The 57293-nt window shown below is 63.6% G+C and carries 55 protein-coding genes (2 of these 55 cut by a window edge); 24 read left to right on the top strand and 31 right to left on the bottom strand.

Annotated features, from left to right (window positions below; all coding sequences use genetic code 11):
* Together FIV42_RS28690 and FIV42_RS28695 are read left to right on the top strand one after the other, a co-directional pair.
* A protein-coding gene (locus tag FIV42_RS28690; protein ID WP_141201023.1) for a tetratricopeptide repeat protein crosses the window boundary here: on the top strand, positions 1-1348 show its final stretch. The gene continues 1598 nt to the left of window position 1, outside the view; only the last 1348 of its 2946 coding nucleotides appear in the window; its start codon lies off the left edge, out of view; its stop codon occupies positions 1346-1348.
* A 74-nt stretch (positions 1349-1422) separates the two neighbouring features.
* Entirely contained in the window at positions 1423-1770 is a 348-nt protein-coding gene (locus tag FIV42_RS28695) for a hypothetical protein (RefSeq protein ID WP_141201024.1), read from the top strand.
* On the opposite strand, the gene FIV42_RS28700 is transcribed toward FIV42_RS28695, so the two are convergent.
* The 7 genes from FIV42_RS28700 to FIV42_RS28730 all read right to left on the bottom strand — a co-directional run bounded on the left by FIV42_RS28700 (position 1756) and on the right by FIV42_RS28730 (position 9242).
* Positions 1756-2367: an anthranilate synthase component II gene (locus FIV42_RS28700; RefSeq protein ID WP_141201025.1), complete on the bottom strand. Its 612-nt coding sequence runs from the start codon at positions 2365-2367 to the stop codon at positions 1756-1758. The genes FIV42_RS28695 and FIV42_RS28700 overlap by 15 nt on opposite strands.
* Positions 2364-3095, bottom strand: coding sequence for an aminotransferase class IV (locus FIV42_RS28705; protein WP_141201026.1), 732 nt, complete (start codon positions 3093-3095; stop codon positions 2364-2366). The genes FIV42_RS28700 and FIV42_RS28705 overlap by 4 nt, the downstream gene beginning before the upstream one ends.
* Positions 3085-4482 (bottom strand): anthranilate synthase component I family protein, encoded by a 1398-nt coding sequence (locus FIV42_RS28710; protein WP_141201027.1) that lies wholly within the window; start codon positions 4480-4482, stop codon positions 3085-3087. Before FIV42_RS28710 ends, FIV42_RS28705 begins: the two co-directional genes overlap by 11 nt.
* Positions 4483-4487: 5 nt before the next feature.
* Entirely contained in the window at positions 4488-5684 is a 1197-nt protein-coding gene (locus FIV42_RS28715) for an OmpA family protein (protein WP_141201028.1), read from the bottom strand.
* 53 nt (positions 5685-5737) lie between these two features.
* Positions 5738-6163, bottom strand: a complete 426-nt coding sequence (locus tag FIV42_RS28720; protein WP_141201029.1) for a hypothetical protein — start codon at positions 6161-6163, stop codon at positions 5738-5740.
* A gap of 118 nt (positions 6164-6281) precedes the next feature.
* Positions 6282-8597, bottom strand: coding sequence for a PrkA family serine protein kinase (locus FIV42_RS28725; RefSeq protein ID WP_141201030.1), 2316 nt, complete (start codon positions 8595-8597; stop codon positions 6282-6284).
* A gap of 93 nt (positions 8598-8690) precedes the next feature.
* Positions 8691-9242: a hypothetical protein gene (locus tag FIV42_RS28730; RefSeq protein ID WP_141201031.1), complete on the bottom strand. Its 552-nt coding sequence runs from the start codon at positions 9240-9242 to the stop codon at positions 8691-8693.
* A gap of 265 nt (positions 9243-9507) precedes the next feature.
* Here FIV42_RS28730 and FIV42_RS28735 point away from each other — a divergent pair, with 265 nt between their 5' ends.
* From FIV42_RS28735 to FIV42_RS28765, 7 genes are all read left to right on the top strand, one after another.
* Positions 9508-10422: an FHA domain-containing protein gene (locus tag FIV42_RS28735; protein ID WP_141201032.1), complete on the top strand. Its 915-nt coding sequence runs from the start codon at positions 9508-9510 to the stop codon at positions 10420-10422.
* 33 nt (positions 10423-10455) lie between these two features.
* A complete protein-coding gene (locus FIV42_RS28740) occupies positions 10456-13380 on the top strand; it encodes a hypothetical protein (RefSeq protein ID WP_141201033.1) in 2925 nt (974 codons plus the stop codon).
* 124 nt (positions 13381-13504) lie between these two features.
* Positions 13505-15433 carry a serine/threonine-protein kinase gene (locus FIV42_RS28745; protein ID WP_141201034.1) on the top strand — a complete coding sequence of 643 codons (1929 nt, stop codon included), beginning with the start codon at positions 13505-13507 and terminating at the stop codon, positions 15431-15433.
* An 8-nt stretch (positions 15434-15441) separates the two neighbouring features.
* Positions 15442-16419, top strand: coding sequence for a hypothetical protein (locus FIV42_RS28750; RefSeq protein WP_141201035.1), 978 nt, complete (start codon positions 15442-15444; stop codon positions 16417-16419).
* Between the two features lie 50 nt (positions 16420-16469).
* Positions 16470-18266 carry a sigma 54-interacting transcriptional regulator gene (locus FIV42_RS28755; RefSeq protein WP_141201036.1) on the top strand — a complete coding sequence of 599 codons (1797 nt, stop codon included), beginning with the start codon at positions 16470-16472 and terminating at the stop codon, positions 18264-18266.
* A 125-nt stretch (positions 18267-18391) separates the two neighbouring features.
* On the top strand, positions 18392-18955 hold the full coding sequence (locus FIV42_RS28760; RefSeq protein ID WP_141201037.1) for a hypothetical protein: 564 nt from the start codon (positions 18392-18394) through the stop codon (positions 18953-18955).
* Positions 18956-18957: 2 nt separating this feature from the next.
* Entirely contained in the window at positions 18958-20691 is a 1734-nt protein-coding gene (locus FIV42_RS28765; RefSeq protein ID WP_141201038.1) for a hypothetical protein, read from the top strand.
* 23 nt (positions 20692-20714) lie between these two features.
* Here FIV42_RS28765 and FIV42_RS28770 read toward each other — a convergent pair whose 3' ends face one another.
* The gene (locus FIV42_RS28770; RefSeq protein ID WP_141201039.1) at positions 20715-21077 is read right to left on the bottom strand and encodes a hypothetical protein; all 363 of its coding nucleotides are present in this window, start codon (positions 21075-21077) and stop codon (positions 20715-20717) included.
* 114 nt (positions 21078-21191) lie between these two features.
* Complete coding sequence (locus FIV42_RS28775) at positions 21192-21386, bottom strand: TIGR04563 family protein (RefSeq protein ID WP_141201040.1); 195 nt, start codon at positions 21384-21386, stop codon at positions 21192-21194.
* A 150-nt stretch (positions 21387-21536) separates the two neighbouring features.
* Here FIV42_RS28775 and FIV42_RS28780 point away from each other — a divergent pair, with 150 nt between their 5' ends.
* A complete protein-coding gene (locus FIV42_RS28780; RefSeq protein ID WP_141201041.1) occupies positions 21537-22382 on the top strand; it encodes a TIGR02757 family protein in 846 nt (281 codons plus the stop codon).
* On the opposite strand, the gene FIV42_RS28785 is transcribed toward FIV42_RS28780, so the two are convergent.
* The 18 genes from FIV42_RS28785 to FIV42_RS28865 all read right to left on the bottom strand — a co-directional run bounded on the left by FIV42_RS28785 (position 22383) and on the right by FIV42_RS28865 (position 39018).
* Complete coding sequence (locus tag FIV42_RS28785; protein WP_141201042.1) at positions 22383-22634, bottom strand: hypothetical protein; 252 nt, start codon at positions 22632-22634, stop codon at positions 22383-22385.
* The gene (locus FIV42_RS28790; RefSeq protein ID WP_141201043.1) at positions 22621-23235 is read right to left on the bottom strand and encodes a CPBP family intramembrane glutamic endopeptidase; all 615 of its coding nucleotides are present in this window, start codon (positions 23233-23235) and stop codon (positions 22621-22623) included. Before FIV42_RS28790 ends, FIV42_RS28785 begins: the two co-directional genes overlap by 14 nt.
* A 21-nt stretch (positions 23236-23256) precedes the next feature.
* Positions 23257-23736 (bottom strand): hypothetical protein, encoded by a 480-nt coding sequence (locus tag FIV42_RS28795; protein ID WP_141201044.1) that lies wholly within the window; start codon positions 23734-23736, stop codon positions 23257-23259.
* A 119-nt stretch (positions 23737-23855) separates the two neighbouring features.
* Positions 23856-24371, bottom strand: a complete 516-nt coding sequence (gene tsaE / locus FIV42_RS28800) for a tRNA (adenosine(37)-N6)-threonylcarbamoyltransferase complex ATPase subunit type 1 TsaE (protein ID WP_141201045.1) — start codon at positions 24369-24371, stop codon at positions 23856-23858.
* 12 nt (positions 24372-24383) lie between these two features.
* Positions 24384-24671 carry a hypothetical protein gene (locus FIV42_RS28805; RefSeq protein ID WP_141201046.1) on the bottom strand — a complete coding sequence of 96 codons (288 nt, stop codon included), beginning with the start codon at positions 24669-24671 and terminating at the stop codon, positions 24384-24386.
* A 24-nt stretch (positions 24672-24695) separates the two neighbouring features.
* Complete coding sequence (locus tag FIV42_RS28810) at positions 24696-26591, bottom strand: protein kinase domain-containing protein (protein WP_168211011.1); 1896 nt, start codon at positions 26589-26591, stop codon at positions 24696-24698.
* Between the two features lie 173 nt (positions 26592-26764).
* Positions 26765-27364, bottom strand: a complete 600-nt coding sequence (locus FIV42_RS28815; protein ID WP_141201048.1) for a nuclear transport factor 2 family protein — start codon at positions 27362-27364, stop codon at positions 26765-26767.
* A gap of 111 nt (positions 27365-27475) precedes the next feature.
* Positions 27476-29122 carry a DUF4388 domain-containing protein gene (locus FIV42_RS28820; RefSeq protein WP_141201049.1) on the bottom strand — a complete coding sequence of 549 codons (1647 nt, stop codon included), beginning with the start codon at positions 29120-29122 and terminating at the stop codon, positions 27476-27478.
* 83 nt (positions 29123-29205) lie between these two features.
* Entirely contained in the window at positions 29206-30960 is a 1755-nt protein-coding gene (locus FIV42_RS28825) for a HEAT repeat domain-containing protein (protein ID WP_141201050.1), read from the bottom strand.
* A gap of 157 nt (positions 30961-31117) precedes the next feature.
* Positions 31118-31597, bottom strand: a complete 480-nt coding sequence (gene hpt / locus FIV42_RS28830) for a hypoxanthine phosphoribosyltransferase (protein ID WP_246099115.1) — start codon at positions 31595-31597, stop codon at positions 31118-31120.
* A gap of 169 nt (positions 31598-31766) precedes the next feature.
* Positions 31767-32579, bottom strand: coding sequence for a uracil phosphoribosyltransferase (locus FIV42_RS28835; protein ID WP_222615338.1), 813 nt, complete (start codon positions 32577-32579; stop codon positions 31767-31769).
* Between the two features lie 2 nt (positions 32580-32581).
* Complete coding sequence (locus tag FIV42_RS28840; protein ID WP_141201053.1) at positions 32582-33169, bottom strand: thymidine kinase; 588 nt, start codon at positions 33167-33169, stop codon at positions 32582-32584.
* A 130-nt stretch (positions 33170-33299) separates the two neighbouring features.
* Entirely contained in the window at positions 33300-33926 is a 627-nt protein-coding gene (locus FIV42_RS28845) for a hypothetical protein (RefSeq protein ID WP_141201054.1), read from the bottom strand.
* Positions 33927-33929: 3 nt separating this feature from the next.
* On the bottom strand, positions 33930-34088 hold the full coding sequence (locus FIV42_RS30450) for a hypothetical protein (RefSeq protein ID WP_168211012.1): 159 nt from the start codon (positions 34086-34088) through the stop codon (positions 33930-33932).
* 104 nt (positions 34089-34192) lie between these two features.
* Positions 34193-35032 carry a diaminopimelate epimerase gene (dapF, locus tag FIV42_RS28850; RefSeq protein WP_222615339.1) on the bottom strand — a complete coding sequence of 280 codons (840 nt, stop codon included), beginning with the start codon at positions 35030-35032 and terminating at the stop codon, positions 34193-34195.
* Positions 35033-35150: 118 nt separating this feature from the next.
* Positions 35151-35546, bottom strand: a complete 396-nt coding sequence (locus FIV42_RS28855) for a PilZ domain-containing protein (protein ID WP_168211013.1) — start codon at positions 35544-35546, stop codon at positions 35151-35153.
* A gap of 230 nt (positions 35547-35776) precedes the next feature.
* Positions 35777-37648, bottom strand: coding sequence for an AMP-dependent synthetase/ligase (locus FIV42_RS28860; protein WP_168211014.1), 1872 nt, complete (start codon positions 37646-37648; stop codon positions 35777-35779).
* Between the two features lie 86 nt (positions 37649-37734).
* Positions 37735-39018: a hypothetical protein gene (locus FIV42_RS28865; RefSeq protein ID WP_141201057.1), complete on the bottom strand. Its 1284-nt coding sequence runs from the start codon at positions 39016-39018 to the stop codon at positions 37735-37737.
* A gap of 386 nt (positions 39019-39404) precedes the next feature.
* Between FIV42_RS28865 and FIV42_RS28870 the strand changes: the two genes are divergently transcribed.
* The 6 genes from FIV42_RS28870 to FIV42_RS28895 all read left to right on the top strand — a co-directional run bounded on the left by FIV42_RS28870 (position 39405) and on the right by FIV42_RS28895 (position 47135).
* Positions 39405-43163, top strand: coding sequence for a CARDB domain-containing protein (locus FIV42_RS28870; protein WP_168211015.1), 3759 nt, complete (start codon positions 39405-39407; stop codon positions 43161-43163).
* A gap of 40 nt (positions 43164-43203) precedes the next feature.
* Complete coding sequence (locus FIV42_RS28875) at positions 43204-44139, top strand: metallophosphoesterase family protein (protein WP_141201059.1); 936 nt, start codon at positions 43204-43206, stop codon at positions 44137-44139.
* A gap of 17 nt (positions 44140-44156) precedes the next feature.
* Complete coding sequence (locus FIV42_RS30455; RefSeq protein WP_168211016.1) at positions 44157-45071, top strand: hypothetical protein; 915 nt, start codon at positions 44157-44159, stop codon at positions 45069-45071.
* Positions 45071-45886 carry a hypothetical protein gene (locus tag FIV42_RS28885; RefSeq protein ID WP_141201060.1) on the top strand — a complete coding sequence of 272 codons (816 nt, stop codon included), beginning with the start codon at positions 45071-45073 and terminating at the stop codon, positions 45884-45886. Before FIV42_RS30455 ends, FIV42_RS28885 begins: the two co-directional genes overlap by 1 nt.
* Positions 45883-46413: a DUF1285 domain-containing protein gene (locus FIV42_RS28890; RefSeq protein WP_141201061.1), complete on the top strand. Its 531-nt coding sequence runs from the start codon at positions 45883-45885 to the stop codon at positions 46411-46413. Before FIV42_RS28885 ends, FIV42_RS28890 begins: the two co-directional genes overlap by 4 nt.
* Before the next feature lie 80 nt (positions 46414-46493).
* Entirely contained in the window at positions 46494-47135 is a 642-nt protein-coding gene (locus FIV42_RS28895; RefSeq protein ID WP_141201062.1) for a hypothetical protein, read from the top strand.
* Here FIV42_RS28895 and FIV42_RS28900 read toward each other — a convergent pair.
* From FIV42_RS28900 to FIV42_RS28910, 3 genes are all read right to left on the bottom strand, one after another.
* Entirely contained in the window at positions 47126-47815 is a 690-nt protein-coding gene (locus tag FIV42_RS28900; RefSeq protein WP_141201063.1) for a hypothetical protein, read from the bottom strand. The two genes, FIV42_RS28895 and FIV42_RS28900, sit on opposite strands and share 10 nt — an antisense overlap.
* A 125-nt stretch (positions 47816-47940) precedes the next feature.
* On the bottom strand, positions 47941-49212 hold the full coding sequence (gene icd, locus FIV42_RS28905) for an NADP-dependent isocitrate dehydrogenase (protein WP_390619688.1): 1272 nt from the start codon (positions 49210-49212) through the stop codon (positions 47941-47943).
* Between the two features lie 206 nt (positions 49213-49418).
* Positions 49419-49742 carry a hypothetical protein gene (locus FIV42_RS28910; protein ID WP_141201065.1) on the bottom strand — a complete coding sequence of 108 codons (324 nt, stop codon included), beginning with the start codon at positions 49740-49742 and terminating at the stop codon, positions 49419-49421.
* Between the two features lie 100 nt (positions 49743-49842).
* Between FIV42_RS28910 and FIV42_RS28915 the strand changes: the two genes are divergently transcribed.
* From FIV42_RS28915 to FIV42_RS28950, 8 genes are all read left to right on the top strand, one after another.
* Positions 49843-50919: a 1-aminocyclopropane-1-carboxylate deaminase/D-cysteine desulfhydrase gene (locus tag FIV42_RS28915; protein WP_141201066.1), complete on the top strand. Its 1077-nt coding sequence runs from the start codon at positions 49843-49845 to the stop codon at positions 50917-50919.
* 5 nt (positions 50920-50924) lie between these two features.
* A complete protein-coding gene (locus tag FIV42_RS28920) occupies positions 50925-51386 on the top strand; it encodes an arsenate reductase/protein-tyrosine-phosphatase family protein (protein WP_246099116.1) in 462 nt (153 codons plus the stop codon).
* Positions 51387-51462: 76 nt separating this feature from the next.
* A complete protein-coding gene (locus FIV42_RS28925; RefSeq protein ID WP_141201068.1) occupies positions 51463-52263 on the top strand; it encodes a YebC/PmpR family DNA-binding transcriptional regulator in 801 nt (266 codons plus the stop codon).
* 33 nt (positions 52264-52296) lie between these two features.
* Positions 52297-52782, top strand: coding sequence for a crossover junction endodeoxyribonuclease RuvC (gene ruvC, locus FIV42_RS28930; RefSeq protein ID WP_141201069.1), 486 nt, complete (start codon positions 52297-52299; stop codon positions 52780-52782).
* Positions 52783-52859: 77 nt separating this feature from the next.
* Complete coding sequence (gene ruvA / locus FIV42_RS28935) at positions 52860-53459, top strand: Holliday junction branch migration protein RuvA (protein ID WP_141201070.1); 600 nt, start codon at positions 52860-52862, stop codon at positions 53457-53459.
* A 50-nt stretch (positions 53460-53509) separates the two neighbouring features.
* Complete coding sequence (gene ruvB, locus FIV42_RS28940; protein ID WP_141201071.1) at positions 53510-54631, top strand: Holliday junction branch migration DNA helicase RuvB; 1122 nt, start codon at positions 53510-53512, stop codon at positions 54629-54631.
* 11 nt (positions 54632-54642) lie between these two features.
* Positions 54643-55242, top strand: coding sequence for a GTP cyclohydrolase I (gene folE / locus FIV42_RS28945; RefSeq protein WP_141201072.1), 600 nt, complete (start codon positions 54643-54645; stop codon positions 55240-55242).
* Positions 55239-56192 carry an NAD(P)/FAD-dependent oxidoreductase gene (locus FIV42_RS28950; RefSeq protein WP_141201073.1) on the top strand — a complete coding sequence of 318 codons (954 nt, stop codon included), beginning with the start codon at positions 55239-55241 and terminating at the stop codon, positions 56190-56192. The genes folE and FIV42_RS28950 overlap by 4 nt, the downstream gene beginning before the upstream one ends.
* Positions 56193-56227: 35 nt before the next feature.
* Here the strand turns inward: FIV42_RS28950 and FIV42_RS28955 are convergent, their stop codons facing one another.
* Positions 56228-57293, bottom strand: the 3' end of a protein-coding gene (locus FIV42_RS28955) for a hypothetical protein (protein ID WP_141201074.1). Its footprint extends 1691 nt past the window's final position; only the last 1066 of its 2757 coding nucleotides appear in the window; its start codon lies beyond the right edge, outside the window — the gene reads right to left on this strand; the stop codon is at positions 56228-56230.

Raw genomic sequence — 57293 nt, forward strand, 5'->3', positions numbered from 1 at the left:
CGGCGAGGTGCGCCTGGCCGAGATGGTCGCGCGCCACTTCGACGAGGCGCGCTGCCTGGAGCACGCCGCCGGCCACTACCTGCACGCCGCCCACCGCGCCGCGCGCCACTACGCCAACCGCAAGGCCGTCAAGCTGTACACGAAGGGGCTGGCGTATCTGTCCGACGCCGATATCGACCTGAAGCTCGAGGCGTTCCACGACCTGGGAAGCGTCTACGACCTGCTCGGCGAGTACGACCAGTCACTGGCCTATTTCCGCGAGATGCTCCGCTACTCGTGGCTCGTCGACGACATCGCCAAGGGCGGCGCGGCCTACAACAAGATCGGCCGCGCCTACCGCAGCATGGGCGAGTACGACGAGGCGCTCGAGGCGTTCGAGAAGGCGCTGGTGCTCTTCCGCGACGCCGACGACACCCGCGGCGTGGCGAGCACCCTCGACGATATCGGCCAGATCAAATGGGTCCGCGGCCACTACGACGCCGCCCTCAAATACTATTCGGCCGGCCTGCAGCTTCGCCGCGAGCTGGGCGACGAGCGCTCGGTCGCGCTCAGCCTCAACCATATCGGCACCGTGCGCTTAGCCCGCGGCGAGCTCAAAGAGGCGATGGTCTACTACCGCGAGGCCCTCGAGCTGCGAAAAGAGATCGGCGACCGCCAGGGCGTGGCCGACAGCTTCAATAATCTCGCCGCGCTCTGCCTGGAGCGAGGCGAAAACGCCAAGGCCATCGCGCTGTTCCGCGAGGCGCTGCAGCGCGGCCGCTCCATTGGCTACCGCTCCCTGGAGATGGTGGTGTTGAACAACCTGGGCGAGACCTACCTGAAGGACGAGGAGCTCGAAGCCGCCCAGGCCTGCCTCGACGAGGCGATGGAGGTCGCCGAGGAGTCGGGCGACAAGCGCGTCCTCTTCGACGTGCTGCGCAACCTGGCCGCCCTCGCCGTCGAAAACGGCGAGCGCAAGCTCGCCCTCGAGCGCATCGACGAAGCCCTCGCTTTGGCCGATCAGCTCGACTCGACGGCCCTGCACGGCATCGGCAAGCACTCCCTGGCCGAGATCCACGCCCGCTACGTCGACCACCCGACACACGGCGACGAGGCGAAGGACAAGGCGCCCGCGTGCTTCGACGAGGCGATCGACGTCCTCGAAGACGTCGGCAACGAGTCGCAACTCGCCCGCTGCCTGTCGAGCTACGGCGAGTACCTGGCGGGACGCGGCGACGCGAGCGACGCGAGACAAAAACTCGAGCGCGCCCGCGACATCTTCACGCGTTTGGAGATGCCCAAGCAACGCGAAGCCGTCGACCTGAAGTTGGACGGCCTGAAAGGGGCTGGAGAGCCCGAACCTGCATAAATTGGAGCGAGCGCATTCCTGCACTCGCCGCCTCTTCGGTGCGACTGCTTCTAGCTCTCGTGAACGAGGGCAAGATGCCCACGCACCGAATCGAGGGCAAGATGCCCACGCACCGAATCGAGGGCAAGATGCCCACGCACCGAATCGAGGGCAAGATGCCCACGCACCGAATCGAGGGCAAGATGCCCACGCACCGAATCGAGGGCAAGATGCCCACGCACCGAATCGAGGGCAAGATGCCCACGCACCGAATCGAGGGCAAGATGCCCACGCACCGAATCGAGGGCAAGATGCCCACGCACCGAATCGAGGGCAAGATGCCCACGCACCGAATCGAGGGCGAGATGCCCCCGCGCCGAGACGAGGGCGAGATGCCCCCCGCGCCGAGACAAGCGCACCGAAAGACATCAGCAGCGACGTAAGAAGTTCTCGAGCAGCCCGTAGCCACGCGGCGTCAACACGCTCTCCGGATGAAACTGCACCCCGAACGTCGCATGCTCGCGGTGCTGCACGCCCATGACAAACCCGTCGGCGCGGGCGCTCACCTCGAGCTCGCGCGGAAGCGGCTCGCGGGCGACGAGCGAATGATACCGCCCCGCCTCGAACGGACTATCCAGCCCCTCGAAGACGCCCTGCCCGTCGTGTTCCACCATGCTCGGCTTGCCGTGCATCGGGGCGTCGTTGGGGCCGACGTCGCCGCCGAAGGCCGTGACGATGGCCTGGTGGCCCAGACAAATGCCCAGAATCGGGAGCTCGCCGGAGAATCGGCGGATGGCTGCGACCGAGATGCCGGCGGCGTCGGGGTGGCCGGGGCCCGGTGAGATGACCAGCGCGCGCGGCTCCCAGCTTGTGAGTTCGTCGACTGTGAGCTCGTCGCTGCGGTGGACGACGACCTCGGCGCCCAGCTCGGCGAAGCGGTGCGCGAGGTTGAAGACGAACGAGTCGCGGTTGTCGAGCAGCACGATCTCGCCGGTCGTCTTGTGGGTCCAGCGTGTCTGGAGGCTCGGCAGGTACGTCATGGCAACCACTCCCGGGCAACCTTCGACCACGTGTCGTCGAGCGTCCTGCCCTCGAGCGAGGCGGCGGCGAGCAGACCGACGCCGGCGGAGAGCAGCACGACTTCGTCGGCCCCTCGAAGCTCGTCGACGGTGACCTCGCGCACGTCGATGGGCCGGCGGTGGGCGTCGGCGAGGTCGAGGAGGCCTTCGCGGGTCACCCCGGGCAAGATGCCGCGGATGGGCGGCGTCGCGGCCTCTCCAGACTTCACGACCACCACGTTCGCGCAGCTCGCCTCGCCGACGAGGCCGCTTCGGGAGGTCATGACGGCGTCGTCGAAGCCCGCAGCCTGTGCGCGGCGGCGCACCTCGACCGAGCGCAGGTAGCTCGTCGTCTTGTGCTCGGCGAGGAGGTCGTCGGGCAGGTAGAAGCCCTCGGCGAGGCCGAGGTGGGGTCTCGTGGGGATTGCGAAAGACCGAAAACGCGTCGCCATCGTGCCGGAGCCGCCAAACGGCGCGCCGTCGGGGGCACGGCTCACGGTGACGCGCCACAGGCCCGGGTCGCGGCCCGCAAGGGTCTCGAGTTCGGCGACGGCGGCGTCGATGGACGTGTCGGGAAAGCCGAGCGCCTCGCCGGAGCGCCGCAGGCGAGCGACGTGGCGCTCGAGCCAGCGAATCTGGCCGTCCTCGCGCACGCGCACCGTTTCGAAGAGCCCGTCGCCGTACAGAAAGCTTCGGTCGTCACTCTGCATCGTCGCCCTCCCCTTCGACCACCGTTTGCAGCGGCCGCGCCTTCACGCACGCCTCCTCGTACTCGCCCATTGGGTCGGAATCGGCGACCACCGCGCCGCCTGCGCCGTACCAGACGGTCTCGTCGCACAGAACCGCGGTGCGAATGAGCACGCTGCTGTCGAGGGTGCCGTCTGCCGACGCGAAAAAGAGCGTGCCGGTGTACGGGCCGCGGGCGGTCTCTTCGAGCTCGGCGATGAGCTCGATGGAGCGAAGCTTGGGCGCGCCGGTGATGCTGCCGGGAGGGAACGAGGCAAGGAGCGCGTCCATCGAGCTCAGGCCTTCTTCGAGGTCGCCTTCGACCGTCGAGATTAGGTGGTGGACGCCCTCGAAGCTGTAGAGCCCGCAGACCTCGGTCGCCTCGACGCTGCCGAGCTTGCAGACCCGCGTGAGGTCGTTTCGCATCAGGTCGACGATCATGACGTTTTCGGCGCGGTCTTTGGCGCTCGTGACGAGGTCCTCGGCGAGGCTCGCGTCCTCTTCGGGCGTGTCGCCGCGGCGGCGGGTGCCTTTGATGGGGCGCGTGATGACGTGGCCGTCGCGCACCGCCAAGAACTGCTCGGGGCTGACCGAGGCGAGTTGGAAATCGCCCGCGTCGAGGTAGGCGCCATAGGCGCCGCTGCTCGTCTGGCGCAGCGCGTCGAAGAGCGCGAAGCCATCGCCTCGCCAGTCGGCGCAGAAGCGTTCGGTGTAGTTCACTTCGAAGAGTTCGCCCGCGTAGATCGCGTCGATGGCGCGTTGGACGCGCGCGGCGTATTCGTCGGCGGTGATGGTCAATCGGAAGCGCGCGCCTTCGGCCGTCGACGGGGTCGCGGTCTGCGGGCGACGAACGGCCTCGCGCAACTTGTCTGCCGCGGGCGAGTCGGCGTCGCCTGTGAGCCACCATCGGCCTTCGGCGTGGGAGTAGACAAGCGCGCAGGGGTAGTCGCCGACCCAGAGGTCAGGCGTGGGCGCGGGTTTGCGCGGGGCGTGGATGTCATCGAGTTGCCAGGCGAATTCGAAGCCGAGGAGGCCGGCGAGGCCGCCGTGGAACGGGAGGCTTTTCGGTGCGAGGGCATCTTGCCCTCGTTTCGGTGCGAGTGCTTCTAGCACTCGTGAACGAGGGCAAGATGCCCCCGCACCTAAAGTGAGCCACTCGACCGGGTCGTCGACCTCGCGCTCGCCGGGAAGCTCGACGAAGCGCCCTTCCCTCTCGGTGAGCACCTTCGTCGGCTCGCAGGCGAGGATCGACCAGCGCGCGCCCGTGGCGCGGCCGGAGTCGAAAAGCACAAGCCCCGCGACGCCGGCGAGGTGGAGACCTCGCGCGACGTCGACGGGGCTTGCGTCAAAGCCGTACAGCTCTTCGGCCACGTCAATCAGTCGTTCGGGATGCGGAAGATGATCTCGACGCGGTCGTTTTTGGACGGGTCGTCCTGGTAGCGTCGGTTGTCCTGGCCGTACCCGTTGGTGCTGATGCGGCCGGCCTTGACGCCCTGGCCTTCGAAGTAGATCTTGACCGCCTTGGCGCGCAGCGACGAGGTCGCCAGGTTCTCGGTGGCGTCGCCCTTACGGGTGTAGCCCTCGATGACGATATTGGCTTCCTTGTACTTCTTGGCGATGTCGGCGGCGGCTTTGACCAGCGCCTGGCTCGAAGGCTTGACCGAGGCCGAGCCTTCGTCGAACAGCATCGCCAGCACCACGCGAACGCCGGTGGGCTCGGCGACGGTGAAGGGGCCGCCGAAGTTGTTCTGCGCTTCTTTACGAAGCGCTTCGCGGCGAGCCGGGGCCTTCATGTTGGACAGATGCTCTTCGTATTTCGGGCGCGCCTCGTCGGCGGCCTTGCGGAAGAACTGGGCAGCCTGGTCGGCGGCGTCCATGATGGTGTCGGCGCTGCCGGCCTGGCTCTGCTGCATCGAGATGGCCGACTTGAGCTGGTTGTTGGCGCGGTTGAACGTGCCCTTGGCGAACTCGTTGGCCTGGACGGCCAGCGCCTCGTCGCGCGCCTTCTTGGCGGCGTCGAGCTTGTTCTTGACGGCCATCTCTTTGGCGCCGCTCGTGTCGCTGTTGCGCTGGAGCGCGGCGTTTTGAAGCGCCTGCTGTCGGCGCTCCTCTTGAGCCTTTTCGTTGCGGGCGCGGGCGACCTGACGCTCGACCTCGCCGACTTCCTTCTGGAGCTTGTTACGCTCCTGGCTCAACGCCTGAATCTTGGGGTTGACCTCGCCGACCTTGGCGTTGGCAGCGTCGAGGCGCTCCTTGGCCTCGAGCTGCTTTTTGATCGCCGCCGCGGTGCGGTAGCGAAGCTTGCCCAGGATGGCGTACTCCTTGGCGCGCTCGAGCTCGCCTTCCTCATAAGCCTCGAGCGAGACGCGCCGATACTGGCGCGACTCGCGGTAGAATTTGGCCGCGCCCGGCGCCTCTTTGACCGTGCGGGCGTCGGGATCTTTGAGGATGGCCTCGAGTTCGACCAGCTCTTTGGGTTTGGGAGGCGTCGAGCAGCCGCTGGCGAACATGGTCGTCAGACCAAAGACCAGAAACGCTGCGAGAACCAACCTCAGGGGGGTTTGCTTCACCATCGATCAACTCCGATAGACATCTACGAACCAGCGGAAGCCGGAAAAAACACAAATCAGCGAAGCTTGCTCAGCTCTTGCTGCAGCTCTTTTTTCTTGTCCTTGAGCTTTTGGACGTCGGCTTCGAGCTCGGGGATCTGCTTTTCTTTGGCCTTATAGAACGCCTCTTCCTGGTCGTCGGCGGCCTTCTGGATGTTGCCGGCTTGGACCAGTGCGGTGATCAGATCGAGGCTGAACTTGACGCGGCGCAGGTATTTGGCGGCCGCCTCTTCGTTGCCCTTGGCCAAGAGCACGTTGGCATTCTCGAGCCACTGGCGGGTGCGCTCGATATCCTTGGCAGCGGCATCGGCGCCGGGGGCGCCAGCCTGTTTGTCGAGCATCTTTTCGAACTGAGCGGCCTGCTCTTTGTAGCGCTCATTGGCGCTGGCGAACGCAGGGGATGCGACGCCGACTGAAAGAAAGCAGAACAGCAACAGGGACATCAACCATCGGGAAGACCCGCTGAAACGCATACGGAAATCTCCGTCTTAGAACACGCTGAGCGCCGCCGTCGGCCTCGACGAGGCCTGCGGCGGCGTCACACCAGCATCATTGTCACTCTCACTCGTTATACCGATTCGACAACAAGAACGCCACCGCCTCTCTGGCGCACTGGTCGCAATAGCCGTAGCGGTTCTTGAGGTTGTCCAGAGTCGTCTCGACCGACTCGATCTCGTCGGCGTCCATCTTCTTCTTCTCGTCCTCGAAGTAGCGCAGCAGGCTCTCCTGGATGCGACGGATCTGCTGTTGGCGCTCCTCGAAGAACTTGCGCTGCAGCGCGTCGAAGAAATTGGGGAACGTCTTGCGATAGTCGATCTGCTCGCCGGGGTGGTCGATCGAGTAGGCGGCGATGGTCGAGATGAGGCTGTGGCGGAAGTCCTCGATATCCTCTTCGATGTCGAGCATCTCCTCGACGTTGTTCATCAACTCTACGTCGGGCTCCTCGCTGCGGCCGGTGATGCGGTTGTAGACCTTCTCACCTTTGAGCCACTGGCTGACGTGCTCGATATAGCGAGCAAAGAGGTCTTCGTACTGCTTCTCTTCGACGAGTCCCATGGCGCTGCGGATCTCGCTGTCGATCAGGTCGAGGTAGCGATCGGTGACCACGTCGATGAAGTCGTCGTGGCGATGATAGTCGCCGTCGGACTTCATCTGCAGGAACGGGAAGACCGACGGGTCTTTGACCAGCTGGCGAAGCTCTTTGAACACCGCCAGGGGGGATAGGCACGGGAAGTCGTCGTTCTGGCTGGCGTTGAGCAGAATCATCTTCATCTCACGCGGGCTCGCACCGTAGCGGCCCTCGTAATTGCTCGACCCCTCGCCCTCGCTCATCATGTCGGGGATGACTTTTTTGAGCTCGCGGGCGTTCTCGGCGCCGATGCCCTCGGGCACCTTGCCGCGCGAGTACAGGTCGGCCTTCTCGAGCGGGGTCAGCCCGCTGATGATCTCGCGCACGGTGTTCGGATAATTGTCCGGATCGGGGCGCTTGAGGCGGGTCAGGGTCGCCCACAGCGCGGCCACGAAAGTGGTGTGCGGGGCGAGGTGCTTGATGAAGTCGACCGACGAGATCTGCTCGTCGTACACGAGCTCCTCGATATTGTAGTCGAGCAGGTACGGCAGCCGGACGAGCTCGATGCGACCCTTGAACGACGAGTAGTCGGGGGTCTGCTTGAACGCGTCGAGGTAATCCTCGTTGGCCGTCGCGGTGAGCACCTGGTCGAGGTGCAGGATGCGATTCTCCAACGACACGGTGCCCTTCTCGCTGGTGGCGAGCAGGTACTTGTTGAGCTCGGGCTGGCGCTTGAGCAGGTCGTCGTACTCGACGATGCCGCGGTTGGCGTCGACCAGGTCGCCGAATGGCTCGAACATCGTCTGGTTTTGCAGGCTCGACGGCAGCGCCGAGAGGCTGCGGTCGACGGTGAGCTGGCGCAGGTTGGCGTCGACGCGCATCTGCGGCTCGACGACGACTGCGCCGACGCGGTAGCGCCGACTGATGAAGAAACGCTCGACCTGGATATGCTTGAAGACCTTCTCGATGTCGCCTTTGTAGGCGGTCATCAGCGCGTCGAAGATCTGGCGGCTAGTGTGGCTCAGATCGCCGTCGTAGATGTATTTACTGAGCACGAACGGCGGCTCGGTCTCGTCATCGTCCTGCGCTTCGCTGTAGCGGGTGCGCAGGCGCTCACCGTCTTCTTGCTCGTAGCCCGGCAAAATCGCATCCGGGATGAACTCTTTGAGCAGAGTGCGGCGCTGCTCGGTGGGGAGCAGCATCAGCGGGTGGTCCTTCATGTCCGCCGGGATCTTGGCGTCGATCTGGTCTTCGTCCAAGTAGGCGAACGAATCGAGGTCGGTCTCCTCGACGGCGCGGGCGCTGAAGCCCTCGAAGCCGATCGACGAGCCCGAGGCGAGCCGCTTGTTCGGGAAGACCCAGTTGAACCGAAAGAGCGCGCCCTCTTCGGTGCACGAGTACGATTCCATCGCGCGCATGAGCATGTTGACGAAGGTGCTCTTGGCGCTGCCGTTGGGCCCGTGCAGCAACACGAGCTTGTTGACCTCGCCCTGGCGCACGAAGTTGTCGAGCAGTCGGAAGACACGCTGCTGGGCGCGCTCTTGGCCGACGAGGCGGTCTTTGCCCCCGTCGAACGGCGCGTCGAACATCCGGTAGTGAGTCACGTCACCCCAGACCGCCGGCTTCTGCTCGGTGCCGTAGTGCAGGTAGCAATCGCGCAGGTACTGGACCGCGTTTCTGGCGTGGCGTCGCGGATGCTCGGCGAACAGATCCAGAAACTCCGCAAAGCTCATGATGCGCTGGTCGCGCCCGTAATCTTCTCGAACTTTGGATGCCAGCGACGAGAGAATCTTCTGACCGTCATTCATGACGTTTTAGTTTCCTTCGAGTACAAGCCGCGCCAGGCCCGATGATGCAAGCCGCGTAGCGCTCGGCTCTCCAAGTATTCATTGCGAACTATATTACTGTTCTTGCGCCTTCTGCTCTTGCTGCTCTCCAGCTTCTTCTTGCTCTCCAGCCTTTTCTTGCTCGCCTGCCTCGGCTGCGGGCGCCGCGCCGGCCGCCTCGATCTCGAAGCTCAGCGGCGCCTCCATGATCGGAACACACAGGGTGTCTCGGCAGACGCTGAAGTTGCCCGTCGCCTCGAGTTTGTGCACCCCGGCGGCCTTGGCCTCCAGCAGAAGCGGGAACGTGGCCTCCATCTCCGAAAACTCGATCTGATCGGAGGTGACCGTCTTCTGCGCCAGTTGGACGTCGGGCGAGTCGGCAAATTCGATCTTCCAGCTGAACTCGTCGTTGATCTTGAACTCCCCATCGGGAGTCACGGCGAGTTCGACCTTGGCCTTCTTGCCCACCGGCACCGGCTCCTGGGCCGAGCGCTCGTTCCACTTGTCCTCGTGGTAATTCCTGGCCACTTCGGCGTTGGCCTGCACCGCGGTCGCCCTTTCGGGCTGAGGCGACTCCTCACACCCCACCACCAGGGCGGTGACCAAGATGCATCCAGTAACGATCAAAACAAGTTTTCGCTCTCTTCGGTTCATGCTCGAGCAGTCTGTAGCAGGGGGAATGCGCTCTGCGCGTGTTGCCCGCGGAGTTTACTCGAAGCAAACACCGCGCGACGCCGACCATAGCACAGCCCAAATAAGGGCGTAACCTCACTCTCAATCACGGGAGTTATAACCACGCTGAGGGCCTCCGTCGATTGTCGCAGGATGGCCCACTGTGCTATTGTTTGACAAACCACGGGTTCTTCCAAGTATTCCACCGCAGCCGCTGTTCATGGCCCCAAGCACCGACTCGAAAATCGAAGACATGACCGACGCCGTCGACGTACTCGACGAGCCGACTGATTTTCCGTTTCGCACCGAGCGCACCGCCCAAGATGCGGTCGTCTCGAGCCTCGATGCGCGCGCCGAACTCGTCGAGACCGCCGACCGGCTCGTGCGGGTGATGGCGAGCGGTTCGGCGCGCCCGGCGGCCCATGCCGCCGCGCCTCAGTCGAGCCCGTCCATGCAGGCGGGGACACAGACAGGCCCCCGGCCGACGCTGGTAGTGCGCAGCCCCGGCGGGACGATGGAGACCCGGCACACCATCGACGCGCCGCGCTTTTTGGTGGGGCGCGAGAACTGTGACCTCGAACTCGACGATCGATTCGTCGCGCGTTGGCATATCCAGCTCTTTCAGCGCGACGGTGCGCTGATCTTGCAGGACTTGAACAGCCGCAACGGCGTCTATCTGCGTATCGCCGACGACCTCGCCCTCGAAGACGGCGACCAGATCGTCGTGGGCGACCAACGCTTCGAGTTTCGCACGAGCTGGGACTCCCCTGCCCAGCAGAATCCGACTCACCAGAATCAGACTCAACAAAACAAGGCAGACACCGACGCCCTGGGCGCCTCCTGGGCCGGAAACCCCGTGCGGCTCATTCGGTATATGGAGGGCGACCACATCGGCGGGGTCTATCCGCTGGGACAACGCATGACCATCGGCGGAGCCAACGCCGACTTGTGTTTTCCGGAAGATTCGATCCTGTCTTCTCCTCACGCGGTCATCCACCGCGACGGAGATCGTTACCTCCTTCGCGATCTCGAGAGCGAGTCGGGCACCTTTATTCGTATCGCGGACGCCGTCGAACTGATCGACGGAGACTGCTTTTTGGTGGGCCGCACGCGTATCCGCCTGACGTTCGCCTGAGACGCCCCCAGACACGAGGCGGTCGACATACCGATGGTCACCCTACGCCAATTAGTGCTCTTTGGCCTCGCCGCCGCCGTTTTCTCCGGCTGCGCGTGGTCCCAGCCCCCTGCCGAACATCAGGCGCTGGCAGCTTCCTACGAGATCTCGACGGACGCCAAGAAGCCGAGCCTCGGCAAGCTCTTGCTCACCGAGCAGGGCTTGTGGGGCTTCGTGCATGCTCGCGCGGCTAAAGAAGCGCCGACATTCTCGCGCGGCGAACTCGTCGCCTTTTTGCCCCACGAAGGAAATGCCCCGGCCCACCTGTTCGGCGTGGTCGCCGAGCGCTCCTGGGGCGTGATGCTGCAGCGCCTCGACGGGCGCACCATCGCCTTCGACACGGTGCGTGGCGACCTCGTTCCGGTGCGCTCCGAGGCGCAGCTCGAGCGCTGGGGGATCTGTCATGGTGCCGGGGGGAATCTGGCTGACGACGCCTGCCTGGGCGCGGCGGGTCGCACAGTCGCCTGGCGGGTGTACGGCGCCAACGCCAAGCACCGCCTCTCCGTCGCCGAGGATGATAATGCGCTCGTCTTGCCGATTCGCACCGACGGCGTCGTACACGCCGGACGGGCCGTCGTTCGCGCCGATTCTCTCGAACGCGGCTGGGTCGCAGTCCCCGTGCGGGCCAACCGCGCGACCGTGCCCCACGCGCGGGTGCTGCTCGATACGCAGTGTCCGGACATCGATCTAACGCGAAGCATCCAGCCCATCGAGATCCTTCGGGGCACCGTGGATGCGTCCGAGCACCCGGTCGAGATCGAAGAGGCGGCGATTGCCGCCGGCGCCGATGCGCTCGTGCGGTGCGCCAGTGAAGAGGTCACCGTGCAGGTGCCGATGCTCTTCCGCCCTCGCCTGCAGGTCACCAACACCTCGGCGAGCGGGGTGCCTTACGGAGCGATGCGGCCGTGGAGCTTCGCCAAGGAGAACCGCGCGGCCGTCGAGTCGGCGGTCTTGTTGGCGGCGTCCCTGAGCACGGGCGCAGGGGTTGCTGCGGACTTCTATCTGGAGCGCACGCTCTTGGCGGCGCCCGAGACGAAAACCGCCGGGCGGCTGGCGCTCGAATTGATGCAGGTCGCCGCCGCAGCGGGACGCCCCGAGGCGGCGCTTCGCGGCGGGCGTGCGGCCACCAGTGAGGCTTGGCACCGCCAGAATCGCCCGGCCTTCGTGCTCGGCAAGGCGTGGGTGCTCGCAGCTCTCGGCCAAACGAGGTCCTACGCCGAGGCGATGACGCGAGTGTCCAAGCTCGCCAAAGAGCCCGCGAACCGACAGGCCCGTTTGTGGCTCGCCTGGTCGCAGTTACGAGACGACGCGGGCACCTCGGCCAAGCAATCGATCACCCGCGCGATGTCGGTGCTCGAGAAGTCGAACGCGCCAAAGTGGCTGGAAGCCGGTGAGCTTCTCGTCGGCTGGATCACCAGCGGCCAAAACACGTTGACCGCGCCCAAGACTCGATTGAGCGAGGCCTTCCAACCTTTCGACGCAGGTTGTGAGGACGTGTCGACGTGCAAGCTCGACGTCTATGGGCGCAACTTCGCGGCGCTCGTCGAGGCGAGCAGCGCCGACGACGGCGCCCAGCTCGTCGAACAACTGCAGAGCACCGCCGTTGCAGCGATTCGGCCCGGGTTTCGCCTCTCGACGCTCGATGCAGGCAAGCTCGGCGCCGCCGACTCGGTGGCCATGCGCGCCGCGGCGATGCCGCTGCTATCACCGGGGCTGCGCGAAGATGGCTTTCGGGAGCTCGTCGAGGATGTCGCCGGCGCCTGGCGTGAGTCGGGGCGCTGCCTGGAGGTCGAACAAACAGACGTGTTGGTCGCACGTCTCGGCGATGCGCGCCGCGACCACGCTGGCCAGGCGGCTCTCGCAGCCACGCGCTGGTTGCTCGCCGGCGCGCTTCCTTCCGCATGCGAATCACCCCGAAAGTTTATTCAGAGCCTCGAGCGAGGCTTGATTAGGTATCCCAAGATCACGACCTACGCCGCGCCATTGCTCGAGGCGCTGACGAGCCGCGCGAGCAAAGAAGATCGACTCGTGTTGTTGCGCGAGTTTGGCGACTTCACGGCCGAGCACGAAAAAGGCGCGGCCTGTAAGCGCTGGAATCTCGCCCTGGCCGTCTCGAGCGCCAACGCCGGGCGCCTCGACGAGGCAGAAAAAGAGCTCACGCGCGCCATCAACTGTGAAGCAACGGGCGAGGACGCCTACGAGGCGACCGAGTTGCTGATCATCGGCTTCTTGCAGTTCGAGCGCAGCGCGGTCGTGCCCTCCGACCTGTCTGCAGGGGCACGCGCACGGCTCGCCGCGCTCGTGCGCCGTGAGCCGGTGGTCGACCGGGTCGACGAGGTGTGCACCGGTCTGTTGCCGCTCGAGTACAATCTGTCTCGCTACGTCCACCCCAATATCGCCGCCCTCGCCGTGGCGATGCCGGAGCTGCCGACCGACGAATTAGCGCTCGAGACGAGCTCTAGGAGCGCGTCCCGGGGAATCGCCTCGTTGCTCGTCGCCCGGCGCAATCTGGGCGAAGGACGACCGCGTCTGGCGGCCAAGGCGCTCGCCGAGTCCCGACAGGCGTTCGCGCGCATCGACCACAAGGTCGGACTTCGGCGCGTCGCGTTTTTGGAGTCGGTGATCTTCGGCGGCGATCTCGAGGCGTATTTGGAAGGCGAGGACAAGACCGAGCGCAGCGTAAGCCTCGATTCACCCGACAAACTCGACGCGGGTGAATGGGCGCGCGCTCTCATGGCGGGCAAAGCCCGTGAGATTCTGGCGGCGGTGGCCGTCGACGGTGCGCAGCTCGACGATGAGGCGAAGCGCGCCGCCTTGGCGGCCTCGTTGATCGTCGACTCGGAGGAACAGACCGTCGAAAAGTGGCGTTCCAATGCCGGAGGCGCTCATTTAGCCGACCTGTGTGGTCGAGACGAGTGAGCGCCCTCGCTGTATGGTTGTGACTTGGGCCACCGTCGATTAGACTCGGCCCGTACTTAGCAACCACGCCAGTGCGGGGCGGCCACGGCATTTCCACTTTTTCGTGCGGCTCTACAGGCCAGTCATGATCGGCACCACGATTTCGCGCTACGACATCTTGGAGGAACTCGGCCAAGGGGGCATGTCCGTGGTGTATCTGGCTCAGGACACTGCTCTGGGCCGCGAAGTCGCCATCAAGTTGCTGCACGAGCACCTGGCCAAGAAGCTCGAAAACCGCCAGCGATTTCGCCGCGAGGCCGAGGCGATCGCGCGGCTGCGCCACCCCAATATCCTCGACGTGTACGATGTCTCCGACGAGAGCGACGAGCGCTCGTTCATCGTCATGGAGTACATCCCGGGGATGAACTTGCGTCAGTTCATCGACCACCACGGCCCTCCCCCGCCCGAGATCGCCGCCCTGCTGGGCGTCGAGATTTGCAACGCGCTCGGCCACGCTCACAACCACGGCGTCATTCACCGTGATTTGAAGCCCGAAAACGTGATGATCTCCGACGATGGAGACGTCAAGTTGATGGACTTTGGCATCGCGCACGTCATCGACGCCGAGACGATGACCAAGACGGGCAGCCTGCTGGGCAGCCCCGCGCACATGGCGCCCGAGCTCATCGACGGCAAGAAAGTCGACGAGCGCGCCGACGTCTTTGCGCTGGGCACGGTTTTGTACTGGATGAGCACCGGCCAGCTCCCCTTTTGCGGCGACAACGCCCCCCAGGTGCTCCGTAACGTCATGGAGTGCCGCTACGAGGAGCCCGAGGTCGTCGCACCGACCGTCGGCCACGACCTAGCGCGCATCATCTGCAAATGCCTGAACAAGGAGCCGGAAAACCGCTTCGCCTCGGTCGAGACGGTCAAGCGAGAGCTCTTTGCCGCGGTCCACTCGGTGGGGATCGAGGAGACCGACAAGGCGGTGCGCGAATACTTCGCAGATCCGGGCAAGTACACGGAAGCCTACGCCGAGCTGATCGTCCCCAAGCTCATCGCGCGCGGAAAGCAGGCGATGGAGCGCAAAAACGTCCCGGTGGCCATCGCGCACTTCAACCGCGTGCTCGCCTACGACCCGAAAAACGAAGAGGTGCGCGAGTGTCTCGATCAGCTCAACCGCAACCAGCAGGCGGCTCGCTTCGTGGCGGCGGCCGCGGTGCTCTTGTTGGTAGGCGTGGCGGGTTGGTGGATGTACGACATGACCGTCGACGAGCCGCAACCGAAGGTGAAGGCGGACGTCGAGGATGAGATCGCCGCGGCCGCCGAAGAGGAGGCGCAGGCAAAGGAGGCGAGCTTGAGCGCGGCGCTGACGCGCGTCGGTAGCGCTTATGGCGTCGCCGAGGGCGCCTCGGAGGCCGAGCATGCAGCCCAGACGGCGGTGCCGATTGCGCAGGATGTCGTCGGTCTGGCGCGTCGCGTCGCCAAGAAGGGAAAGCGGTTGGTGCACATCGCCAGCCTCAAAGCTCCTTCGGTCCAGCTCGTCGAAACGTCCGGCAACTCTAAAGAGGAGACGGAGGAGACGGGGAACGATGCCTCGCCCCCCGAGGCGGCCGAACAGACCTTCGAGGTGCAGTTCAAGGTCTTTCCCGGCTCGGCTCGCCTCGAGGTCGACGGAGAGAAGGTCTTCTGGCAGACCGAGAGCATTCAACTCACCCGCGGCAAGCACGTCATCACCGCCAACGCGCCCGGCTGTAAGCCGTATCGCGAGATTCTGGTGGTAAACGAGCCCAGAACCGATAAGAATAAGGTTCCCGTGGTGCTCGAATGGAGACGAGCGACCATCAACGTCGTGTCGAACAAGAACGCGCTGGTCTACGTCGCCGGTGAGTCCGACCCACGCTCGAACGCGCGACGCAGCTCGATTTCGGTGCCGTTTCGACGCAAAATGGGCGACCCGACGAAGACGGTAAAGCTTCGCATCGCCGATGCCTCCAACCTGCAACGCGTCGAGGAGCGCGAAGTCGTCGTACGTGCCGGCGACAGTCGCACGGTCAAAGTCTACTTTCCCTGAAGCCTCCGATGTTCCAACGGCTGTCCACCTCTGTGCTGTTCGTGCTCGGCGCCGCTCTCTGGGCGACGCCGTCGCTGGCGCAGACACCGCCGCCGCCCGACGAAGGCACCACCCCCGTCAAGACAGCCCCCACGGCCGAACACGACTTTCCCGAAGCTCCCAAGGCACGGCTCGAGCGCGCCCAGAAGGCATTCCAGGACGCCGAGTACGACCTGCTGAGACCGCTGCTCGAACCGACGCTGTCGCCCACGAGTCAATTCGCCCAGACCGAGTCGGAGCTCGAGGCGCGCACGCTTCTGGGCGTCGGGCTGTACTTCGAGGCCCAGAAAGTCACCGACGCCGAGCAGCGGCGCGAGCTCCTCGACACGACACGCCGGCATTTCCTCGAGATCCTGCGCAAGGAGCCCGACCACTCGCTCAACCCCCTGCTCTACCCGGCCAGCGTCGTCGAGCTTTTCGAGGCGGTTCGCGAGGAGAACGCCGAGGAACTCGACAAGATTCGCGCCCAGCGCGACGACGCCAACGGCGACGTGGCGGCTCAGGGCCTCAAGAGCATCTATATCCAGCGCGAGGTCGACCACCGGCTGTACGCGGCCAACTTCTTGCCCTTCGGCCTCGGTCAGTTCCAAAACGGCGAGCAGGTCCAGGGAACGCTATTCGCCGGCGCGCAGACCGCGGCGCTGGGGTTGAACGTGGCGAGCTACGTGATGATCGAAAGCCTTCGCGGTGATGACGGCTACTATGACCGAGGCGCCGGCGGGACCACTGAACAGGCGCTGCAATGGCGTACCGCTCAATACGTGGGCCTGGGCCTCTTCGTAGGCTTCTATGCCTGGTCGGTCATCGACGCGCTACGAGACTACGAGCCGTACGACGTGCGCATCCGCAGCCTCGACGAGCCTCCGCCGGAATTATCGGCCGGCGAGGCGGATGACAAGGGGGCTACTTTTCAAATAGGATTGGGTGGCCTTGGTGTTACGTGGTAACAACGAGGCGAAACGCCAATGACCTATTTGGGAACCTGGGAACGACGACCATGCCCACCCTCATTGTCCAATCGGCCGACGGCTCGACGAGCCGTGATTACCCGCTTCGTAAGACGCTGACCTCGATCGGTTCGGGGCGCACCAACGACATCGTGCTCGACGACCCGAGCGTCGAGGCGAGCCACGCCATGATCCAGCTCGACGGCGGGGTCTTCGAGATCCAGACCGTCAGCCGCAAGTGCGAAGTGCGCATCAACGGCAAGAAGAAGCGAAAGCTCAAGCTGTCGCACGACGACGAGGTCCAGATCGGCGACGTGGTGCTGCGCTTCTCCATCTTCGACGGCGCGCCGGCGGCCGGGCTTGCCGAAGAGAGCGTCACCGGAGAAGAGATCGAGGGCTACCGCAAGCTACACGAGTTCTCGCAAAAGCTGTTGAGCGACTACGAGCTTCCGGTCCTCCTCGAGAACTTGCTCGACGCGGTCGTTTCGATCACCTCGGCCGACAAGGGCTTTTTGATCCTGCTCGAGGACGAGGAGTTTCGCATCAAGGTGGCGCGCAACGTCGACCGCGAGAATATCGAGGGCGCCGTCGAGCAGGTCTCCGACTCGATCATTCGCAAGGTCATCGAGAGCAAAGAGCCGCTCATCGTCAGCGACGCGCTCTCCAACAGCGAGTTCAACAGCTCGCAGTCGGTCATCAACCTGAACCTGTCGAGCGTGATGTGCGTGCCGCTCTTGGACCGCGGCCAGCTTCTGGGCGTGCTCTATGTCGGTAACGAAAATATCGCCAACCTCTTCGAGCAGCGCCACCTCGACCTGCTGACGGTCTTCGCCTCGCAGGCGAGCCTGATCATCGCCAACGCGATCATGGTGCGCGGCCTGAAGCTCGATAAGCAGCTTCTGAGCGAGCGCCTCAGCGAGATGCGCTTTGGCAGCATCATCGGCGCCTGCGACGCGATGAAGGAGATCTTTCGCACCGTCGAGAAGGTCGCGCCCACCACGGTCAACGTGCTCGTCACCGGCGAGACCGGCACCGGCAAGGAGCTTATCGCCCACGAGATTCACCAGCGCTCGCCGCGTGTAAAGGGGCCGTTCGTGACGATCAACTGCGGCGCCATCCCCGAAAACCTGCTCGAAAGCGAGCTGTTCGGCCACGTCAAAGGGGCGTTCACGGGGGCGAATCAGACCCGCGAGGGTAAATTCCAGGCCGCCGACGGCGGTACCATCTTTCTCGACGAGATCGGCGAGATGCCGCTGAACCTGCAGGTCAAACTGCTGCGCGTGCTCCAGGAGCACACGGTCACCAAGGTCGGCGCCACCAAGTCCGAGAAGATCGACATCCGCGTGGTCGCCGCGACCAACAAGAACCTCGAGAAGGCCGTGCGAGAGGGTGATTTCCGCGAAGACCTCTTCTACCGCCTCAACGTGGTCCTGCTAAAGCTCCCGCCGCTTCGCGACCGCGGGAACGACGTGGTGCTCATCGCCAAATACCTCATCAACGAGATCTCGGACGAGATCGGCGTGGGCCACAAGGAGCTGAGCAAGGAGGCCATCCAGGCGCTTCGCAAATACGCCTGGCCGGGCAATATCCGCCAGCTCGAAAACCGCCTTAAAAAGGCGATCGTGCTCGCCGACGGCAGCGTGCTCACCCCCGAAGATCTCGACCTGCCACCTGAGGTGCTCGAGCCGATCATGCCGCTGTCCGAGGCCAAGGAGCGCTTCGCGCTGCGCTACGTCATGGAGGCCTTGGAGCGAAACGACGGCAACCGCACCCAGACCGCCCGCGAGCTCGATGTCGATCCGCGAACCATTTTTCGCTATCTAGAAAAGGAGACCCCCGAGGCGTGAGTCCTTTTGGCTAACCTCGCCCGGGCTCTGACATTTTCGTCATCGACGCGCCCCGGATATGACACCGCTGTCATATCCGGGGCTACACACCCACCGCGCACGGGCTCCTGAGCAGTATCTCCCGCATGGCACGTCTTCTGCAAAACCTCATGCCGAGCAAAGGGTTGGCTCGACAGCTGCCCTTGTTGCTCGTAGCTGCTGTGTTGAGCGGCTGCATTTTGTCGCCGCCCATCGAGCCGCGCGATGAGCCGAACTACTCGCCGCGAATCGGGCCATTGTGGCCCAACGGGATCGACCCGTATGTGCGCGTGACCCGTGACCAGTTTGCCAACGGGAGTATCGAGTTGAGAGCGAAGCTATTCGACGGAAACGACGAGTCCGAGTTGCATTTCCTGTTGGTCAGCGACCACGACGGCATCATCGAGAACGCGATCGCATTGCCGGCCGCCTGTAGTAGCGAAGACGACGCTGACGAGTACTGCTACGGCGTGGTCGACCATACGGTTAACCCGTGCGACAGCGGAGTGACCATTCCGGGCACCGAAGTGATCACACTCGTCGTCTCCGATCGACCGTTTCGCACCATCTCACCGCTGCTGAGCATGATTGAGGAGGCGCCAGACGCCATTATGGTGACTTATTCGTGGACGTTGAACTACGAAGCCGGATTCTGTCCCCTGGATAACTGAAGATGATGTATTCGAGGCTTCAAAACACCACGATGCTCGCCGTCATCGGCACGCTGGGACTGGTGCTAACCGGTTGCGCAGAGAATGCGACGAGTGGCGCGTCGACGGTCGGCGGAGTGGATAATTGCGCAGTCGACTCCGATTGCCCCGGCGGTCAAATGTGCCGTGCGGGATTCTGTTCGACGCGCGGCAGCGCAGCCACCGACATCAACTTTCGTTTCTTGCCGTCCAACACGACCGGCTTTCTGCCGCAGTACCGTGAGAACGTGCGCGTGCAGGCCGATGATTCGGTCGATTTCCTGTTGCAGCGCGGCGTGACCGTCAGCAGCGGAGGGGCCAGCGGCAACGCCGAGCAATCGGGCGGGATTCGCTACGCTGACTCCACCACCCCGGGCGGTCCCGATGGCACCCTTCTTTTCCGACCCCAGGACGCCTCCGACGGGCTATTCATCCGTCAGGCCCACGTCGACGACGGGCGCTTCGACACGACCGTCAATCCTGGCGTCTACACGGTGACGTTCGTTCCTGACGAGAGCGACAAGTTGCCCAAAAAGACTTGGCGAAGACGAGAGTTCAACAGCAACACGGTGCTCTCGCTCTCCGTGCTCCCTTCGAGCGAGTATCTCGTGGTCGATGGTCGCCTATCGCGCGAGATTGTGTGGCCTGACGGCACGTCCGGAACAGATGAGTCGGTGAACAACGTGCGCGTGTATGCGCTGTCGACGTCCGGCGAATATAGCAGCACCGAAGTCATCCCAACGGCCAATGGCGAGTTTGACCTGCGCGTCGCCCCCGAGACCGGCACCTATGACCTCTACGTCGTTCCCGCCAGCTCGGAGTCGATGGTTCCCAGCGTTCGCTTCGACGCCGCATTCGACGCGTTGGCGACCAAATGTGTGACCAGCAGCACTCAAGGTGGCGGTGAGGTGTGCGCGTGGAGTGGAAGCCTCGGCGCCTACCCTGCCGAGCCCGCCACGGTCAGCGTCCAACTCGTAGCCCCGGACGGATTCAGCAGTGAGGACAACTGGCAGGGAACGAGCCTCGTCGTCCGCGGTCCGCTCGGACGCGGCAATTTCGCGCGCAGGTTCTCTGCAGACAACGAAGGCAAATTCGAGCTGACGCTCTTTCCCGCCGATTGGTCCTTCGACGAGCTCCGGCAATACACCCTCGAGGTCATCCCCCCGGCGCGCTCACCATTCGTGCGCAAGACCTTCGAGCTGACCGGCGCCATCGGCACGGACGTCACGCACCGCTTCGAGCTCGATCTCAAAGAGCGCGTGACGGGCTCGGTGCTCGATGCCGGGGGAAATCCCATGGCCTCGGCCGAACTCGAATTCCGCCTCGACTCCGACGCGTACTCCGAAGACGAGCACCTCGACGAACGCGCCATCACGGTGACGACCGATGAGGAGGGCCGCTTCGAGGCCTGGCTCGAACCGATGCGTTACGATGTGCACGTGGTGCCGCCAGAAAGCTCCGGCCAGCCGCGCACGATCGCCCAGGCCGACGTCTCTGCGCTCCGCACGGGTGAACCGCTGCAGATCGAGCTTCCCCGCCCGACCGTGCTCGTCGGCTCAGTCTTCGGCGCGGAAAGCTCTGACGGTGACGATATCGCCGGGGTCGGCGACGTGAGCGTAGAAGCCTACCGGGTCATCGACGGGCGTACCGTCATCCTGGGCAAGGCGCGGACAGATGCCGACGGACGCTTTCGAATGGTCGTCTCGTCAGAACTCTGAGCTCCCCCCGTTTTCGACACAATCTATTTCTCGAGCAGATCTTGGCGGGTCTCCGCCAACATGTCGTACAGCGTGGGATGGTCTTCCTGACAGCGCACCAGCCAAGCGCGGTACGGCTCGTCCCATTTGCCAGTGAGCGACTCTTGCTCGCCGGCCTGGACGAGTAGGCGCCGCGCCTCTTCCTTACAGTCGACGGTGCGCTGGTCGCGCGTGACGGGTCGACCGGTGACGGGATCCCAGATGCGGTCGTTGCTGATGCCCGAACCTACCCCGATGAGCATCGGGATGAAGATCAGAAGTCCACCTCCCATAAAGACAACGTAGCCCAACCGCCGCACGATTTTGGCGGTGCGCTCCTTGATCTCTTCACGGGTTGGCTCCGACATGGCTTACACGATGGAAGAAGTGTGGCGCCCCGCCGCTTTCATGGCGGGGCAGACATCGTTGCTCTGGGTGGGTCGGTTGTAGCGGATTGTGGGGCTTCGGTAAACCCACAGGCGTCACTCGGCTGCGCCCTCCCAGTTGCCCTCTTGGAGCTCGACGACGCCGGGCATCGACTCGATTTGCTCACGCGCGATGCGCCAGGCCATCTCGATGATCCAACTCATCGAGCGATCGTGGCGAAGCGCCTCTCGCTTGGTTTCGTTGACCAGATTTTCGGGGAAGTACAGGGTCAGCTTTTTCTTCGAAGCCATTGAGCGTCTCCAGAACCAACTACTATCGGTTTACAGCGGTGTTTCTAAGCGGTTGTCGTCGCGTGTCCTACACTGTACGACGACCACGGTCCTCACCTTACGTGAGCTGAGCCGACCGTCAAAAAATTAGTGGAAGCAATTGAGGCAAAGATGCTGGACGAACAACAGGCGCAAAAACTTAAACCGCTACTCGAAGAGTTGATGCGCGAGTGCGACTACGTCGAGCGCCGTCGGCACGACCCCGTCGAGTTTGCGTGGGAGTACAAGGAGCGCCTCGACCGTGAGCTGGTCGCGCTTTTGTCGAGTTGTCTGGCTTACGGTCGTGTCGAGCTGCTCAAAGCCGGTGTTAAAGTGATACTCGAACTCTTGGGGCCTCGCCCTACTCTGGCGGTCGACGAGATGGGGCCGGACGCGCTCGCCGGCGAGCTCGGTGAATTTGTGTATCGCATGACGAAGGGAGCCGACGTCGTCGATCTGCTGATCGCAATTCGGAAGGTTCAAAGCGAGTACGGCTCGCTGGAAGCAGCGTATGCGAGCGCGCCCGAAGATGACCATTTGTCGCGGGCGAGCTTTCTGGTGCAGAAGCTACGCGCCGCTCGCGTCCGCGATGAATTCGTGCGCGGTCTGCGCTACCTCTTGCCGGATCCGGCAGACGGGAGCACGTGCAAGCGGCTGCATCTCTTCTTTCGCTGGATGGGGCGCGGGCCCGATGGCATCGACTTGGGAACCTGGGAGGTGCTCGACCCCGCCGACCTGATCATGCCGCTCGACACGCACACCAGTCGACTCTGTCGCTACATCGGGCTATGCGATCGCAAGAGCACAGATCTTAAAGCAGCACTCGAAGTTACCGAGTCGCTCCGCATGATGGACGCCGACGACCCGCTCAAATACGACTTTGCGCTATGTCATTTGGGGATTTCGGGAAGCTGCATCCACAAGCGCTCCGAGGAGCATTGTCCGAGCTGCCCGATCGAGAGTGTTTGCACGCTGTGACTACCGAAGCGTGATCACCTGCACGTCGAACCACTTCACGCCCATGACGAAGTGAGCGCCCGTGAGGCCGAGCACGGTCGTGGCGACGAAGATGAGCAGAAAGAAGCAGGCCAGTTCGTACCAGCTTCGGCCTTTGGAGAGCACGGCGACCACCGCGAGAGTCGTGAAGAACGAGATCGCCAAGACCCAGAGCATCAGCAGCGGCTGCACCGTGGTGATGATGGTATAGGGTTCGAAACTACTGCTGTTCATGTCCGGCCTTCAGGTGTCCGTACTTGCGACCGATCGACTGCAAATTGAAGAAGTTGATCGTGAAGTGTGCCAGTATCGGGGCGAGCACGTTTCCAGTGTACAGGTACATCCAGCCAAAGCCAGCACCGAGTACGACCGCCATGGCCGTCCAGGGCCAGAACTTCTTGATGTCCGGGCCGACGTGCATCAGTCCGAAGATGAGGCTTGCTGCGATGAGACCCGCCCAGTCGGCCCAGGCGCCGCTGAAGACGGCCTCGGTAAGGATCTGCTGGAGGAATCCGCGAAAGAGCAATTCTTCGCCGACGCCGCTGGCGAGCGCAAAGATGAACGCGTCACCGGTGCTCAGAGGCCCGAGGGTGCGTCCGAACTCGCGCCCGAGTTCCCTGGCCCACTCGGCTTTACGGTCGAGCACGTTGCTCGCCAGAACGACGACGATGCCGACGGCGACGCCGAGCACGGCGTCGAAGTAGACCGATGTGTCGTTGGCGTCGTGCCACACGAGTAGGTTGATGTCGCCGAAGATGCTCGCCAGCACCCAGGCCAACACGCCCAAAAAGGCGTAGAACGCGACGACAAATCCTACCGTGATACTTTTGTTCATGGGTGCGGCTCGTTTCGGAGGTCAGTCGGCGGGCGTCTCGGAGTCTTCCTCGCCCAACAAAGCGTCAGCCTCACGTTCCAAGCTCGGCTTACGGATCTGACCGCGGAAGCGAATCGTGGCCTTCTCGACCGGATAGAGCCGCCAGTCGACATGAAAGCGTTCCTGCCGGTCCTGGCGGAAAAATTCGTAGAGCTGCAGCTTCAAGAACTCGAGGGCGAGTTCCAAGAACCGCTCCGGGCTGTCGAGCTTCTCGGCCTTTTGGTCGGCCGCCAAGATCGACGCCTCGAGATCGAGGCGAAACGACTCGTCGGCGGAGGTCACCGCGATGGTGCCGTACACGTAGTCCTCGGACTGCTCGGCGTCGAGCTCCAGGCTTTCGCCGGGTTTCAAGAACGCAGAGAAGCGGGCGGTGAGCGCCTGACGAATGAGCTGCTTTTGGCGCGGCGCGAGCAATTCGACCTCGCGCTCGCCCTGCGATGTGGTGTTCTTACTGCTGGTCATAGTCGTCGAGCTTGTAAACGCGTCATTGAACGAGATGTAATCACGGTGGACTCGGCTGTCACGCCGCAAGGAGTCTGTCAAGGGCAACGTCTGTCGAGGCGTGGGTGTTCCGAGGGGCCTCAAGAAGTGAGGCGTTCGGAGATATCGGCGGCCACGGTGTCGAAGCCCGGGGTCGCCCACAGGCGCGCGGTGCGCTGGGAGTCGACCCGCTCCATCTCGAGGATCAGTCCCTCGCGAGGCCACGCCTCGGGGATGCGGTCGAGCCACTCGACACAGGTGATGGCGAAACCCGATTCGGCGTAGTCCCAGTAGCCGATCGACTCGAGCTCGTCGTAGGTCTCGAGCCTGTACAGGTCGACGTGGACCACCGGCGGGTCGGTCTCGTACTCGTTGAGGAGTGTGTAGGTGGGGCTGGTCGCCTCGGCGTCGGGGGCCAGCGTGCGCACCAGCGACTGGACCAGCGTGGTCTTGCCGGCGCCCAGGTTGCCGATCAGCCCGACAAACGCGCCGGCGTCCAGGCTCTGGGCGAGCGCCCTGCCCAGCCGACGCGTGACTTCTTCGTCGCTCAGGTCGAGGACCAGAGCCGGACTTTCGGGCAGGCCGAACGCCTGCGGGTCAAATTGGGGAGCGTCCATGAGAATGGTCGACTAGCCGTGGTGGAAGCCGGGACGCGCGTCGGCGGGACGCGCCTCGTAGTCATCTTGGCGCACGCCGAAGAGGCGCTCGACGTCGATGAAGTAGCGCTCCTCCTCGGTGGTCACCGACACGTAGTCGGTCGTAAAGCTGATGCGGCGCACGCGGTTGACGGGCATCAACGAGTCGCCGGCCTGCAAAAGCAGCGTGACGCGTTTGCCGGTCGGGATGAGAAGATCGCCGCCTTCCTTTTCGGCGTCGAATTGCTCGACGAGAATTTCTTCGAGAACTTCTGGAGTCATTTTTTATCCTTTATAAATTTCGAGTCATTGTACGCGAAGCGGGAACGTGACGCCCTTGTTGCTCACAGCGCCATGCTCCGGGAACTTCATCGAGCGGAAGCGACGCTTGAGGCACTGGCCGACCGGGCGGTTCGAGTATTTGCCCTCGCGAATCTTCACGCCACCGGTGGTACCCGACGGACGGATGAAGAACTGCACGGTCACACCCTTGAAGGATCGGTTGCTCTTGAGCTCCTGCATGATGCAGCCGCGAAGCTGGCCGAAGTTCGACATGATGATCTGGTTGATCTCGTAGTCGCTCAGGTGCTTCGAGGAGCCGGACATGCTGCCCATGTCGACCTCGGTGACCCCGCTACCGCCCCCAGAGCCGCTTCGGCGCTTGCCTCCGCGCTTTTTGGAGCGGCGCTTGATCTTGCGCGCGATTTCTTCCTCGCTTGCTTCGGGGTTGAAGATACTTGCCATCAGGTCTTTGTCCACCGCGACGGTCTGAAAGTCTTTGGGCGGCGGCAAGAACTTGTAGTCCATCGAGGCGAAGGCCTTCTCCATCGGCAGTGGCTCGGGGTCCGGCAGATTGAGGTACCAGATCACCTGCACGACGAGGACGACGACGCCGACGGCGACGCCGATCATGAGGCCCACGGAGGCGCCCTTCTTGACCTTTCGCTCCAGCTCGGCGCGGGCCTCGGCTTCGCGGCGGCGGCGCTCTTCACGCTTGGGGATATACTCCTCGACCTCGGCGCGGAACTCGTCCATTTCGCCCAGATCGACGCGATCTTGGGTGACGCGGTCGAGGACCTGCGTGTACTCGTCGATGTCGTCGGCGTAGAGCTGGTCGAGAACTTGCTGCTTTGTGAAGGGACCGTAGTCGAGGCCGTCCTTTTGGACGAGATAGCGCTCTTCGCCGTCGCTGTCGGCTTCGTCGTCGCCAAAGCCGGGCAAGTCGATGTCGAACAGGTCGCTGTCCTCGTCGCCCACGGCGCTGGGGCTATCGTCTTCGACGGCCGGCTCGATCGGGAGGCATCCCTCGGGAGGCGGTCCGCCCAGGGTCTCACCGGCTTCGCGAGCGGCGTCTTCGAAGGTGTCGCGGAAGACCCGCACGCTAGCGGGCCGGTTGGCCGGCGACGAATCGATACACGAAGCGATCAGGTTGACCAGCGAAGGCGGGTATTTGCCCATGCCGTCGAGAGCCAAGTGTCGCGCGCGCTTGCGGTCGTTCGGCAGCCCATTTTCGCTCAACAATTCAGCGGCGATCATGCCGAGGCTGAACAGATCGGCCGACGGCTTCAGGTCGGTCGGGTTCTGCGCGGCTTCCGGAGCCACGTAGATGCTGTCGACAAAGGGGCCAGTGCCCTTTTGCTGGGCAAGATACTCTCCAGCGATGCGGTCGAAGGTCAGGTTGCCGACCTTCACCACGCCTTTGTGGCTCAGGTAGATGTTGTACGGGGTCAGCACGCCGTGGGTGGTGCGCTTGTGGACCTCTTCGAGGGCATCACAGGCGTGCGCCAAGATGGTGAAGACATCGCGCAGCGCCAGCGTATCGCCGGCTTCACGTCGCTGAGCGACCACGCGCGAGACGCTCGAGCCGCGCACGTACTCCATGGCAACGAACATCTCGTCTTTGCCCGTCTTGCCCATGCCCAAAATCTTGGTCAGATTTTGGTGGCGGATGGAGCTGGCGACCTTGATGCGCTCGCGGAGCTTTCCAAAGGCCTCATCCCCCGGATAGGGCATCGACAAGACCTTGATGACGACCTGGCTGTCCTTGCCCTTTTCGTCACACAGGTAACTGATGGCGCCATCGGAGCTTCCCAAGTAGCGCTGGACGACGAACGCGCCGCCGACGGTGTCGCCGGTGCGAAGCGTGGTCGGCTCGGCCGGCGCCTCGGTGGCGTTGCGCACGCCCGGCGCGCGTTTGCTCATCGCTGGGCTCGGCGGTGGACCGGGAGGGCCCGACGGGGGCCCTGACGGCGGCCCCCCCTGAGGACCGGCGGGCCGCTTGGATGGCGGGCCCGCAGCCTTTGACTGCGTGGGCTTGGGGACGACCGGCTGGTCAGCGCCTTTATTGTTCGAGTCACTCATGAGCTCTTCAGGTCCTACTGCTGCTCGCCTTGTTGCCGCCCAGCATCTTGCTGCTGGTCGTGCTGCTGCTGGTCGTGCAGGCTGCCGCCGTCTGCGTCTGTCTCTTCGTCAGCCGAGGGCTGCTCCGGCTTATCCGCCGCTTGCCCTTCCGGCTTTGGCTCTTGTGCATCTTTCGGAGCCGGCTCCGATGCCTTTTGCTCGAGCGGCAGGTCGACATACCAGCGGTCGCCGCCCCAGATCATAGTCGCCTCACCTTCGCGGCCGTCGTGATAAACAAGCTCGAGGGTCACTTTTTGACCCTTGTCAGGCTTGGTCTCGAGCGGCTCTGCCAGATCGATATCCTTGATGTCGTACGGGTTATCGACCCGCCCGACCACCAGCATGTCGGCCTTGGCGGGCATGTCCTGCGCGTCGAGTTTGCCCTCGAGTTCATCGAGCGGCTTCGTCAGCACCTGACGGTCTTCCGGCGTGATCGTCTCGAAGGCAGTTTCGTATTCTCCGCGGTACCAATCCATCAAGAAATTCTCGAAGGAGGCGGCCGGGCCGGGCTCGTCCCAGGTGCTCTCTTTCTCGCACCCGGAGCCCGCAACGCTCACCGCGAGGGCGAGCATCATCGCGAGGACAACAAACTCGTCTGGAAAAATGCGTCTAAGCACTTTGTAAGCCTACCCTTGCGTGAATAAGATCGTCAAGATAGCAGCCGGTGCGGCCGAGCGCAGCTACGCTCACAATTCTTCATCCGGATCGGGCACTTCCACCGTCTGGGGCAACTGCTCATCGATCTCGAGTCCCTCGGGCACGAAAGTCTCGTCGAGAGCATCGGCGAACTCCGACGCGCCGCCAAGTAGCGCATCGTCGAGCAACGCGTCGACGTTGGCCGAGATTCCGTCGACGGGCCACGCGTGGCCACTTCCCTTATCGACGTCCATAAACGCGAACCGGCCGCCGCGGGCTTCGCTGAGCCCACGAATCAAGCGTACGGCACGCTCACGCCGCGCGTGTGCGAGGTCGTCCACCCCGACGAGCTGATCCTCGCGAAGTTGCATGAGAATCGGCGCGCCCAGCTCGTCGTTCAACGACTGCGCGAGCCGCTCATAAACCTCGTGGGCAATGCGGCCCTGCTCGAGCAAAATCTCGAGAAGAAGCGCGTCGTCGTCGCCCGACAGATTCTCGATGTCATCGAGTACCCCTCCATTGAGGTAAAGCACGTAGTCGTCGTCGCCAACGGAAAGTTCGAGTCGGCCTCTCAACTGACGGTCGCGTACCGTATTCAAGAGTGCCTCCAGATCGAGCGAGCTCAGGTCACCGCTGAAGCCCCGGCTGCCAGGAATTCGCTCGACTTCGGCGGCGGCTGCGCTCAGCCCGTCGGTGAAGATCGCGCGCAGGACTCGTCGCATATGGTCGGCCCGATCTCGCGGGCGAGCGGCCAGGCCGATGCGGCCCCACGAATTCGCCAGCAACTTGGCGACGCTCTCGATTTGTCGCTCGAGCTGCGGCGGAAGTTGAGCCACCGAGCCGTGCGAGGAGGGAGCGTCGTCGACCGGCGGCTCGGGAAACGGGCCCTCCTCGGAGACCTCGTCGAGCACACTGTCGGGCGCCATCACCGCGGGCGCGTCGGGCATCGTTTGGCTCAACGTGGGGCTTCGAAGCTGCTCGGGCGCCTCGACGATCGGCTCTTCCCAATCGAACTCGTCTTCAGCAACACTCGCCCGCTCCACTTCGCCGATAAACGACCCTCCGGCCGCCAACTCTTCGTGGACGTCTTCCAGGTCCTCGACGTCGAGCACAATGCTGCTGGAGGTGTCGATCTCGAGAAACTCGGCGCCCTCCTCTGCGTTCAGGTCGTGGGTGTCCATGAGCGCAGCGTCGAACTCGTCTTGGTCGTCCTGTCCCTCGGATTTCGGAGGAGCGCTCAAGGCTCCTTTTTCGAGGCCGAGCTCCTCTTCGAGCTTTTCGGCGTCTTCGAGGGTCAACCGCTGCGTCTCCGGGGTCGAATCTTCGTGCAGCCCCGGATACGCGGAGTCCAAGCCGGAAGCTGGGGCGGCTTCGTTGAGCCCGAGCAGATTGCGACACTGGGCGATGAAGCTGCTCGGCGAGAACGGCCGCTCGAGCCAATTGTCCTGCGCGTGCGACTCTCGTGACGGGCGCAACCCGCATACGAGCACCGGACGGTCCTCGGCGGTGTAGCTCGTCTGCAGCAGTTCGACCTCCTCGAGGCCGCTGTCGACGTCGACGATCAACAAATCGGCGAGCTCTTCATCGGCCTCCCCCATGACTTCAAAGCCCGATTCTTCGAGGGCTTCGGCCATCAAACGCCGGACGGTGGCGTTGCCCTCCCTCAGCTGGATTCGATGCGCTGTCGTCTCACTCATCGGTGCACTCTCCGAACAAAGAAACGGCCGACACGTACACTCGTGCCGGCCGTTTCTACTGTGTCACAATCGCGGCGATTAGGCTACTTCTGAGCCACGGCAGCCACGTTGTTCTCAAGCCACGCTCGCAGAAGCTTCATGCGGTAGTGGTCGAGCTTGTAAGCTCCGCCCTTGTCCTTCTCGTCTTCGAGAAGTTTGTCGATGGTGTCGACCATACTCTTGGTCGGCACGCGGTAGGCGGCGAAGGTGAGCACTTCACGCACTTCGAGGTTGTCGTGGGCCAGATTCTTGGCGACGACCGGGCCTGCTGCCTGTGGCGGCAGACGGCTCAGCTCGTAGGCGGCCTTCTTGGCGACGACTTTGTCCTTGCTGGCGAGCAGCTTACCGAAGCAGTCGGCCTGGTCGGCGGGCTTGCCCTTGGCCAAGCACTTGCCGCCCTCCTTGATGGCCGGGATGAAGCTCTCGTACTTCTTCTTGAGCTCCTTCTCCTTGGTGTTCTTGATCAGCGCCACGAGCCCGTCGAGGCCGTCGGCGTCGGTCAGGTAGGCGTAGGCCTGTGCCATCATCCAATTGAACTGGTAACGGTCCGTGATCGGCATCTCGCGCGGGGTGCCCTGCACCTGAACGGCGAGCTTCTCGAGGTCGGTGATCACGCCCTTTTCGGCCATCTCGAGCAGCGCGTCGGTGCCCGCGCGGTCACCCAGGCGGACCAGCGAGAACGCGGCGTCCTGGCGCAGCTGCAGCTCGACCTGGTAGTCGGTGATCTCGTCCCACTCTTCTTCGATCTTCTCCTTCTTGACGATGCCGGCGAGCACCTCGGTGGCTTTCTTGTCGCCGATATCGCCCAGGCCGTTGATGATCTCGCTGGTGGCCTGCGCCTCGGTCACGCGCCACTGGATGGCGTGCTGACCGGAGAGCTGCTCGGGGGCTTCCTTGGTCGAGTTGAGGTCGGCCAAAAACGGCTCGACGGCCTTGGAGGTCTTCAGCCCGCCCAAACGCACCGCGGCGACCGCCTTGGTGCGGTTGGCCGGGAACGAGAAGTTCGGCGGCTTGTTGTACTTGAGGAGCAGGTCTTGGACCTCCTTGTTCTCCCCTTTGAAGGTCTGAATCAGCAGCGGGACAGCCGGGCTGCCCAGCTGTTGGACGGCCAAGCCGCACTCTTTGGAGACGTTCTGGCCCTTCATGTTGCCCAAGAACAGGCCCTTGACGAGCGCTTGCTTGGCCGGCTCGTCGATGGACTGCGGGGTCTTCTGGGCGATCTCACCCATGACCTCGCAGCTGTAGGCGTGCAGCGCGATCGGGTAGTTGTCGACGTCGAGGTTGAGCGTCTCGGTCAACAGGCCGACCATCTGCGGGTCGGGCATGTGCGCGAACGCCTGCAGAAGTCCCTGCTTGAGCTCGTTGTCGTCGCTCGACTTGTAGAGCGCGATCATGTCCGGGATCGCCTCTTTGACACCGGCTTCGCCGAGCGCCGAAGCGGCAGCCGACGCGTAGCCGGTTGCGTTCTCCTGCACCTCTTTCATGTAGGCGTCTTTGGCCTCGGGCACACGAAGCTGCACGAGGATCTGCATGGCGTCCTTCTGGTTCTGGCCACCGTCGAGGTAGACCTTAGCCAGCGCGGGAGCGACCTTCTTCTTGGCCTCCTCGTCGAGCTCGCCGAGCTTCTGCAGCGCCAGCGTGCGTCCGGTCGGATCGTCCTCCATCAGGCGCTTGCTGATGTAGTCGGGGTTCTCCCAATCGGGCTGCTCACAGGCGGTGAGCGCCGGCACGAGGCATAGGGCGACCAGCGCGGCGGCGAGTTTGCGCCCGGCGGTCGTTTTCAATAGTGCGAGGTTCATCGACTCCTCCTTCTTCGGAATCCGTATGGAAGCGCGCCGGCGCCCCGGGAGTCGGGGGGCCGGTGCGGTACTTCATGCTGGTAATCAACAACTTTCAACGAGTTGCTGCATTGTTCGGCGAAGCGCTGCCGAGGTCAAGGGGCGCTTGTGCGTCCTCTTACTCGTCGTCAGCTTGGTCCTCTTCCTCGATCTGGGGCACGTAGCCGATATACGGCAGGTTGCGATACAACTCGGCGTAGTCGAGCCCGTAGCCGATGACGAACTTGTCGGGGATCTCGAAGCCGGTGTACTCGATGGGCACCTCGACCTTTCGGCCGGCCGGCTTGTCGAGCAGCGTGACCACCGACAGCGACTTCGGATGACGCGTCTGCAGGTTCTCGAGCAGGTACTTCATCGTCAGGCCGGTGTCGACGATGTCCTCGACGATCAACACGTTCTTGCCTTCGATGGGATCGGAGAGGTCCTGAGTCATGCGCACCACGCCGCTCGACTTGGTGCTGTCGCCGTAGCTGGACAGCCCCAGAAAGTCGACCGACAGGTCCAGGTCGATGTAGCGGACCAGGTCGGTCACGAACATGAAGCAGCCCTTGAGCACACCGATGATGTGGACTTGCTCGCCTTCGAAGTCGGCGGTGATTTGCTCGGCGAGTTCACGGTTGCGCTTGTCGAGTTCCTCGGCGCTGATGAGGACTTCGATGTCGTCTAGCAGATTGTCGATGGCGTACCTCTCTTAGTTAACGTCTCCAATAAACCCGCCACCCACAGCGGCTCGAGAAAGCCTCGAGCCCTCCGCGAGCAACTCTGGGCTAAATCCACGCGTTATTCATCAATTCGCCGAAGCCGCCGCCGCCAGGCACGATATAGTGCTTGTCGGTCAACCCGCTCTCCTCGTCCCAGCGCTCGCCGGGCACCGTGTCGAGCACCTCGTCGGGGCTCATACCCCGGTCGAGCCGGCAGGCGTACATGATCACGTCGGGGTGGTCATTCTTGAGGCGCCGGACGAACTCGGGGGTAAAGATCAGGTTCAGCGTAATCAGACGCAGCGGCTCGCCGCCGAAGGTCTCCTTGTAGTAGCTGATCGCCGTCGACAGCGACGAGCCGGTCGCGCCCATCGGATCGGGGAACAGCACAATGCGCCCGTCGACCGGCCCGCCGATCTTTTCGCCCGAGACCTTGGCGCCGACCACTTCGTCTTGCGGGTTGGTCACCCGGCTCATGATCAGGTGGTCTTGGCGGACGCGGACGGGGTTCATCAGCTCGTTGAGGTAGGTGTAGCAGACCTGCGAGGGCAAGATGCCGGCGCGAGCGATATCGACGGTGACCACCTCGGTCTCGTCGTCGATGAGCTCGCCGCGAAAGACCCCGCGGCGGGTATGCTCCTTCATGCGGCTGTGAACGGTCGCCTTTTTTCGGGGGAACTCGGTGTTGATGACCGAGATGAGCAGGCGCTGGTACAGAATCTCGATGAGCCGGTTGAACTGCGGCTGGCCCACATCCGGCGAGCACAGCTTGGCGAGCTGCGACAGCGCAAACGGATCGTTCAGGATATGAACGTTGTCGCCGTAGCGGTGCTCGATCTCGTTGAGGTTGTACGACAGATTCGAGTATTGAGAATCCACGGTCATGCCTCCTCGTTGGATAGCTGTTCGCTGTAGCCCTGGGCGAAGCAGCGCCGGCAGCGCGCCTCATACCGCTCGTCGGAGCCCACCAGGACCTGCTGGGGGTTGGTCGCCAGCCGGTAGCTTCGGTGTGCGGGGTTGCCGCACTTGACGCAGATCGCGTGCAGTTTGGTCACGTACTCGGCGGCCGCCAGAAGCTGGGGCATCGGGCCGAACGGCTCGGCGCGATAGTCTTGGTCGAGCCCGGCGACGATCACCCGGCACTGCTTCTGAGCCATCTCGTTGCAGAACTCGATGACGTCGAGGTCGAAGAACTGGACCTCGTCGATCCCGATGACCTCGACGTGCGCGTCGAGCTGCTCACGCATCTCGCCGACATCGGCGACCGGGTAGCTCGGTAGCGCTTGTTTGCTGTGGCTGACGATCGACTCGGCGTCATACCGGTCGTCGATTTTCGGCTTGAAGATCTGCAGATTCTGACGCGCGTACTGGGCGCGTTTGAGCCGACGGATGAGCTCTTCGGTCTTCCCGGAGAACATCGGCCCGCAGATGACCTCGATCCAACCGACATCGCGAGGTTGAATAATCATGTTCGGCGGCGCACGGAGGCGGGGGGACAACTACACAAATTCGACGCGGCTGATCTTTAGTCGCCGAGTCGAATTGCTGCAAGGGTCGGAATAAAAAACGAGACTTTGTTGTCGGATGGGCCCCTCTGCTCTAGCCTTCCAACTCCGGGAAATACTTCAAGAGTAGCCCACCGACCTCGAGCCCGAGCGAAAGATCCCCTTTGATCTTGACCCGGTTCTCCAAGTCCTTGGGGCGCACGTCGCCGCGGGCGAGCTCCTCGCCCATCTCGAAGGTGGCGCCGATGCGCAGGCTGGGGGCGCCGGCCGGCATCTCGTAGTCGTTGAGGATGAGGTGGACGACGATGGGCTGGTCGAGGTCGTCGGCGCTCAGGTCCAGGACGAATTCGCCATCGTAGCGCTCGAACTCGTCGAGAAACTCGCGGGTGACCTTGCGTGGCACGTCGGTGTCGTTGGCGCGCTTTTCGGCGAGCTTGGCGACCTCGAGCACGTGGCGCTTGAAGTCTTCCCAGCGCGCTGCCTCCCCGGCGACGGTGACCACCGGAAAGTCGATCATCTCGTCGGCCTCGACCTCGCAGCCGTCGGGGCGGAACTCGTAGGTGTACTTCTCGTCCGTGTCGGTCAGGTGGACCGAGACGATGACGGGCGTGTCGTAGGCCGAGGCGAACAGTTCCCGGCGCGCCTCGAAGAGCGCGGGGACGTGCTCGAGGAAGAAGGTCTCGGTGTCGACTCCGGGGGCCAGCGCGTCTTCGAGGTTCATGGTCTAGTCTTTCTTCTTGAGGTTAATGGTCGACCAGAGCATCGCGCAGGTAATGCCCATAAAGAACATGTTGCCTGCGACCAGTGCGCGTCCGTCACACGCGCTCAGAGTCAACGCCACCAGAGCCAACGCCCACACTTTATACATCGTTCGTCCTGTCATCGCTCGTCCTTGACCGCTCTTGTCGCCACCCGTGGCGAATCTCGTGTCCACTGCCAATGCTTGCTCGTTTCTTACCTGCTGGTTCGTTGCTGATTGCAGACTTGTTAGCGTTGTGAAGTCAGCCAGTCGTCGGTGATTTCGCCGCAAAAGACGTACTCGACCGGTCCCGTCATCCAGACGACGCCGTCGCGAAGCTCGATGCGCAACACGCCGCCGGGAAGTTCGACCTCGACGGGGGCGTCGGCGTGGCAAAGACCGGCGTCGATGGCAGCCACGGCCGCGGCGCAAGCGCCTGTGCCGCATGCCTGGGTGCGCCCCACGCCGCGCTCGTAGACGTCGACGCGAATCGCCTGCGGGCCGGTCTGCTCGACGAACTCGACGTTGACACCCTCGGGAAACTCGGGGTGTGCTGCGTTGAGTAGCTCGCCGATCGCATCGATGGTCTCGATGGGGGCTGCCTGAAAGGTCACCGCGTGCGGGTTTCCCATGTCGACCTTGACCAATTCGGCTGTGAACCCGTCGTGGTCGACATGTGCCGGCTCGGCATCGAGCTTGGCCTCGCCCATTTCGACGGCGACCTGCCAGGTGCCTGCGCCCTGCTCTTCTACGCGACACGGGCGCGGCCCGGCGTCAGACACGATGGTGAGCGCGTCGGCACAGAAACCTTCGACTTGCACCAGGTGGCGCACCACGCAGCGCACGCCGTTTCCACACATTTCGGGGCGCGAGCCATCGCGGTTAAAGATGACCATGCGCGCCTGAGCGTCTTCGAACTCGGAGAGCACGAGCACGCCGTCGGCGCCGACGCCGCGGTTGCGGTCGCACAGCGCCTCGACATGGGCTTCGACGTCGGGGGCGTCGGCTTCGCGCACCACGACAAAGTCGTTGCCAAGACCGTGGTATTTGAAGATCGGAAAGGACTTCACCGGTGGAAAACGGCTCACTTCTACAACGCGTGTGTTTTAACGGCCCACTTCATATGCCGGACGTGCCAAAAACTCAACCCAAAAGGCGCATTTAGCCGGGAAAAACCCCGGACCGAGGCGCCGCCGGGTCGCGCGGCTAAGCTCCGGCGACCACTGCACACAGTTCGTGCCAGGTCTCTTCTTCGGTGTCGACGAACTCGTATCCCATGCCGGGTCGAAGGTCGGCACCGGCGAACATATCATCGTCCTGAGGCTCTTCGACGCGTGCGACGCGCGCCCGAATGCGAAAGATCCCCTTGTCCTCGACACCGAAGATGAGCGTGTGCTCCTCGCCGATCTCGAAGAGGAAGTCCGAGCGCACAAAGATGCCCGTGGGGCTGATATCGACGCTGTCGAGCGGGATCTCCCAGCCCTCGCTGTCCTGGACGACGACGTTCGTCTCCAGTTCGCGCCGGTTGTAGCGGCGAAGCCCAGCGAAGGAGGGCTTGGCTTGCGGCGAGCGTCGAATATGCGTGTAGGGTGAGCCGAACATGGGGACCTCCGTATCCATTCGAGCGGTGCGACGTCCGTGTCGCGTCAATTTCAAACAGCCAATGATGTTCACGTGGGTTGCCCGAGAGAGCCGACAGGCGGCGCACGTCCTTGTGCGCCCTTTGCCATCCTTGGCAAGCCTGCCGACTCTTTCTCGCGATGCTTTCAAGCGGTTCTAAGCAACGCCTCGGTGCAATACCTACATCCACCGTACATCACGTTGGAGGGCCGTCAAATTTTTTGGGGCGGGGCCTGAGCGGGCTTGTAGAGGGTATCGACCACGTCACGGTACTTCTGGAGGACGGCGCGGCGGCGCACTTTGCCTGTCGGGGTGAGCTCGCCAGCTTCGGCGCTGAGAGGCTCGGGGAGGATGTGAAATCGACGCACGGTCTCGAAGTGAGGGAGCGCCTCGTTCAGTTTGGCGATCTCGCGAGCGACCTGCTCGCGGATTTGAGGGTGGTCGGCGAGCTCGGCGCGCGTCTCGAAGCTGATGCCGTGCTGGATGGCCCAGGTCTCAGCGGTCTCGTCGAGGGTGATCATGGCGGAGATGAACGGCCGGTCGTCGCCGCAGATGACGGCCTGGTGGATGAACTGGCACTCGTTCAGACGAGTCTCGAGCTGTTCGGGAGCGACGTTCTTACCGCCGGAGGTCACGATGAGGTGCTTCTTGCGCCCCGTAATGTAGAGGAAGCCGTCGCGATCGAAGCGGCCGAGGTCGCCGGTGTGGAACCACCCCTCCTCGGCGTCGACTGCAGCCGCGGTCTGGTCTTCGAGGCCGTGGTACCGGCGCATGACCATTGGCCCGCGCACGAGCACCTCGCCGTCCTCGGCGATCGTCAGGTCGACACCCGGCAGCGGCTTTCCGACACTGCCGAAGCGAAAGTCGTCAGGCAGGTTGAGCGTGGAAACCGCCGCGGTCTCCGTCAACCCGTAGCCCTCCAAGATGAGGATGCCGGCGGCGTGAAAGAATTCGGCGAGGTCGGCGCGAAGCGGCGCGCCGCCGCAGAACAGAAAGCGCACGTTGCCGCCGAACAACTCTCGAATCCGGTCGAAGACGACCGTGCGGTACAGCTTGTCTTCCAGTCGGTCGAGCGGGCCGAGCGCCCTGCCCTGCTGACGCAGGCGGCTAAACTCCTTGCCGCGGCGCATCGCCCGCTCGAACAGCGAGCTGTCCGGGCCGGCCATGCGGTCACGCTCCGAGAGAAGCTGGGCGTGAATCTTCTCGAAGATTCGCGGCACCCCGGCGAAAAAGGTCGGGCGCACCTCCCGAAGGTTGGTGACGACCGACGGCAGGTTCTCGGCGAACGCCGTTTGCACGCCCGTTCCAATGGCCGCCAAAAAGAGCATTTTCGCGAAGATATGAGCCAGGGGTAAAAAGAGGAGCTGGCGATCGTCGGGGGTGAGCACCCCCAGTTGAGCGATGGCATCGACCTCGGCGGCGAGGCTCGCGTGGGTATGCTCGACCCCTTTGGGGGTGCCGGCGGTACCCGAAGTGTAGATAATCGTCGCCAGGTCCGCGGCGTCGACGCCCTGGCGTCGGTCGGCCACGTAGCGATGGTCCTCGGCCACACGTCGCCGCCCGACGGCTGCGAGCGCATCGAAACTCGCGATCCAGTCGTCGTCTGCGTCGATGACCTCCTCGAGCCGCACCTGTCGCCTGCCCTTCCAGTCCGGATTGGCCAGCACGGCGGCGTGGTCGAGGTAGACGACATGTCGTAGGCAAGAGAGCGCCTCGCGCATCTGGACCAGCTTGTCGAGCTGGCTCGGATCTTGGACGAAGGCCACCTGCGCCTGGCTGTCGCGAATGATGTGGGCGCATTGCTCGGGGAGCGTCGACGGGTAAATCGGCACGATCACGGCCCCCGTCATGGCCACCGCCATATCGATCCACACCCACTCGATGCGCGTGTCGGAGAGCACGCATATGCGGTCACCCGGCTCGACGCCCAGGTCGATGAGTCCGGCGGCGAGACGCTCGGTCTGCTCCCACCACTCCTTCCATGACTGCTCTTCCCACTCGCCGTTTTGCTTGTGGAGCAGCGCTGCGCGCGGTCCGAATTCGTTGACCCTGCGTTTGAACAGCTCGAGAATGGTCTCAGTCATCTTTTTCATTCCTCACAAACAAAGACCCACGCCAGTTACGACGTGGGTCTCGATCTTGCGGCTCGGGCAGGTATACCCGGTCGAGTTTAGAAGTTGAGCAACGGCGCCGAATCTTGCGAGCCGAGCTCTTTGAGCTTCGTCATCATGGTACCGCGGTAGTTCTCGAACTTCAGCAACTGGCGCTGGATACGCGCCACGCGCTGCTGGTAGCGCTTCAGCGCATTCGGGCCGCCGGTGTCGAGGATGTCTCCCTTGGGCAGCGGCAAGATGCCCTGAATGTTGGTCTTCACGGTGCGGTCGCTGTTGAGCAGCTCGACCTCGATTTTGCCGTCATCGTCCTTTTCGAGCTCCGAAACGGTCACCAGGCGCCCCTGCTTGGGCATGTAGTCTTCGCTGCCGCTGCGCTGGGCCAGGTGGTCGTAGTCAAAGAGCACCGCGAAGCGGTCCTTCTTGACGACTTCGTTGCCCTTGACCAACTGCTCGAGCTCTTTCTTGTCGGCCTTGGTCGCCTTGGCGTGCTCGTCGAGCATCTGCTCGAGCATGCTGGCGTCGACGGTGTAGCTCGTCACGTAGTCGATGATTTCCGGGCCGAGGAGCAGGCGGTTGCCGCCCAAAAGGTTGCCGTCGGGGGCAATCTCGAGGTCGGCGAGCTTTTGGTTGAGCTCGTAATCGGGCTCGGTCGGCTTGAACTGACCAATCAGCTTCTTGGCCTCGTCGAGGGTAGCCACCTTGGGCTTGAGCGCCTCGTGAATCCGTGCCGCGTCGTCACTGCGCGCGTTGTAGATCTCGCGGTTCTGCATCGAACTCGATGCGACCCAGCCGAAGATCACGCCGACGAGCAGCAGGCCAACCATCAGAATGACGGTGGCCGGCGAGAACGTCGAGCCACCGGCGGCCTTGAGATCTTCGTCGTCCAGCTGGATATCAGCCGCGGGTTTCCGCGAGGCAGTCGAGCTGCTCGAAGTCGCGGACGAAGACGTCGACGGACCCGACGGCTGGGAAGGCTTCGACGGTTGCGGTCGCTGCGCGGCGGGTTGAGCCGAACGCGGCGGCGCCGACTGCGCGCCGGGAGGCGGCCCCTGTGAGCCAGGAGGCGGGCCGGATGCCCCGGGGGGCGGCCCAGCCTGGGGGCCGCCGTGCGGCGGGCCTGCCTGAGCGGGTCCACCTTGCGCTGGGCCGGCCTGCGCCGGACCAGCAGGTCCCGGGCCGTCGGCCGGCGTCTGCGACCCCGGCGCGGCTGCCGCCGGACCGCCTTGCGGCTGACCCGGCGCCGGTTGCGCCTCTTCGGTTTCTTTGGCCGCGCCCTGCTTTTTCAAGCCGAGGCGCGCCTTCAGGTCAGAAAGATCTGGCTTATTCTTGCCCTGTGCCAACAAGTCCTCCTCAAGCCGTCGTCATTACGCCGAAAAACCGGCGTTTTGAGACTTTCGCGGGTGCCGCGAATTACGGTTGTTTCAGCTAGGAATGTCCGCTACAAGCTATCGCAGCCCGCGCTCGTGCGTCAAGCTATCTTGGGCCCAAGCTGGCTGGTCGGGTCACCGAGTGGCGCACCCTGCTTCAGGGACCCTCATGCGTCGTTTTCACCCACAGAATTTGTACTTGCGGCGGGGTTGCTTGCATTAGCAAGCGGCTTTTATAAGTATCTTAACGCTTATAGATATTTCGGGCGCTTGTGCCCACACGCTGTTTGGCGGAAAATCCGTCATCGGTAGACCGATTAGTAGTGTGCTTGTCGCACGATTTTACGATGAGGCATTTGATGACGAAGGTACGAGCGATGTTGCTCGTGTTGCTGTTGCTTCCGCTCGCCCTGGTGAGCACGAGTTGTGGCGGCGACGACGGGGAGAAGACGGCCGAGGTCGAAATCACGTCCATCGAGCCGGCAAGCTCCTATCCGGGCGTCGAGACGGCGATCAGCTTCACGATCACCCCCGGCGAAGGCACCAGTGCCAGTGAGTTGAGCTGGACGGTCGATTTTGGCGACAACCAAACGGCCTCGGGCGAAGAACTCGAAGACACGGTCACCCATGTCTACGAAAACTCGGGGCAGTACCGCGTCGAAGTCGTCGCTCTGGCCGGCGGGTCCGAGGTTGGCAGCGCCACATCTACGGTGCGCGTGCTCGCGCCGGTCGACCTGGCCATAAGCGAGACACGCGGTTCGCCGGCGAACGTGCAAACCGGTGACACCCTGACGGTCTCCTTCGAGGTGGCCAACCAAGTCGCCGGCGCCGTCGAGTCTCCTTTCGATGTCTCCGTCTATCTTTCTCCCTCGGCCAGCGTGACGGTCGATGACCTCGAGGGTTTGCCCCTTTTGGCGACCACCACGGTATCCGCCTCCCAAGAGGGTGAGCCGGTCATCGCTGCCGGTGAGTCCGTCAGCGCGGGCTTGTCCGCCGAGGTTCCCTCCGACGTGAGCAGCGGCGATTATCACCTCGTCAGCTGGATCAACCCCGAGGGCCAGCTCGCCGATTCGGAGCCGGGCAACAACCTCGACGTCGCCCAGGGCATCGTTCGCGTGGAGAACCCCGACGAAGTGCTCCCCGACCTCGCCGTCACCGACGTTCTTATCATTCCCGACCGCGCCTTCCCGACGCTCAACCAATTGACTCGGAGCTTTACGGTCGCCAACCGCGGCAACGTCGAGGCCTTCGACGTCGTCGCCAAGGTATGGTTGTCGCAAGGCGACGCCGAGCTCGACGAAAGCTCCGACATGCTGCTCGAAAAGACCGACCCGTTCAACGTTCCGCCGAATGACAAAGTCGTCTTCGATCCCGAGGAGTTCGTCCTCGACAACGAAATCGCGCCGACACCGGGCGAAGAGCTCGAGGTCTACATGATCGTCGAAGTCGCCATTCAGGGCGACTCGACCGAGGCGAACCTCGACAACAACGTGGGCGCCTCGCCCAACCCGACGGTCGTCTCCGACGAGCGCGTCGACGGCACCGACATCGTGGTGCGCGACTTCAGCGTCACGCCCAACAGCACGTTCCTCGACGGTACCCTCGAGGCGACCCTCGTCGTGGCCAATGAAGGCACCCTCGACGCGAGTTCATTCTTCTGCGGCATCTACCTGGGTGATGAGCCGGCGGTGAACACCGACTTGGACCCGCGACTGAGCAACATCAACATCAGCGGCATCGACAGCGACACCGAGCAGACCATCGAGCAGAGCTTCGTGGTGCCGGCGCTGTATGACCCGGGCACCTACTACATGTACGTGGTCTGCGACCCGCTCGGCGCGCTGTCCGAGCCGTACCGCAGCAATAACCAGAAGGTGTACCTCGAGCCGGTGACCATCACCGACGAGGCCGACGTCGACCTGTATGTCGACTCGCTGACGGTGCCCTCCACCGCCAACGAAGGCGACACGGTCGACCTGACGGCGACGATCTGCGTGTCGGGCTCGAACCCGTCGGGCACCACTCGCGGCCGACTGTGGCGAAGCCCCAACGCGGCGCCCGACTTCACCGAAGACCCCATCGCTGAGTTCGACATTCCGAATATCAACCCGGGAGGCTGCGAGGACGTCACCATTCAGACAGACGCTTCGTGTGCAGACTTCGTCGCCGAGTACGGCTACGCCATCGAGGTCGACTACCAAGACCGGCTCCCCGAGTCCGACGAGGACAATAACACCGCCACCGGCAGCAACCTGCTCGACGTGAGCGGCGAATTCTGCTCGTGCACCGCCGACGCCTATGCCAACGACGCCTCCAACCAGCCGCTGCCCCTGACCGCGGGCCAGTTCTCCGACGCAGTGTGTGACCCGGAGATCTGCGACTGGTACGCCGCCGACTTGCAGCAAAACGAAAGCCTGCTGGTGACGACGACCTTCGACGCCAACCAGGGCCAGCTCGAGACGCGCCTGTACGATTCGAGCGGCAGCAACGAGCTCGACAGCAGCGTGGCCGACGGACGCCAAGAGGTCGCCACCTTCTTGGTGCCCAGCGCGGGCCGCTATCTGTTCAAGGTGTGCGGCGAGACGCCCGACATCCAGAATCTGTACGACGTCGACGTCGAGATTTTGTCGCCCTCACCGGGCGTCGACGTCTTGCCCCGCGAGCTCGAGGTGCCCCAGCGCGACTCGTTCTCGATTGGCGCCCAGCTCGACATCTCGTTCCGCGTCTACAACATCGGCCAAACGGCCACCTCGGGCGCCTTCGACGCCAACCTCGTGATCAGCCCGAACGACGTGATTGGTGACGGTGACGACATCCCGCTGCAGCCCACCTCGGTGAGCGTAAGCCAGGTCTCGGGCGGCGGCAGCAAAGACGTCAGCGCCACGGTCGAGATTCCGACCTCGGTCAACGACGGCGACTACTATATCGGCGTGCAGCTCGATATCGCCGACGGTGACACGACCAACAACGCGGTCGCCTCGAAGATGATCACCGTCGAGACGCTGTGCTACGACCCGCTCGAGCCCAATGACAGCTTCGCCGACGCGCCATCGATGAGCGCTGGCTCGTACAGCAACCTGACGGCTTGCACTGCGGCCGACGACTACTACAAGCTGTGCGTCCAGAACGGTAAGAAGTTCACCCTCCGCGCCGACTTCTTCGACTCACAGGGCGACATCGACATCGAGCTATTCGACCAGCAGCGCCAGATCATCGACAGCTCGGCCAACTCCGGCGTCGATTCCGAGTCGGTGTCGGTCGACTATGTCAACGGCGACCAGTGCTACTACGCCCGCGTCTACCTGTTGACGCTGCAGCAAGACCTGCAGACTAGCTACGACATGAGCATCAACGTCTCCAACGTCGACCCGTCATTGCAGTGCGACGGCTACTTCGAGCCCAACGACACCACAAGCTCGGCCGCCAGCCTGCTGGCCGCCCTGCAGCACACCAACACCCTGGACCGCTGCCCGGCCAGCGACACCGACTACTACTACGTCTCGCTGTCGTCGGGGCAGACGGTGTCGCTTCGCGGCCTCCTCGAGCCGAGCACACAGGCAGGCACGCTTCGCATCCAGCTGTATCAGCCCAACGGCACACCCGGGCCGAATATGGAGACCGCTCCAGGCGCTCCGGTGGCCGAGATTGCCAATTACACCGCCCCCACAAGCGGCACCTATTACCTGCAGGTGACGCTCAGCGGCACGCAGCGCCGAGCGACATATACCTTGGAGGCCGACGGTATCGGCGGTATCGATCTAGAGGCGTCGAATCTGTTGATTGGACCCGGCACGTATCGTGCCAATGATGAAGTTCGCTTCGGGTTCGACCTCGCCAACCTGCGGTCCGACCCGGCGACGGCGCCGACGTACACGGTGTGGCTGGGAACCGCGCAGGCCCACGACCCGAACGCCGACATCCAACTGGGCAGCTTCAGCCTGTCGAGCGATGTGGCGGGCAACTCCTCGACGAGTATCGCCGACCGGGTCGACCTGCCCTCGAGCGGACTGTGGGATGGCACAGGTTATCTGCACGTGGTCGTCGAGGCCAATGGGCAGACCGACCCGAACCCTGGCAACAACACCACGACGACTACCATTGATTTGTCGACCAATTGATCTCGTTGTTTGAGCTGTCGACCAACTCCAAAAGTGCACCATGAAAATCGGACACATCTCCGATCTCCATATCCTCAAGCTGGACGACCCTCGCCCGTGGGAGTTCTTGAACAAGCGCCTGGTCGGTGGGGCAAACCTGCTGTTCAAGCGCTCGAAGAGCCACTCGTCGAGGGTCGTGCGCGAGGCCTTACGCCACCTCGACGAGGATTGCGGGGTCGATCACATCGCCATCACCGGTGATCTATCGAACCTCGCCCTCGCCTCCGAGTTTGCCGAGGCTGCCGATATTCTGGCCGAGATCCCCTTCTCGGAGGAGCGCGTCAGCGTCATCCCGGGCAACCACGACTATTACACCCGGGAGACCGAGGCGAGTCGACGCTTCGAGCGCTACTTCGCGCCGTATATGCAGTCGGATATGCCCGGGTACCGCACCGAGTCGGGCTATCCGTTCTGTCAGTTCAAGAACGACGACATTGCCATCATCGGAATGAAATCGGCGGTGCCCACGCCGTGGTTCTTTGCCACCGGCGAGGTCGACCGCATGCAACTCGAGGCGACCGCCGCGCTGCTCGACGACCCGAAGGTGCGCGACCGCTTCAAAATCGTCATGATCCACCACCATCTGGTGCCCTTCGAGCACAGCCGCGTGGAGTACAGCCGCCGACTGATCAACGCCGACGAGGTGCTCGAGATGCTTCGCTGGCACGACGTCGACCTGGCCATTCACGGGCACAACCACCACTTTGCCACCATCGAGGTTCCCCACCTGCGTGGCAAAGGCACCCTGCGTATCTGCGAGGCGGGAAGCACGTCCATCGGCAGCTACGAAGACCCGTATTTCGGCGGCAAGTTCAACGTCTATCACATCGAAGACGGCCGCCTCCTCAAAATTGAGACGCACCTCTTCGAGAGCCACGACGTCGGCTTCGTCCAGTGGAAGGAGCAGGCATTCGAACAGCAGATCGCGGCCTCCTGAACCCACGCGGCGAACCGATGACCGACGGCTTCACCATTTCTGATCTGGCAGCGATCCTCAGCCTGGAGACCGACGAGCGAGACGCGCACGTTGCGTTCGGGCGCCACGGCCATTCGGTCGCCGTGCCCGGGCCCGTCGTGGAGCGTTTTGCTCCCGCCACCGTGCTCGGGCGGCACCTGGCGTACGGCGCCCTCTTTGGACTGCGTCTGGCGATCGACCGGGCCGCATGTGGATTCGACGTCGCCCAAGAGCGCCCCGAAAAGCCCGCGCAGGTCTACCACCACCACGAAATCCCGTCGATTTACGGCGACCGCTTGCCGCGGTTGGTGCCGCAGCTGACGCTCGAGTGGTTCGAAGCGCTGACCGGCGAGCAGCCGGTGTCGACCGGCTGGATCATCGACGGCTTGCAGTTCGTGTACATTTTGGAGACGGGGAAGTTCCTGCACGTGCTCTGCGAGAGCGACCTCGAAAAGATGGAACTCGGGCGCGACAAGCTGATTCGCGACGCGCGCCACGCGCTCTTCTATGACTCGTACAAGCTCAAGCCGCGCGAGAAAGAGCGCACCGACGGCGGTCTGATTCGCATCTTTCGTACAGCGGAAGGCGTCACGGCTGGTCGTGTGATGTTGCTGCCCGACTTCGACTACGACGCCGCCCGAGCGCATGGCTGCTTTGCCATGCCCTCGCGCGACACGATGGTCATCGGTCGGCCCTCCTCGAAGGAGCACAGCGACGAGGTGTTCGAGCGCGTAAGCGAGGTCACCGTCGATCTGCTCGACTCCGAGGCGCTCCCGCTCTGCTCGCACGTGCATCGGATGGACACCGACGGCGTGTCTGCAGGCGAGTTCGCAGGTGACGACAAGCTCCCCGCGTCGAGCGAGGCAGTTTCTTTGCCCGACGACGCCACAATCGAGAACACAAGGAACGCGTGATGGCAGACGAAAACAGTTGGCTGGAGGCTCTCGAGGACAAGCTCGTCGAGCGTCGTCTGGAGGTCGAAGACGTCGAGGGCACCCTCAACGTCAAGGCCGGCAAGGGCGTCATTGCGGCCAAGGCCAATATCGACCCCAAGCCGTTGTGGGCGGTGCTGTCTGACACGGCCCCCGAAGGCAGAGAGCGCCTGATTGCCGGTTACGCCAGCGGCGTCAAACATGTGCTCATGGAACCCCGGCGCTCCGATGCGAGCGAATGGGATTACGTGAAGACGGCCGGACGGCTCTTGCCCAACATCGAGGTGCACACCTTTGTGCTCGGCGCCGAGGCGGCCGCCGGTGAGTCCCCCTGGACGATGGATTTCCACGAGGACCTGGTGCTCGCCTACTTCGTCGACTTGGATATGGGAATGCGCGTGCTCACCCAGAGTCAGGTCGAGGGTTGGTCGGCCACCGAGAACCGCGTCACGTCGGCCGCGCGAAGCCTGCTCTTTCACAAGTCGCGCAGCTTGAAGACGAGCAAGCTCGACGACTTTGAAGGCGTCGAAAAGATCCACACCGGCGACGGCTACGACGCCATGCGCTGCATCGTGGTCGCCGACCTCTTCTTTGGCGACTTCGACGACAGCTACCGCTTCTCGATGCCGACCCAAGACGCCCTGCTCTTCACCCGCGGCGACGACGAGGCGTTGGTCGACGCGCTGCGCACCGCCACCGACGCACATTACGCCAAAGCCGACTACCCGCTCACCCGCTCGATCTACGCATTCGAAACTGGACGACCCGTGCTCGCCGAACCGAGGGCCAAGCAATGACGGACGAACCGAACGCCGACGCTAGCCAAGACACCGACATCGAGATCGACGAGACGCTGCCGGAGACGGTCAAGAAGTTCCTGCGCCAGGGATACGAGCTCGAGGAGATTCGCCTCGACGCCACCGGCAGGTGGACACACGAGGGGCTCGATTTCGAGAACTCCAAGATCACCGACCTCTTCAGCCGAAACGTCGGCCGCACCGAAGGGGGCACCTGGGTGCTCGAGATCGGACGGTTCACCTATCCCATCACGGTCGACGACACCGGCTTTTTCGTCGAACGCATCCAGCTCGACGAAACCCCGCCCAAGCTGCATCTGTCCGACGAGACCACCGAAGAACTCGACCCGACCACGCTGGAGTACAAGCCCGAAGGCCGGCTCTACTGCGAAGTCAAAGGCGGCGAGTTCCGCGCGCGCTTCAAAAAGCCCGCCTACTACGCACTCGCCGACCATTTCGTCGAGGAAAACGGCACGATCTACGTCGAGTTCGGCGACGAGCGCTACGAGCTGACCGACATGGAGTGACGGTTGCTGCGCGAGTCGATGTCTACTCGCGCCGCGTCGTTCGACAGCGGAACGCGCGTCGCGTATCCTCCCGTCCACCATTGCACCCCACCATCAATGAAGGGCGGGACGTGAAGTACAGCAGCAGTCGCATGGTTGTAGCGCTTCTGAGCGCATGCGCCATCTCCTCAGCCAATCTCGCAACGGCCGCGGCCGAGACGCCCGAAGCGCCCGCACCGTCGTGGCTGTCGGTTGACGCCCTCATCGGGGTTTCAGTCGGCCAGTCGAACGTTCGAGAAGGCCAAGATAGTTCAGTGCGCGCGGACCTCCGCTCCCCCGCATTCGATCGGCCGAGTTATTGGTCGGTCAGCTACCTGTTCGTGCCCAAGGCGACGTTCGGCGAATTCGAATTTGCCGCGAGCTTGCTCCTGGAGCAGTGGATGAGCGACCAGCCCAACGCGGAGGCTGCGTTCGAGCTCGGTGAAACTCTGCTGCACGCGCGTTGGAAGGGATACGAAGCGCCCGAGGCGGGCTTTTCGGCCTCGCCTGCGGCGACCTTCGTGTTGCCGACCTCCAACCTGCACGAGAGGTCTCGGCTTTGGGTCGGTGCGGAGTTAGGCGTCGACCTGACGCAGCGATTGCACGAGCGCGTGCGACTCGGCGCAAACGTATCCTATCGCCAGAATTTTCATAACACGCCAGCCACAGCTACTGAGCCGATGGCGCGGGCGTTTTACTGGTAGCCGAACGCCTCGAGGTCCGCGGCGGAGCCGTCCGCGGCGAGGATGAACCCGCAGGTGGTCTCGCCTTCGCTAGAGACCACGCACGAGTGATTGGCTCCGTCGATCACCGCGCCCGGTTGCTGGGCGAGTTCGGCGTTCAGGAACCCGGCGACCCTCTCGGCGGGCTCGCCGGTAAAACGCACGCGCAGCATCTTCTTGCCGTCGCTTTCCTCTTCGGAGACGGTGGTCTCGGTCACGACGATCTCCTGCTCACTGGCACCGCCGGCTTCGTCGTAGCCCAGGTGTTCGAGATCGTAGCCCTTGCCCTCGGCGTCGAGGATTTGTCCGCACGTCGTCTTCGAGTCTTTGCTGACCACACACCCCATATTCTCGCCCTTGATGACCCCACCAGCCTCGGCGGCGAGTTCGGCGTTGACGAGCTTTGCCAGCTTAGGGGCGTCGTCGCTGCGAATCAGCACGCGCAGATACTCGGCATCTTCCTCGCTCGTTTCAGCTTCGGCGGCTTCCTGATTCTCGGCAGTCGGCTCGCCTGCCTCGTCGGCAGCCGTGGTGGACTCTTCTGTCGTCGAGCTCTCCTCGGCAGCCTCGGTCTGCTCGTCTGTCTGGTTTTCCTTCTTTGTCGAGCAAGCGCAAACAAGTGTTGCGGAAACTAGCAAAGTCAGCAGGTATCGAGTCGACATCGGTTCCTCATCCAAATCAGTATCAATTAGGCCATCAGTATGCGGGACACTCTACAAAAAAGCCCGGAGCGTTTGAACCGCTCCGGGCTTTTCTTGTGCTCTATGTCAACTCATGTCGACCGAGATCACATGTTCTTGATGATCTCTTCGCCGAACTCGCTGCACTTGAGCTTGGTGGCGCCTTCCATCAGACGCTCGAAGTCGTAGGTGACGCGCTTGTCTTGGATGGCACCTTCGATGCCCTTGACGATGAGCTCGCCAGCCTCGTCCCAGTTCATGAATTCGAGCATCATGACGCCCGACAGGATGACCGAGCTCGGGTTGACCTTGTCGAGACCGGCGTACTTGGGCGCGGTGCCGTGGGTGGCCTCGAAGAGCGCCAGGCCGGTGTTGTAGTTGATGTTGGCGCCCGGAGCGATGCCGATGCCGCCGACCTGCGCGGCCAGCGCGTCGGAGATGTAGTCGCCGTTGAGGTTCATCGTGGCGATGACGTCGTACTCGTCGGGGCGGGTCAAGATCTGCTGCAAGAAGGCGTCGGCGATGACGTCTTTGACGATGATCTTGCCGGCTTCCATCGCCTCTTTCTGCTCGGCGTTGGCGGCGTCGCGGCCCTTCTCTTCGTTGGTCTTGTCCCACTGCGCCCAGGTGTAGACCTTGTCGCCGTACTCTTCTTCAGCCACCTCGTAGCCCCAATCTTTGAAGGCGCCCTCGGTGAACTTCATGATGTTGCCCTTGTGCACGAACGTCACGTTGCGACGGCCGCGGGCAAGAGCGTAGTCAATGGCCGAGCGAACCAGGCGCTTGGTGCCCTCTTCGCTGATCGGCTTGATGCCGATGCCGGAGGTCTCCGGGAAGCGAATGGTGCTGACACCGAACTCGTCCTGCAGAAGACCGATGAGCTTCTGAGCTTCGTCGCTCTTGGCCTTCCACTCGATGCCGGCGTAGATGTCTTCGGTGTTCTCACGGAAGACGACCATGTCGACTTTGTTCGGCTCTTTGACCGGGCTGGGCACGCCTTGGAACCAGCGCACGGGGCGCACGCAGGCGTACAGGTCGAGCTCTTGGCGAAGCGCGACGTTTAGCGAGCGGAAGCCGCCGCCGACCGGGGTGGTCAACGGGCCTTTGATGGCCACGAGATGCTCGCGGATGGCGTCGAAGGTGTCCTGGGGGAGCCACTCGCCTTTGACTTCTTTGGCTTTCTCACCGGCGTAGATCTCTTTCCACTCGATCTTACGCTCACCGCCGTAGGCCTTCTCGACCGCCGCGTCGAAGACCGGCTGCGCCGCCGCCCAGATGTCCGGGCCAATACCGTCACCCTCGATGAAAGGGATGACCGGGTTATTCGGCACGTGAAGCTCGCCGTTTTCCTTCTTTTCGATTTTTTCGCCCATGATAATGCCTCCAGATGGGTTGGTGGTAGGATTACGTTGGTCAGCCGTGCGTGCTATAGCGCACGTGGAGGCAGGCGTGCAAGCGAGACTCCTCCCCGCGGCGGGGAGGTGGCGGCGGAGTGAAACGGAGCCGCCGGAGGGGGCCGCAGCACCGGTGCCCCTCCGCCTCGTAAACCGTAAACTGAGCTCGGCACCTCACCACTGGGGCGCGGCTACTCGATCCCGAAATCCTTCTTCGTCGAGAACTCCGGCTCGCCCTCCTCGGACTGGTACTTCTCGTGGTCGTCGAGATCGCCCACGTACACGCCCAAATTCGAAAATGACATCGGCTGATGGTTATACTCGGCCGTCTGCTCGTCGGCGAATACGTAGTTGACGTGCTCGAGGGGCTCGCCGTCGTCGGTCTCGCCCGACTGCTTCTGCTTGACCCAACCTTGAAGCTCGTCGCTGGGGACCAACGTCTTGGACTTGTCGAACTCGCGGTAGACCCACATTGTCTTGTTCTTCTTATCGTAGCGCGTCTTTTTGTCAGCCATTTCAATATCTCCTCAAGTAAGTAAACTGCTCGACGATAGCGATCCGCGTATCAGCGCATCCGCGACTCGAGACCCCGAAACCCGAGACCCTAGAGTCCCAATGCTAGCCCTCTTTGAAACACTGCCGTCGACCCAAACGATTCCACACGCCGAGCTCGGTCAGTTTCCGACGCCCGTCGAAAAGCTCGACGAGCTTGGCGATGAAGTTGGGGTTGAGTCGCTCTACGTCAAGCGCGATGACCAGTCTGGCACAGTCTACGGGGGCAATAAAGTGCGCAAGCTGGAGTTTCTGTTGGGTCAGGCGCGGGCCGAAGGCTACGACGAGGTGTGGACGGTAGGCGCCATCGGAAGCCACCACGCGCTGGCCACGTCCATCTACGCTCGTCAACTCGGTCTGACCCCCTCGGTGCTTCACTTTCCCCAGCCGGTGACCGACCACGTGCTCGACAACTTGCGCGCCATCAGCACCACCCAACCCAAGCTCAAGCTGGCCACCCACAAGGTCCAGCTGCCGGTCGAGGTGGGCAAGATGAAGGTCAAGCAGTGGCTGTCGACGGCCAAAGACGTCTACTATATCCCCGGTGGCGGCTCGTCGCCGGTCGGCGTGCTCGGCTACGTCAACGCCGCGCTCGAGCTCCAGCAACAGATCGACGCCGGCGAGTTGCCCGAACCGGACGTCATCTTCGTGGCCGCCGGCACCTGCGGTACCCTCGCCGGGCTGATGCTCGGCTGCCGCCTCGCCGGCATGAAGACCGACGTCGTCGGCGTGCGCGTGGTCGACAAGATTATGGCCAACGCGACGATGACGGCACACCTTGCGAACAAGGCCGGCAAGATTCTGACCGAGCATGGCGTCGAGGACGTCCCGCGCATCTCGAGCTCCGAGGTGACCATGCTCGACGACTATTTTGGCAAAGACTACGGCGTGCCCACCGACGCCGGCATGGAGGCGATCGCGCTCGCCAAGGCCCACGGGGGGCTGAAGCTCGAGCCGACCTATACGGGGAAAGCCTTCGCCGGGCTGCTCGGGGAGCGCGAACACCTTGAACTTGCTAACAAAAATGTGTTGTACTGGCACACGCTCAGCAGCGCCGATTTGAGCGAGCGCATCGCCCAGGCCGACGTCGAGCACGACCTTCCCTCCGAGTACCAGAAGTTCTTCGAGACATCCGCGTGAGCACCATGACCAACAAGAGCAAAACCCGACGCATCGTCTTTGTCTGCAGCGGCAATATCTGTCGCTCCCCCCTCGCCGAGGCGATGGCCAAGCCGATGCTCGAAGAGCGCGGCATCCCCGCGGTGGTCATCTCGGCGGGCACCCTCGGCCTGCAGGGGCGCTCGGCGGCGGCCAACTCGGTCACCGTCGCCGGCGAAGTGGGCATCGACCTCGAGGGGCATCGCTCCCAGGGCGTCTCCATCCCGCTCATGCGCATGGCCGACCACATCGTGGTCATGGCGCCGCGCCACGAGGCCGAGCTCGTGGGCAAAGACCGCGGGCTTACCGGCAAGATTGTCCGGCTGTGGGAGTATCTCGACGAAGATCTGGACCATATCCCCGATCCGGTCGGTCAGGATGTAGAGACGTTTCGGGTGATGCGGGACCGTGTGCAGGAGGCGTTGGAGCGGTGGATTGGGAAGTTGTAGGGGTTTTGATTTTTGATTGAGGGTTGTTATGGGTTTGCGTGTTCACAAACACGCCCACCTACACGAGGACCAAGCCATGGCAGGCCACAGTAAGTGGAGCAACATCAAGCATAAAAAGAAGAAGAAGGACCGCCGGCGCGCCAAGGTCTGGAACAAGATCATCCGCGAGCTGACCGTCGCCGCGCGCGAGCAAGGCGGCGACCCCGAGTACAACCCGCGCCTTCGGCTGGCCATCGAGCGGGCCAAAGACGCGAATATGCCCAAGGACAACATCGAGAACGCCATCAAGCGCGGCACCGGCGAGCTCGAGGGGGTCGACTACGAGGAGAAGACCTACGAGGGCTACGGCCCCAACGGCGTGGCGGTCTTCGTGGAGACGATGACCGACAACATCAATCGCACCGTCGCCGAACTCCGCTACATCTTCGACGAGCACGACGCCAGCCTCGGCGAGGACGGCTGCGTGGCCTGGCAATTCGAGCGCAAGGGCCTCATCCAGGTCGACGCGGGCTCGGTCGACGACAAGGACGCCTTTTTGCTCGAGATCATCGAGTACGGCGGCCAAGAGATGGAAGAGTCGACCTACGAGAGCGACGACGAGGACGGACCCGATGAAGTGCCCGTCTACTCGGTCTACACCGCCTTCGAGGCATTGCACGACGTGCTTGATGAGCTCGAAGCTGCCGGGTACAGGATCCGCGACGCAACGCCGGTGCGCGTGGCCAACCAGACGATGGGGCTCGACGACGACGCCCTCGACGCCTTCTTGGCGTTCTACGAGGAGCTCGACGACCACGACGACGTCCAAGAGATCTACGTCAACTTAGAGGTCGACGGCGACGCCGAGCTCGACGATGTTTTGGCCGCCACGGGCTAGATTCGGCAAGATTCGACATCTGAGAGGTCTTCTGTGCTCATACTGGGTATCGACCCGGGCTCCCGCTACACCGGCTACGGAGTCGTCCGCAAATCGGGCAGTGAAATCATCTATGTCGCCAGCGGGCGCATCAACGCCGCGCGCGCCGGCGACCTCTCCGAGCGCTTGCCCGTCATCTACGAGGGCATCTGCGAGATCATCGAGGAGTTCGAGCCGGCCCAGTCGGCCGTCGAGTCGATCTTTTTCGCCAAGAACGCCATGTCGAGCCTCAAACTCGGCCACGCCCGCGGCGTCTCCCTGCTCGCCCTGCAGATGGCCGACGTCCCCCTGCACGAATACCCTCCCGCCTCGGTCAAACAGGCGGTGGCCGGCCACGGCCGCGCCACCAAGGACGAGGTCAACCGCATGGTCAAGATGACGCTTCGCCTCGAGGGCGAGCTCGCCGAGGACGCCGCCGACGCCCTCGCCGTGGCCATCTGTCACTGCCAAGCCGCCGGCTTTGCCGACCGCCTGAAGTAAGCTGCTCAACATTTGCAGATTCGCCCCGCCGGTGGTACTGATACATTCGTTCAGTTGTTGTATCTTCGAGACGCCCCATGATCGCCAGACTCAAAGGCCAGCTCCACCTCCTCTCGCTCAACTCGATCATCGTCGACGTCAACGGCGTGGGCTACCACGTTCAGGTGCCCACCGGCACCGCCGGGCGCATCAAGGCCGGCGACGACGGCGAGGTCAGCATCCAAATCCACACCAGCGTGCGCGAAGACGCCATCACGCTGTACGGGTTTGCGACCGCCGAGGAGAAGCGCCTCTTCACCAAGCTCACGTCCGTCTCGGGCATCGGCCCCAAGCTCGGCCTGGCCGTGCTGTCGGACCTGAGCCCCTCGGAGTTCATCCGCGCGGTGCGCAACAGTGACGTCAAAGCCCTCAAGCAGGTCAGCGGCATCGGCAAGAAGACCGCCCAGCGGGTGATCTTGGAGATGAAGAGCTCGGTCGACGAGTTCGAGTTCGCCGAGCTCGCTCCGGCCACGCCAGGCGCGACCGATGGCATCGCCGACGATCTTCGCTCGGCGCTCGCCAACCTGGGCTACGCCGACGCCGAGGTCGACAGCGTCGTCAGCGTCATGGCCGACGATCTCGACGATGGCGCCGACCTCGAGCCGCTTCTAATGGACGCCATCAAAATGCTAAGCTGACCCGATGCGAAGCTGACCGCCCCCGCCGGTTCCACGAGGAAGTCACACGGATGTCGAACGACTCGAATATCGAACGAAGCAACGTACGTCGAAGCCCCGACGCGGTCGCGTCTGCGCCCGAGGATGCCCCGAATAGTCCAAACCAGCGCAATCCGAACCTGGAGCGCGCGGCCACCGAAGACGACGAGTCGATCGATCGCTCGCTTCGGCCCCAATCTTTCGACGAGTTCGTCGGCCAGGACTCCATCAAGGAGAACCTGGGCGTGATGGTCCAGTCGGCCAAGATGCGCGAGGATACCCTCGACCACGTCCTCTTGTGCGGCCCGCCCGGGCTGGGCAAGACGACCATGGCGCATATCCTGGCGCGCGAGATGAACGCCAATATCCACGTCACCAGTGGCCCGGCGCTCGAGCAGAAAAAAGACCTCGCCGGCATCTTGAGCTCGCTCGACCACGGCGACATGCTCTTCATCGACGAGTGCCACCGGCTCAACCCGGTCATCGAGGAGAACCTCTATCCGGCGATGGAGGACTACTACTTCGACATCGTCATCGGAAACGGGCCGCACGCGCGCAGCATGAAGCTGTCGCTGCCGCCGTTCACGATGGTGGGAGCGACCACCCGCGCAGGGCTCGTCTCGGCGCCGCTTCGCAGCCGCTTCGGCCAGGTCGCCCGCCTCCAGTACTACGACTTTTCCCAGCTCAGCCTCGTCATCCGACGCAGCGCCAAGCTGCTCGAGATCGGCATCACCGAGACCGGCGCCCACGAAATCGCTCGGCGCAGCCGCGGCACGCCGCGTATCGCCAACCGGCTGCTTCGCCGCGTGCGCGACTACGCCATCGTCGACGGCGACGGGCATATCGACGGAGACCTCGCCGACTACGCGCTGGCCAAGCTCAAGGTCGACGACGCCGGCTTCGACGACCTCGATCGACTTTACCTCGAGGCTTTGACGGCCAAATTTGGCGGTGGCCCCGCCGGCCTGAGCACCCTGGCCTCGGCGATCGACGAAGAGAAGGATACCATCGAGACGGTCATCGAGCCGTATCTGCTCCAGCAGGGCTACATCCAGCGCACGCCCCAGGGACGCATGGCCACGCGCATGGCCTTCGAGCACATGAACGTGCCGATCCCGCAGAATGGGTCCAATAACCAGAACAAGCTCTTTTAAGTGAGTCACTCATGTCAGATGAAGCCGTCGAACACGCACGCGCCCTGCTCCACGCGTTGGGCCTCGACGAGACGGTCGATCCGGAGCTACGCACCGCTCCGGAGCGATTCACCGAGCTCTTGAAGACCATGTTCTCCGGGGTGACCGACGAGCCGCCGGTGCTGAGCACCTTTCCGGTCGAGGCGACGGACACCTCCTCGGAGAGCCGCCCCGACAACGACGCCGCGCTCGAGCCGGTCGTCCTGCTCGACCTCCCCTTCCAGAGCATGTGCGTGCATCACCTGGTGCCGATGTTCGGCTCCATCGACGTCGCCTACGTGCCGCGGGACCGCATCGTCGGCTTCGGCAGCATCGGACGCGCCATCGACTTCGTGTGCGCCCGCCCGCAGGTCCAAGAGCGCATCGTCACGCAGCTCGCCGACCTCATCGAGCGACACCTCGAGCCCGAGGGCCTCTTGGTGCGCTGTCGCGCCCGCCAGCTGTGCATGGAGATGCGCGGCGCCAAAAAGCGCGGCACGCTGGTGTCGACCGCCTCGCGCGGCTCGCTTCGCTCCGGCGAGCGTCGCCTCGAAATCATGCGCCAGTTCGCCCAGGCTGACTCCGCGCTATGAACGCCCCCAAGGCTCAGACCGACAAAGTCGATACGGACTGCGTGATCGTCGGCGCCGGACCGGCCGGCATCAGCGCCGCCAAGTGGCTGCTCTCCTTTGGCGTCCCCTTTCGCTGGTTTAGCACCGACGGCGACGTGGGCGGGCTCCTCCACCGCGTCAGCAACGCCATCCACAACTATCCGGGCGGGCATTTCGGCTCGGGGCTCGACCTCGTCGACGCGCTGCGCGCCGACGTCGCCGACCTCGACGACACATCCCCGGTCGCCGCCCACGTCCGCCAACTGCGCCTGTCGGACGGCCGCTGGCACGCCACCTTTCTCGACGCCGCGCCTGTGAGCGCCGACTCGGTCATTTTGGCCACCGGCACCCGCTACCGCACGCTGGGCGTGCCCGGCGAAGACGAGGCGATGGGCGACTGCGTCAGCCAGTCGGCCACCGCCGACGGCGAGCACTACACGGGCCGCACCGTCGCCGTGGTTGGCGGCGGCGACGCCGGCTTCGAGAACGCCCTTCGCCTGGCCGAGCACGGCTGCAACGTGTGGATGCTGCTGCGCAACGACCAGTTCAAAGCCCGCCCCCATTTTGTCGAGCGTGTGGAGGCGAACCCGAATATCGAGTTCTACCCCTTTCCGACGACCGTGACCGAGATTCGCCCCGGCGAAGGTGATGACGCCTGTCGGCTCATCCTCGACGTCGCCGGGCGACGCCAACTCTTGGACGTCGCGTGTCTGTTCGTGCGCATCGGCGTCGAGCCGGTGCTCCCGGCCATCATGCCGTCGCTCGAAACCTCCGGCGGCTTCGTCGTCGTCGACTCCCACCAACAGACCTCGGCTGACGGCCTCTTCGCCGCCGGCGACGTGACTGACTGCCTGCTGCGCTCGGTCGCCACCGCGGTGGGCGCCGGAGCAACCGCCGCAAAAGCCGCGGCGCTCCGGCTCGGTTACCTGTAAGTACAGCCTACTGAGCACAGCCCACTGAGCACAGCCTACTGCAGGCTGCACTCGATCATGCTGCCGACGACGAGCGACCATTCTTCGGGGTCGTCGCTCGTCTTCTCACTCCAGAAGAACACCAACCCCTCCGGACCGCTCGCCATCTGCGGGAAGTTCGACGACCCGCTGGTCATGCCGAACTGATCGAAGCGCATCGGCTTCTCGGTCGGCATCCCATCGGCGTCGTGTCGGTAGAGATCCCGGTTGAGCGTGCGCAGCCTTCCGTCGACGACCTCCACATCGATGCGCTCACAGTAGTTGTAGCTGCCGCCGTGACTGAACTCGACCAGCGGAGCACTCCCCTCGAGCTGCAACGACGCGTCCAACGCGACGACTGTCGGGCGATCACTGCTCGACTGGCCGCCCCACACGACCCAATAGCCGCCGCCGGGCCGCTGAACGATATTGGCGTGCGCGGCGTGATAGATGTCCGCGTCGACGCTGAACGTCGTCGTCTTGTTGGCGCCAATCTCGATGGGCGTGCCTTCGACGGTGCCGTCCAAGCCGATCACCGCCGCCTCGAGCAAATAGCGCTTGTCGCCCGAGGAGCTGCCGTCGTCGGGGTTGGCGCGGCTCGACCACACCCCGAGCCATCGGTCTTCGTACGGCGCCAGCGTCAGCCCGCGAGCTTTCGCGTCCAGATCGCCTACCTTCACCGACGCCGAGGGCGCCTGCAAGGCCTCGTCGAAGACGCGGAAGCCTGCGTAGTAGCCACTGTCGTACTCGTCCCAGGTCACTGTAAGCTCTCCGTTGCGGTGAAAGACGCGGGGGAACTCGCCGCGTCCGACTTCCACGGGCGGCTCGGTGCGCGGCTGTCCTCCGTCGAGTCGCTGGATGTAGACCCGTCCACTGCTGTCCCAGACCACCCAGGTGGCTTGGCCGTCGGTCGCGGTGTCCGGCGTCTGCTCGGCATAGGCGCCGAGCCTGACGGGCGTGCCCTGCACCGTGAAGTTCGAGTCGATCTGGACCGTCATCAGCGAGCCGCCGCTCGATCCGAGCGTGCGCTGATTCCAGAAGAGCTGCCACCCGCCGTCGACCGGCGTGATGTACGGGTGATAG

This window comes from Persicimonas caeni (assembly GCF_006517175.1).
Classification (GTDB): Bacteria; Myxococcota_A; Bradymonadia; order Bradymonadales; family Bradymonadaceae; genus Persicimonas; species Persicimonas caeni.

Coding starts and splice junctions, on each gene's coding strand:
- FIV42_RS30450 (WP_168211012.1), bottom strand. CDS start 34,088: ATGACAGGACGAACGATGTATAAAGTGTGGGCGTTGGCTCTGGTGGCG.
- FIV42_RS28870 (WP_168211015.1), top strand. CDS start 39,405: ATGACGAAGGTACGAGCGATGTTGCTCGTGTTGCTGTTGCTTCCGCTC.
- FIV42_RS28875 (WP_141201059.1), top strand. CDS start 43,204: ATGAAAATCGGACACATCTCCGATCTCCATATCCTCAAGCTGGACGAC.
- FIV42_RS28885 (WP_141201060.1), top strand. CDS start 45,071: ATGGCAGACGAAAACAGTTGGCTGGAGGCTCTCGAGGACAAGCTCGTC.
- FIV42_RS28750 (WP_141201035.1), top strand. CDS start 15,442: ATGTTCCAACGGCTGTCCACCTCTGTGCTGTTCGTGCTCGGCGCCGCT.
- FIV42_RS28805 (WP_141201046.1), bottom strand. CDS start 24,671: ATGACTCCAGAAGTTCTCGAAGAAATTCTCGTCGAGCAATTCGACGCC.
- FIV42_RS30455 (WP_168211016.1), top strand. CDS start 44,157: ATGACCGACGGCTTCACCATTTCTGATCTGGCAGCGATCCTCAGCCTG.
- FIV42_RS28825 (WP_141201050.1), bottom strand. CDS start 30,960: ATGAACCTCGCACTATTGAAAACGACCGCCGGGCGCAAACTCGCCGCC.
- FIV42_RS28860 (WP_168211014.1), bottom strand. CDS start 37,648: ATGACTGAGACCATTCTCGAGCTGTTCAAACGCAGGGTCAACGAATTC.
- FIV42_RS28920 (WP_246099116.1), top strand. CDS start 50,925: ATGACCAACAAGAGCAAAACCCGACGCATCGTCTTTGTCTGCAGCGGC.
- FIV42_RS28735 (WP_141201032.1), top strand. CDS start 9,508: ATGGCCCCAAGCACCGACTCGAAAATCGAAGACATGACCGACGCCGTC.
- FIV42_RS28925 (WP_141201068.1), top strand. CDS start 51,463: ATGGCAGGCCACAGTAAGTGGAGCAACATCAAGCATAAAAAGAAGAAG.
- FIV42_RS28745 (WP_141201034.1), top strand. CDS start 13,505: ATGATCGGCACCACGATTTCGCGCTACGACATCTTGGAGGAACTCGGC.
- FIV42_RS28840 (WP_141201053.1), bottom strand. CDS start 33,169: ATGATTATTCAACCTCGCGATGTCGGTTGGATCGAGGTCATCTGCGGG.
- FIV42_RS28780 (WP_141201041.1), top strand. CDS start 21,537: ATGCTGGACGAACAACAGGCGCAAAAACTTAAACCGCTACTCGAAGAG.
- FIV42_RS28720 (WP_141201029.1), bottom strand. CDS start 6,163: ATGTCCCTGTTGCTGTTCTGCTTTCTTTCAGTCGGCGTCGCATCCCCT.
- FIV42_RS28785 (WP_141201042.1), bottom strand. CDS start 22,634: ATGAACAGCAGTAGTTTCGAACCCTATACCATCATCACCACGGTGCAG.
- FIV42_RS28700 (WP_141201025.1), bottom strand. CDS start 2,367: ATGACGTACCTGCCGAGCCTCCAGACACGCTGGACCCACAAGACGACC.
- FIV42_RS28775 (WP_141201040.1), bottom strand. CDS start 21,386: ATGGCTTCGAAGAAAAAGCTGACCCTGTACTTCCCCGAAAATCTGGTC.
- FIV42_RS28765 (WP_141201038.1), top strand. CDS start 18,958: ATGATGTATTCGAGGCTTCAAAACACCACGATGCTCGCCGTCATCGGC.
- FIV42_RS28755 (WP_141201036.1), top strand. CDS start 16,470: ATGCCCACCCTCATTGTCCAATCGGCCGACGGCTCGACGAGCCGTGAT.
- FIV42_RS28820 (WP_141201049.1), bottom strand. CDS start 29,122: ATGAGTGAGACGACAGCGCATCGAATCCAGCTGAGGGAGGGCAACGCC.
- ruvA (WP_141201070.1), top strand. CDS start 52,860: ATGATCGCCAGACTCAAAGGCCAGCTCCACCTCCTCTCGCTCAACTCG.
- FIV42_RS28915 (WP_141201066.1), top strand. CDS start 49,843: ATGCTAGCCCTCTTTGAAACACTGCCGTCGACCCAAACGATTCCACAC.
- FIV42_RS28740 (WP_141201033.1), top strand. CDS start 10,456: ATGGTCACCCTACGCCAATTAGTGCTCTTTGGCCTCGCCGCCGCCGTT.
- FIV42_RS28815 (WP_141201048.1), bottom strand. CDS start 27,364: ATGATGCTCGCCCTCGCGGTGAGCGTTGCGGGCTCCGGGTGCGAGAAA.
- FIV42_RS28890 (WP_141201061.1), top strand. CDS start 45,883: ATGACGGACGAACCGAACGCCGACGCTAGCCAAGACACCGACATCGAG.
- FIV42_RS28795 (WP_141201044.1), bottom strand. CDS start 23,736: ATGACCAGCAGTAAGAACACCACATCGCAGGGCGAGCGCGAGGTCGAA.
- FIV42_RS28770 (WP_141201039.1), bottom strand. CDS start 21,077: ATGTCGGAGCCAACCCGTGAAGAGATCAAGGAGCGCACCGCCAAAATC.
- FIV42_RS28950 (WP_141201073.1), top strand. CDS start 55,239: ATGAACGCCCCCAAGGCTCAGACCGACAAAGTCGATACGGACTGCGTG.
- FIV42_RS28810 (WP_168211011.1), bottom strand. CDS start 26,591: ATGAGCAAACGCGCGCCGGGCGTGCGCAACGCCACCGAGGCGCCGGCC.
- tsaE (WP_141201045.1), bottom strand. CDS start 24,371: ATGGACGCTCCCCAATTTGACCCGCAGGCGTTCGGCCTGCCCGAAAGT.
- folE (WP_141201072.1), top strand. CDS start 54,643: ATGTCAGATGAAGCCGTCGAACACGCACGCGCCCTGCTCCACGCGTTG.
- FIV42_RS28900 (WP_141201063.1), bottom strand. CDS start 47,815: ATGTCGACTCGATACCTGCTGACTTTGCTAGTTTCCGCAACACTTGTT.
- FIV42_RS28715 (WP_141201028.1), bottom strand. CDS start 5,684: ATGGTGAAGCAAACCCCCCTGAGGTTGGTTCTCGCAGCGTTTCTGGTC.
- ruvB (WP_141201071.1), top strand. CDS start 53,510: ATGTCGAACGACTCGAATATCGAACGAAGCAACGTACGTCGAAGCCCC.
- FIV42_RS28705 (WP_141201026.1), bottom strand. CDS start 3,095: ATGCAGAGTGACGACCGAAGCTTTCTGTACGGCGACGGGCTCTTCGAA.
- FIV42_RS28725 (WP_141201030.1), bottom strand. CDS start 8,597: ATGAATGACGGTCAGAAGATTCTCTCGTCGCTGGCATCCAAAGTTCGA.
- FIV42_RS28695 (WP_141201024.1), top strand. CDS start 1,423: ATGCCCACGCACCGAATCGAGGGCAAGATGCCCACGCACCGAATCGAG.
- FIV42_RS28910 (WP_141201065.1), bottom strand. CDS start 49,742: ATGGCTGACAAAAAGACGCGCTACGATAAGAAGAACAAGACAATGTGG.
- FIV42_RS28845 (WP_141201054.1), bottom strand. CDS start 33,926: ATGAACCTCGAAGACGCGCTGGCCCCCGGAGTCGACACCGAGACCTTC.
- FIV42_RS28760 (WP_141201037.1), top strand. CDS start 18,392: ATGGCACGTCTTCTGCAAAACCTCATGCCGAGCAAAGGGTTGGCTCGA.
- FIV42_RS28855 (WP_168211013.1), bottom strand. CDS start 35,546: ATGTTCGGCTCACCCTACACGCATATTCGACGCTCGCCGCAAGCCAAG.
- FIV42_RS28790 (WP_141201043.1), bottom strand. CDS start 23,235: ATGAACAAAAGTATCACGGTAGGATTTGTCGTCGCGTTCTACGCCTTT.